The organism is Niveibacterium sp. COAC-50 (genome assembly GCF_013184235.1).
GTDB lineage: Bacteria > Pseudomonadota > Gammaproteobacteria > Burkholderiales > Rhodocyclaceae > Niveibacterium > Niveibacterium microcysteis.
On the sequence record NZ_JABCJM010000004.1, the window covers coordinates 57,672 to 112,818 of the forward strand.

Below are 55,147 nucleotides of genomic sequence, written 5' to 3' on the forward strand. Positions count from 1 at the left end.
ATCGAGGTGCACCTGGAGACCTACATTTACGCCAGCGATGCAACGGGCGAAGCGGTCACCGCTGCGCTGAGCCGGGCGGCAGCGCGCGGCTGCGCGGTACGGGTGCTGGTGGATGGCTTCGGAGGCCGCGATTTTGTCGATCACACTGCGCCACGGCTCCGAGAGGCCGGCGTCGAAGTGCTGATCTACCGGCAGGAACTACGCGCCCTGCGCTTTCGCCGCCACCGCCTGCGGCGGTTGCACCGCAAGCTGGCAGTCATCGACGCACGGGTTGCCTTCGTTGGCGGCATCAACATCATCGACGACATGGATACACCCGGCCAGACACCACCGCGCTTCGACTATGCGGTGAAGGTGGAAGGCCCGCTGCTGGGGCCGATCCACACCTCGGTGCACCGAGTGTGGTGGCTGGTGAGTTGGGCCGGTTTGCGCGAGCGCCCGGCCTGGCAAAGCGAACTGGCGGCCTCTCCTTTGCCGGTTGGCGCGGTGCGCGCCGCCTTCGTAGTGCGCAACAACCTGCGCAACCGGCGCGACATCGAAAACGCCTACCTTGATGCGATCGCTCAGGCGCGGCGCGAGATCGTGATTGCGAACGCCTACTTCTTGCCCGGCCGGCGCTTCCGCCAGGCCCTGATCGAAGCTGCGCGGCGCGGTTGCAACGTGGTGCTGCTGTTGCAAGGTCGCGTGGAGTACGTATTGCTGCACTACGCCACGCGGGCCCTCTATCCGCACCTGTTGGCCGGCGGCGTGCGCATCTTCGAATACCGCAAGAGCTTCCTTCACGCAAAGGTGGCGGTATGCGACGGGCACTGGGCGACGGTGGGTTCATCCAACATCGACCCCTTCAGCCTGATGCTCGCGCGCGAGGCGAATGTGGTGGTCCGTGACGTCGGCTTCGCCGGCGAACTACGCGCAAGCCTCGACCAAGCAATGCAGGACGGCGCGGTCGAACTGCTACTGGCCGAACACCAGCGGGCGCCATGGTATCGGCGCTTTGCGAGCTGGAGCGCCTACATGGTGGTGCGCGCCATGATGGGCATCGTTGGGGTACGCGCGGCGGACCGCGGCCCACCGGCCTGACGCGAACGCCTGCGCCCAACGAGGGCCGCCGTTCGCGCCCGCCTCACGCGTTTTGCGCCGCGCTGGCGTCGATTCATCCTTGCGCACTGGCCGATCCGCGCGGCCGCAGGGCATCATCTCGGCATGAAACCTTGCACTCGCACCCCGGTACCGCCGCGCCACTATCTGCAGGAACTGCCGTTGTTGCTTGTCTTCAACACGGTGTTCGCGGCGCTGTGGACCACCGTATCCGGCAGCGGATTTGGCGAAGCACTGGTCTATAGCCAGTGCATTGGCGGGCTGTGCTACCTGTCATCGATCCCGATCCGCTACATCCGCTACCCCGCACTCAAGTTCGCCTGGGGCATCGCGGGCGGCGCACTCGGGGTGGTCGGCGGCATGATGCTCGCCACCGCGCTGCGCGGGCATCCGGCCACCGCCGCGCTGACCCAGTCGCCCTATGCGTGGCGGCTCACCTTTGGTTTCTCGGCCGTCGCGTTTGCGCTCTGCTTCGCCTTCTTCTGGTGGCGAGAGGTGGCCGAGCGCCGATCCGCCGAACTCGCGGCCCGCGCGGCGCAGGCCGATGCCGCGCGCACCGAAGCCGAGCGTGCCGCCGCCAGCGCACAATTGGCCGCGCTGCAGGCGCAGATCGAACCGCACTTCCTGTTCAACACCCTGGCCAACCTGCGCAGCCTGATCGGGCGCGACCCCGAGCTCGCTCGCACCCTGCTCGATCGCCTGATCGAGTGGCTGCGCGCCACGCTGCAGGCATCGCGCACGCCGCACACCACGCTCGCGGCGGAGTTCGAATTGCTGAGCGCCTACCTCGACATCCAACGTATCCGCATGGGCGGCCGGCTCACCGTCGAGACGCGCGTGGCGCCCGCCTTGCGCGAACTGCAATTGCCACCACTGTTGCTGCAGCCGCTGGTGGAAAACGCCATCGCCCACGGTATCGAACAGAAGGCCGGGCCTGCCCACATTGCGTTGCTGGCTGAGTTGCGCGACGGGCGCGTGCGGCTCGCAGTGACCGACAACGGCGTCGGGCTCGGCGCTTCGAACACGCAAGGCACCGGACTCGGTCTGGAAAATGTGCAGGCGCGGCTGGCTTCGTGTTTTGGCGACGATGCGCGCCTGTCGGTTGAGAGCGCGCCGGGCGGCGGCGTGTGCGCAAGCATCGAGATCCCCGCCGATCGTGCTGGAGTACACGCATGAACTCGACCATTCGCGCTGTCGTCGCCGACGACGAACCCTTGCTACGCGCCGACCTTGTCGATGCCTTGCGGCAACTATGGCCCGCACTGCAGATCGTCGCCGAAGCGGACGATGGTGACGCAGCGCTGGCGGCCTGCCGCGCACAGCGCCCGGACATCGCGTTTCTCGATATCCGCATGCCGGGTCAATCGGGCATGTCGGTCGCGCAGACCCTGCTGAACGAAGGCGTTGCGCCTTTGCTGGTATTCGTCACCGCCTACGACAGTTTCGCGGTAGAGGCCTTCGAGCGCGAAGCGGTGGACTACCTGCTGAAGCCCTTCACCATGCAACGGCTGGAGCACTGCATCACCAAACTGCGCAAGCGCCTTGAACAGCCGGCCACAGCACCCGATCTCGCAAGCCTGATCGCGGCGTTGCAGCGCGGCGCAAGCCCGGCCCCCGCGGCCCGGCTCAACTGGGTGCGCGCCGCAGTGGGCGACACGGTGAAAATGCTCGCCGTGAAAGACGTGATCTACTTCGCTGCCACCGACAAGTACGTCGCGGTGTTCACGCAGGAAGGCGAATCGCTGATCCGCACGCCGCTCAAGGAACTGCTGGATCAACTCGATCCGGCCGACTTCCAGCAGATCCACCGCGGACTCATCGTGAACCTGCGCCATGTGCAAAGCGCGCGGCCAGACGGCAATGGCCGGGTACTACTCAAGCTCGCCGGCCGGCCGGAGACCCTGACGGTATCGCGCAGCTACGCCCACCTGTTCCGGCAGATGTAGCCGCGCGGCGCTCAGAGGTTTTCTTCCTTCTGCGTATAGTCGTGGCGGCTGTCGCGGGTGTTCTTCTGCACCGCCACCGCCGCAAACAGGCTCAGCGCAAAGGCCATCGCGTAGAAGCCCTTCTCGCTCGGCGCCAGCGTGGCATTCCACAGGCCCACGCAGAGCAGCAAAATCGAGACCGCCACCGAGACCCACGCCAGGCCGAAGTAGATGCCGGTAACCGGGATGCCTTCGAGCTTGTCGCGCACGCTCTTCTGCAGCGACACGGCGGCAAACAGGCCGTAGAGAATGAGCGTGAAGTAGTAGCCCTTCTCGTTGAGCTGCATCTGCGCATTCCACAGGCCAGCGCAATAGGCGCCGACGCCAAGGAACAACGCGATCCACGACGCGCCGACGAATGCGGCAGAAGGCTTATGAAATTCGCTGGCCATGTTTCCTCTGAAGTCTGATTGATTCGGGCTTTTCCGGCCCGTGCGCATTGTCAGCTAGCGGCGCCCGCGGCGCGAGCCAGAATTGCGGCCGACGGCGGAAGATTCCGCGCCGCACGCACTGCCGGCAAGTGCGCCCGGCGCCGGTATCAAAACCTGCGCCGGGCAGGGTCACTTCGGTGCGCCCTCCGTCAGCGCTGTGACGCCATCAGGGCAGTAGCGCCACGTCGATTGCCTCGTCGACGCTGCGCTCGCCCAGGCGCAGTGTGATACCGCCCTCGCTGACAAACCAGCCCACCGACGCGCCCGCGGCATCCGCCTGCGGCACCACCGCCCCGCCAACGCGCACTTCGCGCACGCTGTTGCCACCGAGCAGGAACTCCAGCGCCAGCTTGCGCTTGGCCGTGGCACCGCTCCGGTTATCGGGGCGCAGCGTGAAGCGCACTTCGCCGGCCGCATTGCGTTGCGTCGTCATGGTGGTGCGCGCCGACTGACCCGCCTCGTAGCCGCGGGTAACACCATCGTCCTCAACCAGCGTGAAGTGGCTCTCAGTCGCCGCCGGCACGATGCGCACCAGCATGTCGTCGAACCAATGCATCGCGCGATCACGCGGATCGCCCAGATGGCCCGGCGCATCGCGCAGCATCGGCACGATCGCCCCTTCGCGCAGGAAGATCGGCGCACGCAACTGATCGGCGACGAGCAGACTCTCCTGGCTGAAAGCCCCTTGCGACGCAACACGCCGCGCGGGTGCATAGAAGTCGGTCCAAGCGCCCGCGGGCAGGTACACCCCCATCGTTGCGTCGGTGCCGCTGGGCGTGCCGAACAGCACCCAGGGCCCGATCATCTTGGTGGTGACAACGCTGCGCGCCTGCTTGTCCTGCTGGAAGTGGTACGCGAGCGGCGGGAACATCGCATCACCCTGATCGTGGGCCGCGTGCGCCAGGCTGTAGAGGTAGGGCACCAGCCGGTAACGCAGCTTCAACGCCGCGAGGTTGCTGGCAGCGTCGCCGATGCGGTCCGGCGCGGTCTCGGTGCAGTTGCAGAGGTTCTGTACATGCGGCCGCAGCGGCACGTCGAGCAGCGCACTGGTGGCGAACCAGCGAGTGTAGAGCTTCGAGAGCGGCGCGCCGCTCATGCCGGCGCGATCGAAACCGCCAACGTCGGAGCCGTAGTAGTCGAAGCCCGAGAGGCTCATGTTGGCCTGCGCGGTCATCTGTGCGCCAAGTGCAGCGAACGAAGACTGCACATCGCCCGACCAGGTCGCCACACCGAAACGTTGGCTGCCGGCCGCGCCGGAGCGGCTGAGAATCCACGGCCGGCGCTGCGGATGGGTGCGTGCCGTGTCGCCCGCAATGCTGCGGCTCCAGAAGAAATTGAGCAGGTTATGTACATCGGCATGGCGTGTCGGGTGCGCGCCATACCAGTCGATGCCGAAGTACTGCGACGATGGGCTGAACATCTCCGGCTCGCCCAGATCGGTCCAGTGGCCCAGCACGCCATCGTTGATCAGCGCGACACGCTTGGCGTCGTGCCACCAACTGCCGGCCCCCGGGTTGGACCAGTCGATCATGCCGCCGATGCCCCACCATGGATTGCTGGAATAGACCGTGGCGTCCTTGCAGGGGGGCGCGCAATCCATCGCGAGATAGCGTTGATCCGCCAGCGCCCGGAATTCGGGCAGCGCCCCACCGATATAGCTCTCCTCGATCAACACCGTGCCGACGCCATTCGCCGCATAAGCGGCAAGCTTCGCAGCGGGATCCGGGAACTTGCCTGTCGCCCAGCTGAGCTTGCCCATCGAGGTGCTTTGCGAGCCACTGTTGATACCGCCAAACCACTGTAGGTCCAGCACGGCGCCATCGACCGGAAAACCCTTGCCGTGCAGCGTTGCGAGCTTGTCGTCCAGCTCCGCCCAGTTGTCGTAGCCGTACTCCGATATCCAGAGGCCGAAGGCCTTCAATGGCGGCACCGGCGGTGTGCCGGTAAGGGACAAGTAGTCGCGTCGCAAATCGGGCAGATCAGCGCCCGTAAACAGAAAGAGCCCGAGTGATGGCGACGGGCTGTCGACGGTCCAGGTCGCTGCGCGGAAATCAAAGCTCAGCGGGTAGGCCGAGTCGACGAACAAGCCCCAGTTGCGTTGCCCCTCGCCCAGCACGTAGGCCACCGGCACCTGCATATCGCCCGAGGCCGAGATGTCGGAATAGGTCATCGCGTTGCCGTACTTGCTCGCCGGCACCCGTTGCGCGCCCAGCCACGATGGCGACTTGCTGCCGCTGACAAGCCGCTCGCCGAGGCCCAGCACTTCCGTCGCCCCCTCGCCAGAGAGCGCCAAGCGAAGCCGATCCGCCTGCCAGTCCTGCACGCAAAGGCGCGTCAGCACGCGCACCTCTGGCTGGCGGGCGGAGATCCGCCAGCAGCCCTGATCGAGTTCAACCAACAGGGCGTCGGTCACCAGGCGCTTGGCGTCCGGGTCCCAGGTATAGCTGGCCGGCCCGCTGAAATCGCGCAGCGCCACCATCGGAGACATGAAGGGCGTGCCCGGCTCAATCTGCGCGCTGTAGGCAACATGCAGCATGTCGCCCCGCACCAGTGTCAGCATCACCTGATGGCCGCCCTGGCTCAGACGAAGCTGAGGCGTCGCCGACGGGAAGTAGCTCGCTTCCGCTGGCGCTGGCGCCGGCGGCGTCGGCGTCGGCGTCGGCGCAGCAGCGCTTGCCCCGCCACCACCGCAGCCTGCAAGCAATACGCAGCACGCGCTGGTGAGCGCCGCCCAGCGGCGCGCTTGAATGGTCTTACCGTGCATCAGCACTACCCCTCACTTCGATCAGTTACAGCTTTCGGTTGCGCCGTCGCGCACCAGATCCGCCAACATCAGCATCGGCGTGACAAAACACTTCACCGTGCCGGCGCTGTCCCGCTTCGCGCGCATCATCCACTCCGCCATGAAGCGGTCGTCGCCGATCGGCAGAAAGCTCATTGGCAGACGGCCGTCGGAGAACCCAAGCATCAGTCGGTCACCGGCCATGCTCATCGTCACCGTCAGGTTGTTCGCAGCACGATAGGTGCCCACGTAGTCCGCCGCATTGATCGGCGTCGTATCCTCGCTGGCGTCGGGGCGCGACTGCGCGAGCATCCAGCCAATCGGCTCCGCCTGCAGCGCCTCCACTTGTGTATCGCCGTGCCCCTTGTTGGTCTCGTGATAGTCGGGCGTGCCGCCCGCTGCGCGAAGGATCACGACCGGATTGCGCGCCCAGGCGATCGGCACGTTCGCATCAGGAACGCCTGCATAGACGCGCATTGGCGTTGCAACGATACGGGCAAAGCTGCCGCCCCAGTCCGCTTCGGTCGTGATCGGCAAGTGACGATCGTAGGAGTCCGTATCGTTCGACAGCCCCCCCACCACGGGCATGACTGCAGCGAAGCGCTTCGGGTACGCAAGCACCATGCTCCACGAACCGAAACCGCCCAGACTGCCGCCGGTGATACTGACGCGGGTCTTGTCCACCGCGAAGCGCTGCTCCACGTCGCGGATCACCCTATCGATGAAAGCCGGATCGTGCCAATCCACCTTGTGCCCGTGGGTGTTCACATCCTGCTGGGGTTGCACGACGATCGCGGGCAAACCTTTGTGGTTGTCCTTCATGTAGCCCATGATGCCCTGCTGACTCAGGCTGCTGAGCACGAGGCCAGAAAACGGCTGCGAGCCGTGCAGATAGATGATCAGCGGCCATTTCGCCGAGGCGTCATCGCCATAGCCCTTGGGCAGATAGAGCAGGTAGTTCGATGCGCCGTCGACCGGGGTGGCCAGCTTCTCCTGCGTCACGGTGATCGTATCGCCCGCAATCGGCGGGGTAACGGTTCCGGTGCCATCTCCGCCACCACCACATGCAGCGAGCAACAACAGCGCCAGCAGGCTGGCCGAACGCAACACTCTCAAACGCATGGTTTCTCCTGTTCGCAAATGGCGGTGCCGGGCTGACCACTCACGCGGCGCGTGTGAGGCACCGCGGCGGGGCGAGATCCGGAGGTAATCCGAGTCGCCTTCGGTGCTTTGATCCGGAGGCGAGGTTCATTTGCGCAGGCGTTTGAGGCCACGCCGGCTGGCGGCGCGGGCGCGGCGGACGAGCCACCACGCACAGGACCCGCAGCACATCGAGGCACCGCGTAGCCTGTCTGGCCCGTAGTCTAGTCTCAGGGCGACGGCGCTGTCGGCAGCGATGACGAACGAATCGCGGACTTTTGACACGGCGCAGACCCGCGCCCGCCACTTTCACCTGCGGCCCACCCCCGCTACCCTTGCGAACTTACCCACCGCATTGCCGCGTGAACGGCAGATCAGGGGCGCCATGCGTATCGCGTTTGTGTCAGACATCCACGGCAACCTGCCCGCACTGGAGGCGGTCGTCGCCGACATCCATCGGCGCGGCGCAGACATGATCGTGAATCTTGGGGACAGCCTGTCCGGCCCGTTGCTGCCGCGCGAAACCGCGCACTATCTGATCGCCGCCGGCTGGCCCACGCTCGCCGGCAACCACGAGCGCCAATTGCTGACCGAGGCGCCGGCGCACCAAGGCGCGTCCGACGCCCACGCATACGCCCGACTCGGCGAAACCGAGTTCGCGTGGATGCGCAGCCAGCCCGGCAGCCTGCAACTGCAGCCGGAGGTGTTCGTCTGCCACGGCACACCAGCGAGCGACCTGGAATACTTCTTCGAGTCGCTCACGCCCGCTGGCGCGCGCATCGCCACCGCCGAAGAGATCCGCGCACGACTTGGCGCGCAGCGCTCACCCCTGGTCGCCTGCGGGCATTCGCACATGCCGCGCATTCTCCGGATCGGCCGGCAGTGGCTGCTCAACCCTGGCAGCGTCGGGTTGCAGGCGTTTCGCGGCGAATACCCACACCCGCACAAGATCGAGACCGGCTCGCCCGATGCCCGCTATGCCATTGCCGCACTAAGGGACGGCGCTTGGCATCTGTCGCTGCACGCCGTGCCCTACGACTTTGAACCGATGGCGCGGCTCGCCGAAGCCAATGGCCGGCCCGAATGGGCGTACGCGCTACGCACCGGCTACGTCAGCTGACTGAACGGCCGCCGAACAGAGCCACCGCCAAATGACCCCAACCCACATTACGCACTACCACCTCGCGGATCGCCGCCCCTTCCTGAACCTGTCGGACCTAGCGGACGATGCGCTGCAGCAGGTATTGGATGAACTCAACGCGCGACGCAGCGCCGATGCGGGCTACCAGCGCTTCTTCGGACGGCGGTACATGCAGCTACGTCGGCTCACCGAGGCGCGGATGCGCGAGTTGTTTGTCGCCGCCGGCGGGCGCCCCGAACGGCAGTCACCGCACTACTTCGTGCTCGGATCCAGCGAGTGGTTTCGCAGACTCGCGGCAGATACCCGCGCCATCACGCTCGCGCTCAACACGTTGCCGGCCGATCAACTCAGCTTCACCTATCCGGACAGCTTCACCGCGATGGGCTTCGGGCCGCAATTCGGGCTGCCACACGTGGCACGCCCCTACCACGGCCAGGTGTTCCGGCTCGAAGCGCTGGCGGAAGTCGTGGCGCAATACGGATTGCCGGCCGACGAGCCGGATGCAGGCCACGCTGACTACCACCTGAAACCCTTCGAGAAGTACATCGAAGTGCAACTGTGGTCGGACGCACCGATTGCGTCCCTGCTCCAACAGGTCGAGACGTTAGCCCGCGTTCAAGTCTGACGTGGCCGCTGCGCGAGCAAACGATCCAGCGCCGCACCGAACGCCCGCGAATCTGCCGCCGAGAAGCCTGAAGGCCCACCGGTTTCCACGCCCGAATCGCGCAGCCCTTGCATGAAATCGCGCATCGACAGGCGCTCGCGGATGTTCTCCTTCGTCAATCGTTCGCCGCGCGGATCCAGCACCAGGCCGCCGCGTTCGATCACCTGCGAGGCAAGCGGGATGTCTGCGGTGATCACGAGATCGCCGGGCAACACGCGCGACGCGATCTCGTCATCCGCCACGTCGAAGCCCTTGGGCACCTGCAGTGACCGGATGTGCGGCGATGGCGGCACGCTGATCATCTGGTTGGCGATCAAGGTCACCGGAATCGCAGTGCGTGTCGCCGCTCTGAACAGGATCTCGCGTATCACGCGCGGGCAGGCGTCGGCATCAACCCAAATCTGCATGTCGGGCGTCTCGGTTTCTGGGGCGCACAGAATACGACACGCACTGCGCGAAAGTACGGGCGCGTCCCCCTTGTAGAATTTCCGGGGGCCACCACATCAGTGAGGCGTCACCGGTTTGGCTGGCTCGTTTTCCTCGTCTCGCGCGGAGGCCTCATGGAGCACACGTTTCCCGAACCCGCCCAGCAGCAAGTGTGGGAGACCGTCGTCGCACTCAACGCCGCGTGGACTTTCGGTGATCCGGACGCATTGTCGGAATACTTTCACCCCCGCATGGTCGCCATCACGCCGGTCGATCGCGAGCGACGCCTCGGCGCCGAACGCTGCATCGCCGGCTGGAAGGGCTTTCGTGAAGCGACGCACATTCACCGCTTCGACGTTACGGAACCGGTGGTCGAGGTCTTCGGCGAAGCGGCGGTGGTGAGCTACTACTACGACATGTCTTTCGACATGAACGGGCAGACCATCAACACGGGCGGTCGGGATCTGTTCTTCCTGGTGCGGGAGGCGGGTCGCTGGTGGGTCGTTGCGGACCAGTTCTCGCCCTATCCTCCGAGCTGAGCAGCGCGCTGCACCTGCAGACATCCGACCATTCAGGAAGCGCCATGCCGACATCCCAACTCGCACAGCTCAACATCGCTCAGTTGCTTGAGCCACTCGATTCGCCGCGCCTGGCGGATTTCGTCGCCAACCTTGACCGGATCAATCAGCTGGCCGAGCAATCGCCCGGCTTCGTCTGGCGCCTGCAGGACGAAACCGGTGATGCCACGGCGATCCGGCCGTTCGCGGACGACGTGATCGTCAACATGTCCGTGTGGCAAGACCTCGCTGCGCTGCATGCGTTCGCCTTCCGCTCCGCACATGCCGACATCCTGCGCCGACGCCGCGAATGGTTCGCGCGCATGGCCGATGCCTACGCCGTGCTGTGGTGGGTGCCCACCGGTCATCAGCCCAGCCTGCACGAAGCCGCGGCGCGCCTCGCCCACCTTCGTGCGCACGGCCCCACCGAGTTCGCATTCACCTTCCGCGACGCATTCCCCGCCCCGCTGCGTGACGAAGTTTGACACTCGCCGCCTCGGCGGCGTGGAAAACTGCGCACGCCCAGCCGCGTGCTGCGCACTACCCTAGCGTGTGCCTGCCCTGCAGGCGATCGGTCACGTTCCAACGAACGGCCAGTACGCTACCCAGCCTCGCATCCACGCCCATGAACTCGCGCTCGAACTCCCCCTGGGGCGCTACGCTGCCCCTCAAGTCGCTCCGCAGCACGCCACCGAAGCAACGTCTTAACGGCTGGTGGCTGGAACACGCACCCGGGCAGTCCAACGCCACCGGCATCATTGGAGCCTTCGTACATACCGCAGCGGGCAAGACCAGCTCGGTTATCGACATCGATGCGGAAACGCGCCGCGTAAAAACCAAGAGCGGCACCATCTATGAACTGGGCCTGCCCGATACGGCCTTCGCGCGCGAGAACACCCGTCTGCTGCGCGAACTCGGGCTGATCTGACGCGCGCGATTCAATCGCCGTACGGCACCACGGCGGCGTAGAGTGCGGAGTCCCACGATAGCCAACACGCCCAATGCCCACCATGACAAACACTTTCGGCCAGCCGCTTGGCGCCGAAGTACCGAACTGGTCGCCACCTCTCCGCCCAGGTGGCGTTGTACTGCCTGGGCGTTTCTGCCGCGTCGAACCGCTTGACCCCGCACGCCACGCCGACGACCTGTTCGCGGCTGACGCGCTGGACACCGATGGCCGCAGCTGGACCTACCTGCCCTACGGCCCCTTCACATCCATCGATGAATATCGCGCCTGGCTGGCCGACATGGCGGCGGGGCAGGACCCGTGCTTCTACGCGATCTTGGATGCCGCAACCGGGCGCGCAGTCGGGGTATGCAGCTACCTGCGCATCGACCCGGCGGCGGGTTCCATCGAGGTGGGTCACCTGCACTTCTCGCCACTGCTGCAAGGCAAACCCGCCGCGACCGAAGCGATGTTCCTGATGATGCAGCAGGCCTTCGCGCTCGGTTACCGACGCTACGAATGGAAGTGCAATTCGCTCAACGCCCCGTCGCGCCGCGCGGCGCTGCGACTGGGCTTCTCCTATGAAGGCTGCTTCCGCCAGGCGCGAATCGACCGAGGTCGCAACCGCGACACCACCTGGTATTCGGTCATCGACAGTGAATGGCCGGCGCTGAAAGCACTGTTCGAGCAATGGCTCGCGCCGGACAACTTTGATGCCGAAGGGCGGCAACGGGTCGCGCTGTCTGCGCTGACCGCATCACACCCGCGCGCGCCGGCGAATACCTGAGCGCGCCGCGCTAAACTCGGCGGCATGGTTTCGCCCAGCCCGACCCAACCCGCCCCGACCGAAGACCACCGGCCACGCGTCGCAGCAGAGCGGCGCGAGCGAACGCGCGCAAAGCTGATTGCCTGCGCGCTGGCCGTCATCGCGCAGCGCGGCCTCGAACCGGGCGTGATCGATGAGGTGATCACCGCGGCAGGCGTAGCGCGCGGCACCTTCTACAACTACTTCCGCACCCATGAAGCCCTGTGGGCTGGCGTCGCCGAGGCGGTCAGCAACGAGATCGTCCGCGTGATCGACCCGCTGGTGTTGCGCCACCGCGACCCGGCTGCGCGGCTTGCGGCCGGTCTGCGCTATGCGCTGCAACTGGCGCGAACTTACCCGCTGTTCGCCGGGTTCGTGATTCGTGGCGGCGTCGCCGCAATCCGCCACGGCGGCCAGGCCACGCAGAACATCATGCGCGACATCGACGCCGGCATCGCCGCCGGCCGTTTTGCCCCGCTGCCCGCGGCGCTCATCCTCGATCTCGTGCTCGGTCCGGTGGTCGCCGCATTTGCGTCGGTGCAAGCCGACGACACCCCCAGGGACTACCCGGAACAGTTCGCTCAGGCCGTTCTTCAGGCGCTCGGCGTGCCACGCGCGGCGGCGCAGCGCTATGCGACGCGCGAACTCGCCCCGATCGAGATTCCCGCCTCGTCCCTGCTCGCCCACGTCCGAAAGAACGCCGACGCCACGTCGTCCCGGTCACGTCGCCCTCGCAACAATTGACACTTGTGTCACTTTGATCGATGCGGCAGACTCGCTGCGCTTGATGACCGGCGGCGATCGAACCGCCGGCATTGCTCCCGCTACGCGCCGCCCTGCAGCGCACCCCATGAGGAGACCGGTATGTCGCACGATCGCGTTCCGCCCAGCCCGCACGCGGGCCTCACCCGCCGCGAGTTTCTCTCGCTTGCCGGCGCAGCCGCCGTAACGACACCGCTTCTCGGCGGAGCGGAGCCAGCCGCGGCAGCAGCCCAGCCCGGCCACACGCCTACGCCGCAACGCCGCGCAGGCAAGGCACCGAACATCCTGTTCGTGTTCACCGACCAGGAGCGCCACATCACGCAATGGCCCAAGGGCTACACGCTGCCCGGGCACGATCAGCTCGCCAAGCGCGGGGTGCGCTTCGACCAGCACTACTGCCCCGCGGTGATGTGCACCAGCTCGCGCGCAGTACTGATGACAGGCCTGCAGACCGCCGACAACCGGATGTTCGAGAACGCGGACATGCCCTACGTCGCAGCGCTGTCGACCAAGGTGCCGACGGTCGGCCACATGCTGCGCAAGGCGGGCTATTACACCGCTTACAAGGGGAAGTGGCACCTGAACGCCGCGTTCGACACCGAATCGCCCGACCGGCTGTTCACCAAGGAGATGGACGCCTACGGCTTCTCGGATTTCGTGTGGCCGGGCGATGTGCTGGTGCACACACTGGGCGGCTACCACCATGACCACATGATCGCCGGCAGCGCGGTATCGTGGATGCGCGAGAAAGGTCAGGCGCTGCAGCACGAGGGCAAGCCGTGGGCGCTGTTCGTGAGCCTGGTGAATCCGCACGACATCATGTACTTCAACACCGACGCCCCGGGCGAGCAGGTGCAGGACACCGGGCATCTGTTGATGCATGCAGCGCGCGCCCCGGAGCACCCCGCCTATCGCACGCGCTGGAACGCGCCGCTGCCCGCATCGCTGCATCAGCCGCTCGACGCCCCCGGCCGCCCCGGCGCGCACCGCGAGTTCCACCGCGCCTGGGGCTACACCCTCGGCACGATTCCACCCGAGGCCGAACGCTGGCAGCGCTTCTCGGATTTCTACCTGAACTCGATCCGCTCGGTCGACGCGCAACTCAAGCGCATGCTCGACGAGCTTGATGCGCTCGGGCTCAGCGACGACACCATCATCGTCTTCACCTCGGATCACGGCGAAATGGGCGGCGCCCATGGACTGCGTGGCAAGGGCCCCTTCGCCTATCAGGAGGCGATTCACCTGCCGATGTATGTGGCGCACCCCGACGTGCGCGGCGGACAGACCTGCAAGGCGCTGACCGGCCACATCGACATCGTGCCGACGCTGCTCTCGCTGGCCGGTATCGATGCCACCCACGCAAGTGAGCTCGCTGGGCGGCAGCTACCGGGCCGCGACTTCTCGCCGGCGCTTGCCAAGCCAGCAAGCGCTGCGGTGCATGCGGTGCGCGATGCGGTGCTCTTCACCTACAGCGGCATCGCCACCAACGACAGCGAGGTCACACGCATCGTGTCCGAGGCCCGCGCAGCGGGCCAAGACCCGAAGGGCGCCATGGTCGCCGCCGGCTACCGGCCCAACCTGCGCAAGCGGGGCAGCCTGCGTGCGGCATTTGATGGCCGCTACAAGCTCACCCGATATTTCGCGCCGGTGGAGCGGCATCGCCCGGCGAATCTCGACGAGCTGTTCGCTCGCAACGATGTCGAGCTGTTTGACCTGCACGCCGACCCTCACGAGATGCACAACCTGGCACTCGACCGCGCAAAACACGCTGGCGTGCTCGAAACGATGCGGGAGAAACTCGAACAGCAGATCCAGCGCGAGATTGGCGTGGACGACGGTCGCGAGATGCCGGACTTCGACGGCATCCAATGGCAGATCGATCGGCTCGACCTCTAGACGCGCCCGCCAGGCCCGAAGGCCGGCCGTGCACCGATCGCTGCCGTGGTTGCGATACGCGCAGGCCATCGGCAGTCGTTGGCGACTGGCTGGCCTTTCAGGCCGAATACAAGCACCGGCTCGCGCCTGAACCGCTCGATGCGCCCTGGTGGCGACGAGAAGTCGCCGCAACACCGGCAAGAAGTCAGAAAGGCAGGCGGCGCCTCGGCGGGGGTGTCGCTGCCTCGTCGGATTGGGATGACACATCGGCGCGAACCGGCTTGCGCGGCAGGTTCATCTGCTCACGCGCAAAGCGCACCCGCCCTTCCAGCACGCACCCCCGCATGCCGGGGTCGCAGACGGCACCCTGCACACGTTGGCAGATGTTGTCGACATCGTGGGGACAGCTCCAGGCACTCACGTTTGGCGCTCCGGTAGAGATCAGGCGATTGAGGCAAGCTCGCGCAATGCCCACGATTATTGCACCCATTGAAATCCCCTGGGCGCGGCGGCGTTCGTCACAACGCGTTAACGGACGGACGCTCGTGGCGTGCACGCATGCCGCCAGTGGCGCTCGCCGGGCTGCCAGAGCGTGGCCACCGGAGCGGCGTCGACCGCCCTGTGGGTCATGCAATGCACGACCAGGCACGCCACGCGCGTAGCGATGCTCAACGTCGTCACGGGATCGCGCGGCAGCGATCTTTGTGATGCACCGACAGCGAATGAACGCACGGAAGGTTTCTCGCCCGCTACGCCGGCTCCCACGCCCCTTCGATCAATCGTTCGGTGATGAGCCTGCCATCGCGGACGGCAAAACGTCCGATTGCGATGTGGCTCCTGAGCGCGGGGTCGATCGCCTTGAGCAGTGTCTGCTGCATCGCGAGTTTGTCGGGCCGCTGGTCCTGAAGGGTACGCCTGAGGTATTCGGCGACGCGGATCAGGTACGGGTCCTGCATTGCATTGAGGTGGGCTGCGCAGGCCTCGGCAACGGCCTTTTGATCGGGCAGCACGAGTCGCAGGAAGAACCAATGCAGGCACAGCGCAAATCCGTTGTGCTTTGAACTGTCGACCCAGGCCGCGTAGTCGTGTGCCCAAAGGGCTTCCGCTCCCGGGTAGGCGGCGATTTCCTCCGGCACGACGAACAGATGTTCGAGCGCGTTTTCGAGCAAGTAGATCGACTGGATCTCGGCGGCACTTGCCGAGGCCACCGGGAAGAACTTCGGCACCGATTCAAGAACGTTTCGCTTCAGGTGAATCAGTTCGTGCGCGATGACGCGCGGGCTCAGCGCCGAGTGCGCAACGCGGATCGTGATCGCTTGCTGCACGTGATCAATGTCGAGCACCGCTGCGGCGTTGGCGAATGAGGGATGGCGTTGCGCGAACGCTTCGTCGATCTCCTGCACACGTACCGCGATGCCGGTTCGGGCGCGGACTCGCTGGGGAAGCTCGCGCAGCGCAGGCGGGATCGAGTTGAGGAACGCGGCGGGGAAGAAGTCCTGCATTGCGGAGGGCGGGCACACAGGCGGTGAAGTGAGGCGGAATCGCGCGAGCCCGGTTCGCAGGGGGCGAGTCTAGCATCGCCTATCCAGATGCTTGATATGCACGCCCACGGGTCAGGCGCCGACGCTGGCCCAGTCCGCTAGATCACCCTTGTGGCCCCGTCAGTGAGCCGCGCGGACTGGCCGTCCCGCCTGAACGGATTCGCCGCCCCCTGCCCCGCGCGGCGTGCGCGCCCGCTGTTGATTCAGCGCCGCCGCTCCCCCTGCTCCACATCAATCACTGCATGCAACCGATAGTGCTCGCCCGGGTGCCAGAGCGTCGCAACCGAAGCAACGCCATCCGCCCCGCGGGTCACGCGGTGCACGACCAGGCAGGCAGCGCGCGTATCGATACCCAGCATCGTCGCGATATCGCGCGGCGCCGGCCGCGCTTCAACCGTGAGGCGCGCACTGGCAAGCGGGGCAACGCGCGAGAGATAGGCGTTCGGCGTTTCAGCGGAGAAATCCAGGCGCAGGTAGTCCGGCGCCAGCGCCGCATTGACCCAGCGATCCTCCACCTGGATCGGGCGGCCGTCTTCGCGATGGACCAGCACCGAGTGAAACAACGTCGCGCCGACTGGCAAAGCAAAGGCATCGGCCAAGGCGCCGTCCGCCTGGCCGCGCGCGAGGCTCACCAGCGCTGCGGTATGTGTGTGGCCGCGCGCGGCAATGTCCTCAGCAATGTTGCGGATTTCCAGCAGCGGCGCATCGACCCGTGGTGGCGCAACGAAGGTGCCGGCGCCGCGGGTACGGGTCAGCACGCCGGCATCGGTCAGCTCGCGCAACGCGCGGTTCACCGTCATCCGCGCCACACCGAAGTCGCGCGCCAGCCCTTCCTCGGGCGGGATCGCCTCGCCCACCTGCCATTCGCCAGCGCGGATGCGGGCAAGCAGCTCGTCCTTGATCTGCTGGTAGCGGGGCGGGGTACGCGGTGTCGTCATCGATCGGGTTCCGGAGGGAGCACCGCCGTCGAGGCCCGGATCGGTCCGTCGGTGGCGCGCTTTAATTGTATAGACAACTCTTGCGCAAAGCACCTTCCTGCGCTACAAATGTATAGACAACTTTTGCAGTCGCGGAGTACCTCATGTCCATCGCCCACCCCGAACAGGATCCCCGTCTGGCCCCCGGCCGCGTCGTGCGCGCGCCGCGCGGCACCGAGCGCAGCTGCCGCAGCTGGCTTACCGAGGCGGCGTTCCGGATGATCCAGAACAACCTCGACCCGGAGGTCGCCGAGAACCCGGAGGCGCTGGTGGTGTATGGCGGCATCGGCCGTGCCGCGCGCGACTGGACCTGCTTCGACACGATCCTCAAGTCGCTGCAGACACTCGCCGACGACGAGACGCTGCTGGTGCAGTCGGGCAAGCCGGTGGGCGTGTTCCGCACCCACGCCGATGCGCCGCGCGTGCTGCTGGCCAACTCCAACCTGGTGCCCAAGTGGGCAACCTGGGAGCACTTCCACGAGCTCGACCGCAAGGGCCTGATGATGTACGGCCAGATGACGGCCGGCAGCTGGATCTACATCGGCACGCAAGGCATCGTGCAGGGCACCTACGAAACCTTCGCCGAAGCGGGCAGACAGCACTACGGAACGGACGGCAACGCCAACCCCTGGCGCGGCCGCTGGATCCTCTCCGCCGGGCTGGGCGGCATGGGCGGCGCGCAACCGCTGGCAGCGAGCTTCGCCGGCGCCACCTCGCTGATGATCGAGTGCCAGCAGTCGCGCATCGACTTCCGCCTGCGCACCCGCTACCTCGACGTGCAGGCGCGCGATCTCGATCACGCGCTCGAACTCATCGCGCAGCACACCTCACGCGGCGAGGCGGTGTCCATCGGCCTGCTGGGCAACGCCGCCGAGGTGCTGCCGGAGCTGGTTCGGCGCGGAGTGAAACCGGATCTCGTCACCGACCAGACCTCGGCGCACGACCTGATCAACGGCTACCTGCCGATCGGCTGGAGCCTCGAACAGTGGCGCGCCGCGCAGCGCGACCCCGGCATGCACGAGGCCCTGCGCCGCGCCGCCGCGAAGAGCTGCGCGGTGCATGTGCAGGCGATGCTGGACTTCCAGGCGATGGGCGTGCCAGTCGTCGACTACGGCAACAACATCCGCCAGGTCGCGAAGGACGAAGGCGTCGCGAACGCCTTCGACTTCCCCGGCTTCGTGCCGGCCTACATCCGCCCGCTGTTCTGCGAAGGCAAGGGGCCATTCCGCTGGGTGGCGCTGTCGGGCGACCCGGAAGACATCCGCAAGACCGACGCCAAGATCAAGGAGCTGTTCCCGGACAACCACCATGTGCATCGCTGGCTCGACATGGCCGGCGAGCGCATCGCCTTCCAGGGCCTGCCGGCGCGCATCTGCTGGCTGGGTCTGGGCGAACGGCACATCGCCGGGCTCGCCTTCAACGAGATGGTCGCCCGCGGTGAGCTGAAGGCGCCGATCGTGATCGGCCGCGACCACCTCGACACTGGCTCGGTCGCCAGCCCGAACCGCGAGACCGAAGCGATGCGCGACGGTAGCGATGCCGTCTCCGACTGGCCGCTGCTCAACGCCCTGCTCAACACCGCCGGCGGCGCGACCTGGGTGTCGCTGCACCACGGCGGCGGCGTCGGCATGGGCTACTCGCAGCATTCGGGCGTGGTGATCGTCGCCGACGGCACCGAGGCCGCCGCGAAGCGACTCGAACGCGTGCTTTGGAACGACCCGGGCACCGGCGTGATGCGCCATGCCGACGCTGGCTACGACATTGCCCGCGACTGCGCCCGCGAGCGCGGCCTGAACCTGCCGATGCTGGGCTGACCTGCATCCCACACTGGATTCCGACATGACCAAGACCATCACCCTCGTCCCCGGCCAGATCACGATGCCGCAACTGCGCGCGGTGTGGGACGGCAGCGCCCGTCTCGCGCTCGACGCCGCCGCCTGGGGCCCGGTGCGCGCCTCGGCCGCCGCGGTGCGCACCATCGTGGAGGCCGGCAAGCCCGCCTACGGCATCAACACCGGCTTCGGCAAGCTCGCCAACACGCACATCGCGGAAGACCAGCTCGAAGCGCTGCAGACCAACCTGATCCGCTCGCATTCGGTGGGCGTCGGCCCGCTGATGGACGACGGCGTCGTGCGCCTGATCCTCGCGATGAAGATCGCCAGCCTCGCGCGCGGCTTCTCGGGCATCCGCCCGCTGGTGCTGGAAACGATGATCGAGGCCTACAACGCCGGCATCCTGCCCTGCATCCCGAGCAAGGGTTCGGTCGGCGCCTCGGGCGACCTCGCGCCGCTGTCGCACATGACACTGGCGCTGATGGGCGAAGGCCGCGTGCGGGTCGATGGCGTCGAACGCAATGCGGCCGACGCGCTGGGCGAAGCTGGCATCACGCCGATCCAGCTCGCGGCGAAGGAAGGCCTCGCGCTGATCAACGGCACGCAGGCCTCGACCGCGCTGACGCTGCAAGGCCTGTTCCTCGCCGAGCGTGTGTTCGCCGCGGCGATTGCAGCCGGCGCGATGTCGGTGGACGCCGCGCGCGGCTCCGACGCACCCTTCGACGCCCGCATCCACGAAGTGCGCGGCCAGCCGGGGCAGATCGCCGTCGCCGCGCGCTACCGCGAGCTGCTCGCCGGTTCCGAGATCCGCCAGTCGCATCTGACCAACGACGACCGCGTGCAGGACCCCTACTCGCTGCGCTGCCAGCCGCAGGTGATGGGCGCATGTCTGGACCTGCTGCGCGGCGCGGTCACCACGCTGACGATCGAAGCCAATGCGGTCTCCGACAACCCGCTGATCTTCGAGCACGAAGGCCACTGGTCGGTGCTCTCGGGCGGCAACTTCCATGCGGAGCCGGTGGCCTTTGCGGCAGACACGCTCGCGCTCGCAATCGCCGAGATCGGCGCACTGTCCGAGCGCCGCATCGCGCTGCTGATCGACGCCTCGCTCTCCGGCCTGCCGGCCTTCCTGATCCCGAACCCCGGCCTGCACTCGGGCTTCATGATCGCGCACGTCACCGCCGCGGCATTGGCGTCGGAGAACAAGTCGCTCGCCCATCCGGCCAGCGTCGACAGCCTGCCCACCTCGGCGAACCAGGAAGACCACGTCTCGATGGCCACCTTCGCCGGGCGGCGCCTGACCGACATGGCAAAGAACACCGCGCACATCGTCGGCATCGAGTTGCTCGCCGCCGCGCAGGGCATCGACTTCCATCGCGCGATGAAGACCTCGGTGCCGCTGGAAAAGGTGCATGCGCAACTGCGCGCCGAGGTGCCGTTCCATTCGGACGACCGCTACCTCGCACCCGATCTGGAAGCCGCGCAGCGCATGGTGCTCTCCGGCATCTTCGACCACGCGGCGCACGATCTCCTGCCATCCATCGAGGGCTGAACCATGAGCACCGAGGGCGTACGGCATACCGGCTTCGACACGGCCATCTGGCAGGGTCGCGAAGACTCGCACGAAGCGCACTTCAGCCAACGCTGGCATGAGGCGGTGCAGCCGCTGGGCGATGCCACGCAGCGCCACGGTGTCGCGCTGCTCGGTTTCGCCTGCGACGCCGGCGTGCGCCGCAACCTCGGCCGCCCGGGTGCTGCCGCCGGCCCCACCGCACTGCGTCGCGCGCTGGCCAACGTCGCGCTCGCCGCGGCCTCGGTGCTCTACGACGCCGGCGACGTGCATTGCGATGGCGACGCGCTCGAAGCAGCGCAGGCCCACTACGCCGGAGAAATCGCGAAACTGATCGAGCGCGGCCACCTGCCGATCGGGCTCGGCGGCGGTCACGAGATCGCCTTCGGCAGCTTCATGGGGCTTGCCACCGCGCTGAAGAAGCGCAGCAGCGAAACACCGCGCATCGGCATCCTGAACTTCGACGCGCACTTCGACCTGCGCGCCGCGGATCGCGCCAGTTCCGGCACGCCGTTCCGACAGATCGCCGAGACCTGCGCGGCGCAAACCTGGCCCTTCCACTACACCGTCTTCGGCATCTCGCGCTTCGCCAACACCGCGGCGCTGTTCGAACGCGCGAAGCAACTGGGCGTGCGCTGGATGCTGGATGAAGAACTGGGCGCCGCGAAGCTTCACGCCGCGCTCGCCGCACTACATGCCTTCCTTGCGCAGATCGACCACCTGTACCTGACGATCTGCCTCGACGTGCTGCCGCCCGGCCTCGCCCCCGGCGTCTCGGCGCCCTCGGCGCACGGCGTCGCCATGGAAATCATCGAACCCCTGATCGACGCGGCGGTCGCCAGCGGCAAGCTGCGCCTCGCCGACATCGCGGAGTTGAACCCCGCGCAGGACATCGACGCCCACACCGCGCGGGTCGCAGCCCGGCTGGTTGCCCGCATCGCCGCGGGGGCGCATCCGTGAGCGACGCGCCGGTTCGGGACGGACTGCTGCGCAACGTCCATCTCGCGAGCTTTGTCGGCGAGGGCTACGGCACTGTCCGCAACGCTGCACTTGCGTGGCGCGACGGCACCATCACCTGGCTCGGGCCGGAAGCTGAGCTGCCCGCCGAGTTCAGCGCGCTGCCGCCCCACGACGGCGCCGGCGGCTGGCTTACGCCGGGGCTGATCGATTGCCACACTCACCTCGTCTACGCCGGCAACCGCGCCAACGAATTCGAGGCCCGGCTCAACGGCGCGAGCTACGAAGACATCGCCCGCGCCGGCGGCGGCATCCTCTCCACGGTGCGCGCCACGCGTGCGGCCGACGAAGACGCGCTGCTCGGCGCCAGCCTGCCGCGCGTCGATGCGCTGCTCGCCGAAGGTGTCGCCACGCTGGAGATCAAGTCTGGCTACGGGCTGGACCTGCCCAGCGAACGCAAGATGCTGCGCGTCGCGCGCCGCATCGGGGAACTGCGCGGCATCACCGTGCGCACCACCTTCCTCGGCGCCCACGCGCTGCCGCCGGAGTTCGCCGGCGAGGCCGATGCGTACATCGACCACCTCTGCACCGCGATGCTGCCCGCGCTCGCCAGCGAAGGCCTGGTCGACGCGGTCGACGCATTCTGCGAGCGCATCGCCTTCACGCCCGACCAGACCGCCCGCGTGTTCGACGCCGCCGCGAAGCTCGGCCTGCCGGTGAAGCTGCACGCCGAGCAGCTCTCGGATCAGGGCGGCGCCGCGCTGGTCGCACGCTACCGCGGCCTCTCCGCGGATCATCTCGAATGGCTCTCGGACGACGGCATCGCCGCGATGAAAAGGGCCGGCAGCATCGCCGTACTGCTGCCCGGCGCCTTCTACTGCCTGCGCGAAACCAGGCTGCCGCCGATCGCCGCGCTGCGCGACGCTGGCGTGCCGATGGCCGTCGCCACCGACGCCAACCCCGGCACCTCGCCACTGACCTCACTGCTGCTCGCGGCGAACATGGCCTGCACGCTGTTCCGCCTGACCCCGCAGGAAGCCCTCGCCGGCATCACGCGCGAAGCCGCCCGTGCGCTGGGCCTCGCGGACCGTGGCACGCTCGCGGTCGGCCAGCGCGCAGATTTCGCGCTATGGCGAATCGGAGCGCCGGCGGAGCTGGCCTACGCGCTCGGTGCGCGACCACTGGTCGCTTGTTGGATCGGCGGCATCAAGCGCTGAACGCCCCCTCTAGGGACGCGCCAGTTTGCCTCATCGCGCGAAGCGCTAGTGCGCTTCGTCCCAGTTGGCGCCGGCGCCGACTTCGACGACCAGCGGCACCTTCAGCGCGGCGGCGCCGCTCATCAGTTCCGCGAGCTTGGGCTTGACGGTATCAAGCTCCCCCTGCGGCACTTCGAGCACCAGTTCGTCGTGTACCTGCAGCAGGAGTTTGGATTGCAGCGTGCTGCCCTGCAGCCAGTCATACACCCGACGCATCGCGATCTTGACGATGTCGGCTGCCGTGCCTTGCATCGGCGCATTGATCGCGGCGCGCTCGGCGCCCTGACGACGACCGACCTGCGCGGCGCGGATCTCGGGCAGCATCAGGCGGCGGCCAAACACCGTCTCGACATAGCCGTGGTCGCGCGCAAAGCGGCGGGTTTCTTCCATGTAACGCGCAACGCCGGGGTAGCGGGCGAAGTAGCGGTCGATGTAGGCCTGCGCGGCGCTGCGCTCGAGATCCAGCGCCTTGGCCAGCCCGTGCGCGCTCATGCCGTAGATAAGACCGAAGTTGATCGCCTTGGCGTAGCGACGCTGCTCGCTGGTCACTTCGGACGGCACAAGGCCGAACACCTCTGCGGCGGTGGCGCGGTGAACATCCAGCCCTTGTGCGAAGGCTTCGAGCAGGCCGGCATCGTCAGACAGGTGCGCCATGATGCGCAGCTCGATCTGCGAGTAGTCGGCCGACACGATGACGTTGCCCGGCGCCGCGATGAAGGCGGCGCGGATACGGCGACCTTCTTCGGTGCGCACCGGAATGTTCTGCAGGTTGGGTTCCGAGCTGGAGATGCGCCCGGTGACCGCACCGGCCTGCGAGAAGCTGGTATGCACCCGGCCGGTGTTCGGGTTCACCGAGCGCGGCAGTTTGTCGGTGTAGGTACTCTTGAGCTTCGCCATGCTGCGGTATTCGAGCAGCAGTTTGGGCAGCGGATAGTCGAGTGCCAGTTGTTGCAGCACTTCTTCGTCGGTCGAGGGCTGGCCGCCTGGGGTCTTCTTCAACACCGGCAGCTTCTCGCGCTCGAACAGGATCTCCTGGATCTGCTTGGGGCTGTTGAGGTTGAAGGGCTGCTTGGCGAGCGCGTGGGCTTCGGCCTCCAGCTCCAGCATGCGGCGGCCGAGCGTGTCGGATTGCCGCAGCAGCAGGTCGCGATCGATCAGCACGCCGTTGCGCTCCATCGCCCACAGCACTTCCATCGCCGGCATCTCGACCTCGCGGTAGAGCTTGGCCAGCGCCGCGTCGCTGCTGACGCGCGGCAACAGCACGTTGTGCACCCGCAGCGTGGCGTCGGCGTCTTCGGCGGCGTATTCGGTCGCCCGCGCGATCGCAACTTCGTGGAAACCGATCTGGTTGGCGCCCTTGCCGCAGACATCGGTGTAACTCAGCGTATCGAGCATGCCCGCGTGGCGCTTGGCGAGCTGGTCGAGGTCATGGCCCTTGTCGCTTTCCACCACGAAGGATTCGAGCAGCGTGTCGTGCTCGACGCCCCGCAAGCGGATGCCGTGGTTGGCCAGCACATGCATGTCGTACTTCAGGTTCTGGCCGAGCTTGCGGTGCGCATCGGATTCGAACCAGCCGCGCAGCTTCGCGAGCACCTCGTCAAGCGGCAGCTGGGCCGGCGCATCGGGATAGTGGTGCGTCAGCGGCAGGTAGGCCGCCTCGCCCTCCTGCACGCTGAAGCTCATGCCGACGAGGCGCGCGAGCATCGGGTCGAGGCTGTCGGTCTCGGTATCGAAAGCCGTCAGCGGCGCCGCACTGATCTTCGCCAACCAGGCGTCGAAGGTCGTCCAGTCGAGAATGGTGGCGTAGCCGGCGCGATGCGCGCCCGCGTCATCCAGCAGCGACGCCTGCGCCGGCGCAGCTGCTGGTTCGGTATTTGCCTGTGCAGGGGATGAGTCTGCTGCCGTTGGGGCTTCGCCGCCCAGCGCGGCGCGCGCCTCCTTCAACCAGGTGCGGAACTGCAGGCGCTCGAACCATTCGGCCAGCGTCTCGTTCTGGCTGATGCCGAACGCCAGCTGATCGAGCGTCACCGGCAGTTCGCAATCGGTTTCGATCGTGACGAGCTTGCGACCAAGCGGCAGGAAGTCCAGGTGCTTGCGCAAGTTATCGCCGACTACGCCGCCGATCGCCCAGTCCTCCTTCTTGCCCTTGGCAACCTTCTGCTGCGCGGCAGCGACCACGCCATCGAGCGAGTCGAATTCGGCGAGCCACTTCACCGCGGTCTTGGGGCCACACTTCTCGACGCCGGGCACGTTGTCCACCGCGTCGCCGACCAGTGCAAGGTAGTCGATGATGCGTGTCGGCGGCACGCCGAACTTGGCGAGTACGCCAGCTTCGTCGAGCACTTCGTTACTCATGGTGTTGACCAGCTTCACACGCGGCGTGACGAGCTGCGCCATGTCCTTGTCGCCGGTCGAGATCACCACGTCGTAGCCGGCCGCTTCGCCGCGCCGCGCCAGCGTGCCGATCACGTCATCGGCCTCGATGCCTTCGACCATCACGATCGGCCAGCCCATCGCCTGCACGCAGGCGTGGATCGGCTCGATCTGCAGCCGCAGGTCGTCCGGCATCGGCGGGCGGTGCGCCTTGTAGTCGGGGTAGAGGTCTTCGCGGAAGGTCTTGCCCTTGGCATCAAAGACACAGGCAAGCCTGTCTGCCTTGTAGTCACCCAACAGCCGGCGTAGCATGTTCAGCACCCCGAACACCGCGCCAGTAGGCTCTCCGCGAGCATTTCGCATGTCCGGCATGGCATGGAATGCGCGGTACAGATAAGAGGATCCGTCGACCAGCAGAAGCGTCGGCATGGGTATTCAACCGGTGAGCGCGGCAGGTGTCGTGCCGGTACCGGCACCACATCGATCCTGCGACGAAAGACAAGAATGAGCGCGAAAGAGAAACTCCCGCCCGTAACCACCGCAACGCCCGGCACGCACAGCCAGATGGCGCGCGAGGCATGGCGGATCTTTGGAATTATGGCAGAGTTCGTCGAGGCGACTGAGCGTCTCGCACCGATCCGCCCGGCTGTCAGCATCTTCGGCAGCGCCCGCACCAAGCAGGACGATCCGTACTACGAGAAAGCCGAGAAGATCGCGCGCCTGCTTTCGGATTCCGGCTTCTCGGTCATCTCCGGCGGCGGCCCCGGCATCATGGAGGCGGCCAACAAGGGCGCCTACTTTGGCAAATCCCCCTCGGTCGGTCTCAACATCCAGTTGCCGATGGAGCAGCACGGCAACCCGTACCAGGACATCTCGCAGACCTTCCACCACTTCTTCGCGCGCAAGTACATGTTCGTGAAGTGCGCCAGCGCGTACGTGGTGATGCCCGGCGGCTTCGGCACGCTGGACGAGCTGATGGAGGCGCTGACGCTGATCCAGACCGGCAAGAGCCGGCCGATCCCGGTGATCCTGGTGCATTCGCCGTTCTGGAAAGGGCTGGTGGATTGGTTCCGCGAGCGCCTGGTGGCCGAGAAGATGGTTAACCCGGAAGACCTCGATCTGATCCAGGTGATCGACTCGCCCGAAGATGTGGTCGAGGCGATCTTCAAACACTACGAGCATCGCGGATTCGAGCCGCTACCCGGCGAACACGAGCTGATGCTCAACCTGTAAGAGGCGCACCATGTCCCACACCCTCCGCAAGCTGTTCGTGATCGCGATGCTCGCCGCAGCACCGGTGGTCGCGCAGGACAAGCCGCCCAAGCTCGAACCGATTCCCGAACCGCCACCGCCGCCGGCTGGCGTCGTCGATACCGACGAAGCGCCGGAGGTCACCGTATCGACCCGTGGCGAGGACAAGATCGAGGAATACCGCATCAAGGGCCGGCTCTACATGATCAAGGTGACGCCCAAGGTCGGCAAACCCTACTACCTCGTTGACCACAAGGGCGATGGCGTGTTCGCGCGCGCCGACGACAACGAGCGCAGCCTGTCGGTCCCGATGTGGCTGATCAAGTCCTGGTAACTGGCAGGTCGGCAGCTCGCTGCCGCCCGCGTTGAAACGATGTCCGTCTTCACACCCGTCACTCCGGAACAGATGCGCGACTGGCTCGCCGGCTATGCCGTCGGCCGCTTGGCCGAGCTGCGCGGCATCGAAGCCGGTGTGCAGAACAGCAACTTCTTCGTCACGACCACGCTCGGCCGCTACGTGCTGACGCTGTTCGAAAGCGTGCCGCGCGCCGAACTGCCGTACTACCTGCACCTGATGGCGCACCTTGCCCGACATGGCCTGCCGGTGCCGGCGCCAATCGCCAACCGCGACAACGATTACCTCGGCACCCTCGCCGGCCGCCCGGCCGTGATGGTGACGCGCCTTGCCGGCCGCTCAGAGATGGCGCCCAGCGTGGCGCAGTGCGAGCGGCTCGGGGCGATGCTCGCCGGGCTGCATCTGGCCGGCATGTCCTACGGCCGCCGGCAGGACAACTCGCGCGGCCCCGCCTGGCGCGAGCGTGCGGCGGCGGCGGTCTTGCCGCAACTCGCACCGGGCGACCGCGCCCTGCTGGAAGCCGAACTGATCGTGCAGCGCGGGCTCGATGAACTCGACCTGCCCGTCGGCACGATCCACGCAGATCTGTTCCGCGACAACGTGTTGTGGGATGGCGAGCATGTCGGCGGCGTGATCGACTTCTATTTCGCCTGCACCGATGTGCTGTTGTTCGACGTGGCCGTCACCCTCAACGACTGGTGCGGTCGAGCAGACGGCACGCTGGACCCGGCGCGCGCCAACGCCTTCCTGCTCGCCTACCATGCCGACCGGCCCTTCACCCGTGCCGAACGCGAAGCCTGGCCGGCGATGCTGCGGCGTGCCGCGCTGCGCTTCTGGCTCTCGCGGCTGGAAGATTTCCACCGCCCGCGCGAAGGCGAAATGGTGCTGGTGAAGAACCCGGATGAATTCCGCGAGATCCTGCGCACACGCATCGCCCAACCGGGTGCGGTGCGCCTGCCGTGAGCGGCCGCCGCAGGCCGCCAACCCGGAAAGCCCCGCGCATTTGGTAGGATCCGCATCCCGCCGCCCCGATCGCACGACTCACCCGCCATGCATGCTCATAACCTTCCCACCCCGGCCCAAGTCCCGGCCAGCAGCGCGCTGAGCTGGTTCCGCGAAGGCTGGCGCCTGTTTATGGCGCACCCGGCCGTGTGGTCCGTGATGGGCGCTGCGACCTTCCTGGTGCTCGCAATCGCCGTTTGGCTGCCGCTGATCGGCCGCGTGCTCGCGATGGTGGTGCTGCAGGTGCTGGCAGGCGGCATGGTCGCCGCGGCCCACCATTCGCGCGAAACCGGCACGCTGAAGATCAACGAGCTGTGGGACGGTCTGCGCCAGCATGCGGCCAATCTGGCGATGATCGGGGTGCTGCAGGGCATCGCGCTGACCGCGGCCGGCATCCTGACCTTCATCACCAGCCTGGTCCTTGCGCTGCTGCTCGACATCACCGGCCTGGCCGGCTTCGACTGGATCACGCTGGCGCTGAGTTGGGTCGCGGACATCTTCGTATCCTTCGTCGTCGTGATGGGCATGCTGCTGGCGCTGTGGTTCGCCCCGGCACTGGTGATGCTCAACCGCGCCTCGCCCTTTGATGCGATGCGCCTGTCGTTCCGCGCCGCCTTGCACAACACCGGCGCAAGCGCACTGGTCGGCGCTGTGCTGGTGCTCGGCGTGCCGCTGGCGATCACGCTGAGTTTCGGTTTCGGCATCGTCGTCGTGATTCCGCTCGTCGCCACGACGATCTACGCCTCCTGGCGCGACGTGTTCGCCAGCACCGGCGCGGAGGCCTGAGATGCAGGCGCACAAGCTGCCCGCCTCGCATGGCTGGGCCTGGGTCAAGGCCGGTTTCGCGCTGTACCGGCGCAATCCGTTCGCACTGGCGGCCAACGTGATGCTGATGTGGCTGGTGCTGATGTTCGCCGGCATGCTGCTGGTGCCACTGCTGGTCACGGTGCTGCCCGAATCGGTTGCGCCGTGGATCGCGCAGGCCCCCCTCGCGCTGCTGCTGCCGGCCTTGTCGGTCGGCGTATTCAACGTCTGCCGCACGATCGAGCAAGGCGATCCCGTGCTCCCGTTTTCGCTGTTCTCAGGCTTTCAGCGCAATCTGCGCGAGCTGGTGGTGCTCGGCCTGATCTACTACGTCGGCAGCCTGCTTGCACTGGCAATCACCACCGCATGGGACGGCGGCATGCTGATCGACGTGATGCAGGGCCGCCGCAAGCTCGACGACCCGGCGCTCGATGCCGATGCCCTGATGCGCTCCGCACTGATGCTGATGGGGCTGACGATGCCGGTGATGATGGCCAACTGGTTCGCGCCACTGCTGACCGCCTGGCGCAAGGTGCCGCCGGTCAAGGCCGCGTTCTTCAGCTTCGTCGCGTTCTGGCGCAACTTCGCGGCGTTCTTCGTTTTCGGGCTCGCCGTTGCGCTGGTGCTGTGGCTGATCCCCGGCGTGATCGGCGCCGTGCTCGCGATGGCCTCGCCGTCGCTCGGCGCTTCGATCGCGATGATGTTGCCGATGCTGCTGATCCCCGGCCTGTACGGGGCGTTCTACGTCAACGCGCTGGAAGTCTTCCCGGGCCTGCAGGATGGTCCGCTCGCCTGAGCTCGCGCCGCTCGGCATCCTCGGCGGCACCTTCGACCCGATCCACTTCGGCCACCTGAGGCTTGCCGAAGAGGCTCGCCAGCAGCTGGGGCTCGCCCGCGTACGCCTGATTCCGGCTGGCCGCCCCGCCCACCGCGGCGCGCCCGGCGCGCGAGCGGAACAACGCCTGGCGATGACGCAACTGGCGGCCGCCGGCAACGCTACGCTGGAAGTCGATGCCGCGGAGGTGCTCAGCGACGCACCGAGCTACACCGTACCGACACTGGAACGCCTGCGCCGCGAACTGGGCGCACAGCAACCGCTTGTGTTGCTGTTGGGGGCTGACGCCTTCGCCGGCCTGCCGACCTGGCATCGCTGGCGCAGCCTGTTCGAGCTTGCCCACATTGCCGTCGCAACCCGGCCCGGCCATTCGCTCGACCCCCACGCGCTGCCGCCCGAGCTGGCGGCCGTGTGCGACGAACGAAGCACCGATGCAAGCGCGCTGGCGACGTCGCCAGCCGGCTGCATCCTGCGTTTCCCGATCACCCCGCTCGACATTTCAGCCACCGCCATCCGCAGCGCCTGCGCGCGCCTAGAGAGCCCGCGCTACCTGTTGCCGGATGGGGTTGTCGACTATATTGCCCAGCACCGCCTCTATCGCGAGGCGCCCTGCGAACCGGAGGAAGAACCGTCCTGATGAATATCGCCAAGCTTGAAAAAGTGGTCGTCGACGCCCTTGAAGACATCAAGGCCAAAGATATCGACGTCATCAATACCACCCGCCTCACCTCGCTGTTTGACCGCATCGTGATCGCGAGTGGCGATTCCAACCGCCAGACCAAGGCGCTCGCCCGGCATGTGCAGGACAAGGTCCGCGAAGCCGGTGGCGAAGTGATCAGCGTCGAAGGCGAACAGACCGGCGAATGGGTGCTGGTCGACCTCGGCGACATCGTCGTGCACGTGATGCAGCCTGCCGTACGCAGCTACTACAACCTGGAAGAGATCTGGTCGCATACGCCGGTTCGCCGCCGCCCGCATGCGGCCGAGGCGCACGGCGAAGCGCTCTGATGCGGCTCGCGATCGTCGCCGTCGGCACCCGCATGCCGGGCTGGGTCGATGAGGCCTTCGGCGACTTCGCCAAGCGCATGCCGCGTGAATGCACGCTCGATCTGGTCGAAGTCAAGGCCGAACCGCGCAGCGGTGGCAAGACCGCCGAGCAGATGATGGCCGCCGAAGCCGAGCGCATCCGCGCCGCACTGCCGCCGCGCGCACGGCTGGTGATCCTCGACGAGCGTGGCGAAGACCTGAGCACCAAGTCACTCGCGCAAAGGCTGGAGCGCTGGCTGGGTGCGGGTAACGATGTTGCGCTGGTGATCGGCGGGCCGGACGGGCTCGACCCGACACTCAAACAGGCGGCACACGAGAAGATCCGCCTTTCGTCGCTGACCCTGCCGCACGCGATGGTGCGTGTGCTGCTGGCCGAGGCGCTGTACCGCGCCTGGAGCGTGACGAAGAACCACCCTTACCACCGCGAGTGAGCGGCAGAATCGCCCGCATGTTGCCACCCAGAATCTACCTCGCCTCCCGCAGCCCGCGCCGCCGCGAGCTGCTGCACCAGATCGGCGTCGCGTTCGATACGCTGCTGTTCCGCGCCCCACCGCGCGAAGACGCCGACGTGGCCGAAGATGTGCTACCCGGCGAGCACCCCGACGCCTACGTGGTCCGCGTTGCCCGCGCCAAGGCGCAGGGCGGCTGGACGCGGCTCGCCTGGCGCAATCTGGTGCCACGGCCGGTGCTGTCCGCCGATACCACGATCGACCTCGACGGCGAGATCATCGGCAAGCCAGCCGACGAGGCCGATGCCGCGGCGATCCTGCGTCGCCTCGCCGGCCGCAGCCATCGTGTGCTGACCGCGATCGCGATGGCGGACGGGCAACGCATCGATCACCGGCTCTCGGTCAGCGAAGTGCGTTTCGGCGAGCTGAGTGACGAGGACATCCGGCGCTACGTGAGCAGCGGCGAGCCGATGGACAAGGCGGGCGCCTACGGCATACAGGGTCGTGCGGGCGCATTCATCGCTGAGATCCGCGGCTCCTACACCGGCATCGTCGGCCTGCCGCTGCACGAAACCGCGCAGCTGCTGCGCGAGTTCGGCTACCCGGCCTGACGCACCCGCTGCGGCATCACTCCGCGTACAGCCGCACCGCGTTGCGGCCTTCCTTCTTGGCGCCGTACATCGCAGCATCGGCACGCCGCATCAGTTCATCCGGCGCACTCGTAGCCGCGCAGGTCATCGCCACCCCGATGCTGGCCCCCACCGCTACGTCGGCTCCGCTGTCGAGCGTGATCGGCGCCAGCACCGCTTCGCGTACCTTGTTCAGGATCGCGGTCGCGGCGTCCGCTTCGGTCACGCCGTCGAGCAGCAGCACGAATTCGTCGCCGCCCGGCCGCGCTACCGTGTCGGTGCGGCGCACCGCCCGCTCCAGCCTTTGCGCCACGACACGCAACACATGGTCACCCGCGTCGTGTCCGTGCGTGTCATTGATCTGTTTGAACCAGTCGAGGTCGATCATGGCGAGCGCGAAGCCGCGCGCCGGGTCGCGGGTGTGTTCGGCGAGCATGTTGGCGAGGCGACGGTTGAGGCCGAGGCGGTTCATCGCGCCGGTCAGGCTGTCGGTAATCGCCAGCTCCTGTGCGGCCTCCTCGGCGCGCTTGCGGTCCGAAATGTCGTTCGCGAGCCCTTGAAGGGCGCCGCCGCCGGCCGGTGTCAGCACGATCTGGATCCAGCGCTGCAGGCCGCTCTCTTCCGTCAGCACGAAGTCTTCGGAGACCGAGCGCTGGCGCTCGATGCAACGCGCCCGCAGCGCGTCGAGCGGCACCGCCAGCGACGGCAGCAACTCGCCCAGCGTGGGGCTTTCGTGTGGCGATTGCGGCCCGCCCAGCACCCGCACACAGGCGGGATTCCACGATTGCAGGCGACCATCGCCGGTCAGCGTGAACAGCCCGGTTTCGGCATTCTCGAAGATCAGGCGCATGCGCTGTTCATCCAGCTCGCGCTGCTCGCGCAGACTGCGCTCGGTGCGGATCAGCCCGGAGAACCCGGCGATCAGCGCGTTGGTGTCGCGCACCAGCCGCCCCAGCTCATCGTCGTCATGACCACGCGGCGTGGGGATCTGCCCACCTTCCTTGCCTTCGATGCGGTGCAGGCTGTCGGAGATCCGGCGGATCGGCCAGGTCACGAAGGCGCTGACCGCCATCAGCGCCGCCAGCACCACCGCCAGCATCTGCCCGCCCATCAGCGCGGCGACCCGCCAGGCGCGCTCGTAGGACACGTCGCGGATCAGCGCTTCGCTAGGTTCGACACGGATCTCGCAGATCGTTTCGCTCTCTGAAAACGGCGAATGCACCGGGCGGCTCAGGTAGTCGGCACCGGATGGCGGGCCGCCGGCCTCGGCAATCGCCGTGTTCGCCACCCGTACATCGGCCCGCCGGATATAGGGGTTCTTGACCAGGCCCTCAAGCGCCTGTTTCGCCAGCACGCGGTCGTCGACGAAACACGCCGTGCTGACCGTGCCTTCCACTGCGTCGATCAGCGCGATGCTCTGCCTCTGCATGGTCTCGCGCTCTTGCGCGCGGACGAAGGGCAGCGCGGCCAGCGCAAACGCGATGCCCACCACGCCGCCAACCAACAGGATGATCGCGGTGGTGCGCAGACCGAGGTTGCGACGGATGAGACGCAGCATCACTTGTCCCCCAGCTCGAACACGATGCGCACCCGGGCATCCGAGCGCGAGCGTTCGACGTAGCCGATACCGCCCGGATTGCGCTGCACCAGCGACAGGACTTCCTCGGTCGTCTCCGCCTGCACCGGCGGCGAAGCCTGGCCGGAGAAGGTGAGCCGCGCCCAGTAGGCACGCACCTCGCTCAGATCGCGCGACAGCAGCCGTTGGTAGAACTGCTGTTTCTCCTGCCCGGAACTGGTCAGCAGGTCGATCGGGCGCGCAGCGGTGCCATCCGGCAGTTTGCGCAACCGCCCCATGTAGAGATTGATCACGTCGTCGCGGGTGAGGCGCGCGACGGCGCAGCCTGGGTTGACCACCACCACGAGGTCCAGCGCCCATGCGCTCCCGGCCGGCCACAGCAGGCTCAGGAGACACAGCGCGGCGAGGCGGATCGCGGCCATGGCGTCAGAACACGAAATCGAGCACGGCGCTCAGCACCGTGGTTTTGAAAGCGTCCCCGGGGGCCGCGTCGTTGAACCACAGCACGATGCTGTGCGTGCCGTGGATGCGTTCGGCCTGCAACTTCAGCGCGATGTGGCTCGACAGGTCCCAGCGTGTGCCCAGCGCAACCGTCTGCAGGTTGTTGAGGTTGGATTCAAACATCTTGCCGACGGCGTTCTCCAGCGGCGCAAGCATCGGCCACGGCGGTAGACCCGATACCGGGTGGCTGTCCGGCGAGCGCGCACCCGATAACAGCAGATATGGCGTCAGCGCACCGACGCGATAGCCCAGGAGGGCGAAGCCCGCGTAGTACGGCGGGAGCGCATCGCTATCGGAACGGAAGTAGCTGCCAGCCAATTGCGCCTGAAGCGCACCTTGCTGGTAGCCCAGCGAAGCGGACAGGTAGCCGAAGTGTTTGCCCTCCACCGACAGGCGGTCGGCCAGCTCGGGGCCGCCGGGAATGCCACCGTTGCGAAGCGCGTCGTAGATGTCGGGGAAGGGAAAATCATGTGCGACGCGGATTTGGGTGTAGCCTAGCCGCGCGGTCCACGGCTCACCCTGGTATTCGAGGTAGGCGCCTACGAGTGGCGAATCGGCCAGATCGAATACCGCGCCCTGCGCGTCCGCCACCGCCTTGCCTACCGCCAGCCCGGCATAAGCCTTGAATTTCAGCGCATCGGCCCCGAGCGGCCAGATGTAGCTAACATCGAGACCATCGAGCGACTGCATCGGAATGCCGCCGTAGTAGTCCGGCGCGGGACGAACCGGCAGGTAGGAATAGCCAATGTTGGTCGAGTCGGCGAGCGGATAGACATCGAGCCCAAGGCGCCCGCCCCGCAGGGTCAGCGCCGCGTCCGGCGAATAGCTGAGGAAGCCCCAGCTCAGTTCGGGGCGCCACGAGCCATCGTAGCGGTAGCGCGACAGCGCCTGCACCACCGCTTCCCAATCGGCGCCGAGCTGATAGTTGAACTGCACGCCAATCCGCGTATCGACGTTTGCCGCCCCTGCCCCGCCCGCCACGCCGGTTGGTGCCTGCGTCACGTCGCGGCGATACTCGATGCCGTCGGCGCTGGCCCAGGTGCCGCCCAGCGTGCCAAAGCCGGCCAGCCGCCAAGGTCGGTCCGGGGACTCGTCCGCCCGTACGGCGACGCCGCTCGCGAGGCATAAGGCCGCGAGGACCACGCGGGTTTTCAGGACAGCGCTCACCAGCCCCCTCCGGAGTGCGCCGGGCATGCGCCGGCACTGAGGGTTAACGGCTGCCCGCTGCAGCGGCTTGAGGGCTGATCAGGCCGCCATGCCGGCGCTGTAGCCGCTCGCCCAGGCCCACTGGAAGTTGTAGCCGCCGAGCCAGCCGGTGACGTCCATCACCTCGCCGACGAAGAAAAGCCCGGGCACCGCCTTGGCCATCATCGTCTTCTGGTCCAGCGCGCGGGTGTCGACGCCGCCCGCCGTCACCTCCGCCTTGCGGTAGCCCTCCGAGCCTGCCGGCACCAGCTGCCACGCGTTCAGGCGCTGCGCCAGCTCGCGCAGTGTGCGATCCGGCATATCGGCCAGCGGCCGGCCGGCGTAGCCACTGGCAGCGGCCCAGTGTTCCGCAAGGCGGCGCGGCAGCCACTGCGCCAGGGCGTTCTGCAGCTGCTGCTTGTTCCCTGGCTTGGCGGCCAGCAGCGCTTCGGCAAGATCGGTGTCGGGCGCGAGATTCAGCGTGATCGCCTCACCCGGGCTCCAGAACGACGAAATCTGCAGGATCGCGGGGCCAGACAGACCGCGATGGGTGAACAGCAGATCCTCGCGAAAATGCCCACGCCGCTTGCCGCTGCCGCCGGAGACCTCCACCTCAAGCGACACCCCGGAGAGCTCGGCAAAAGGCGCCCAGTCAGCTGCAGCGAAGGTCAGCGGCACCAGAGCGGCGCGCGGCGGCACAAGGGGCAGATCGAACTGCTTCGCCAGCCGGAAGCCGAAATCGGTGGCCCCGATCTTCGGTATCGACAGTCCGCCAGTCGCCACCACCAGCGATGCCACCTCGATGCGGCCCAGGCTGGTCTCCAGACTGAAGCCAGCCTCGTCCCGCGCCACCTCGCCGACGCGGCAAGGCCGACGCCAGGCCACGCCACCGGCGGCGCATTCCGCCACCAGCAGGTCGATGATTTGCTGTGCGCTGTCGTCACAGAACAGCTGGCCCTTGTGCTTCTCGTGCCAGCGCACGCCATGGCGTTCGACGAGATCGAGGAAGTCGCGCGGCGTGTAGCGTGACAGCGCCGAGCGGCAGAAATGCGGGTTGTCCGACAGGTAGTTGGCAGGCCCGGCCTGCAGGTTGGTGAAATTGCAGCGCCCGCCGCCGGAGATGCGGATCTTTTCGGCCAGGTGCTCGGCGTGGTCGATCAGCACGACCCGCCGGCCGCGTTGCCCTGCAACCGCCGCGGCCATCATGCCGGCCGCGCCGGCGCCAATTACCGCCACATCGAACTGTTCTGCCATGCCGCACTCCAACGAGAGCGCGAGATCTTACCGGGCTGGCAGCAGGCCGGGCGGTTAGAATGAAAGCGCAACCCGGGTCCGCGGCGCCGCCGGTGTGCGATGCGGGAGCACCTCCGCAAGGGGATGCTCCCGCATCACACTTCGAAGCGTCACCATGAGCGAATCATTCCTGATCAATTTCACGCCGCAGGAAACCCGGGTCGCGATGCTGCTGAATGGCGTCGTGCAGGAACTGCATATCGAGCGCGAACACTCGCGCGGCTTTGTCGGCAACGTCTATCTGGGTCGCGTGGTCCGGGTGCTGCCCGGCATGCAATCGGCCTTCATCGACATCGGCCTCGAACGCACCGCCTTCCTGCATGTGGCGGACATCTGGTTCGATCGCCACGCCGGTGAAGTGCAGCGGCCGATCGAGAAGATTTTGCACGAAGGGCAGAACCTCGTCGTCCAGGTACTGAAAGACCCGATCGGCACCAAGGGCGCACGGCTATCGACGCAGATCAGCATCGCCGGGCGCCTGCTCGTCTATCTGCCGCAGGAAAAGCACATCGGCATCTCGCAGCGGATCGAGAGCGAAGAAGGCCGCCTCGCGCTGCGCGAGCGCCTGCACCAGCTGGTACCGGCCGACGAGACCGGTGGCTTCATCGTACGCACGATGGCCGAACGGGCGAGCAACGAAGAGCTTGGTGCCGACATCGCGTACCTGCGCAAGATCTGGAGCGAGATCAAGAGCCGCTCGGTCGGTGCGCATCCGCCTCTGGCGCTGTACCACGATCTGAACCTCGCCCAGCGCGTGCTGCGCGACCTGGTGACGCCCGAGACCGAGAAGATCGTCATCGACTCGCGCGAGAACTTCCAGAAGCTCAACGCCTTCGCCAGCGAGTACATGCCGCAAGTGGTGTCGTTGCTCGACCACTACACCGGCGAACGCACGCTGTTCGACCTGCACGGCGTCGAAGACGAGATCCAGAAGGCGCTGTCGCGCCGCGTGGATCTGAAGAGCGGCGGCTACCTGATCATCGACCAGACCGAGGCGCTCACAACGATTGACGTCAACACCGGCGGTTTTGTCGGCGCACGCACCTTCGACGACACGGTGTTCAAGACCAACCTCGAGGCGACGCTCGCGATCGCGCGCCAACTGCGGCTGCGCAACCTCGGCGGCATCATCCTGATCGATTTCATCGACATGGAAAGTGACGAACATCGCGCGGCGGTGCTGGCCGAGCTCAACAAGGCGCTGTCGCGCGACCACACCAAGGTGTCGGTCGGTGGCTTCACCTCACTGGGCCTCGTCGAGATGACGCGCAAGCGCACCCGCGAATCGCTCGCGCACATCCTGTGCGAGCCCTGCCCCACCTGCAGCGGCCGCGGCGAGATCAAGACATCGCGCACCGTGGCTTACGAGATCCTGCGCGAACTGGTGCGCGAGGCACGCCAGTTCAACGCCAAGGAATACCGCGTGCTGGCCGCACCTTCGGTGATCGACCTGTTCCTCGACGAAGAGTCGCAGGCGCTCGCGATGCTGTCAGACTTCATCGGCAAGCCGATCTCGCTGCAAGCGGAAACCAGCTACAACCCCGAGCAGTTCGACATCGTCCTGCTGTGATCGGCACGCTGCTGCTCGCCACCCGCCCGGCCTTCCTCAGCATCACGCTGGTTGCAGTGCTGGTCGGGCTGGCTACGCCGGTATCACAGGGCATTCCGATCCACGCCGGGCTCGCGTTGGCGAGCCTTGCGGTGGCATTGCTCGCGCACGCCGGCGCAAACGTGCTGAACGATTATCACGACCACCTGAACGGCTGCGACGCTGCCAATACCGAACGCGTAGCGCCCTACACCGGGGGCAGCCGCTTCATTCAGGACGGCCGCCTGACGCCCGAGCAAACGCGCCGGCTTGCGCTTGTGCTGCTCTCCGCAGCGGCCGCGATCGGCGCCTGGATCGTATCCGTCGCGGGCCTGCCCCTGCTGGCGCTCGGCGGCCTCGGGTTGGCGCTCGCCTGGGCCTATTCCGCCCCGCCCTTGAAGCTGCAGGCGCGCGGCCTCGGTGAGTGGGCAATCGTGGCGTGCTGGCTGCTGATCATTGTCGGATGCGACGCCGTGCAACGCCGCGCGCTGAGCCTCCAGCCCGTAGTCACCGGCCTGCCCCTCGCGTTGATGGCGGCGGCAATTCTGTTCATCAACCAGTTCCCGGACCGCGCCGCCGATGCGCAGGCCGGCAAGCGTACGCTGGTGGTCCGGCTCGGTCCGGAGGCCGCGAAGTGGGGGCTTTTCGGGCTCTTCATGGCCGCGTTGATCTGGGTTGTACTGATGATCGGTCGTCAGAATCTGCCCCAACTCTGCGGCATTTCGCTCGCGATGCTGCCGGTGGCAACAGCTGCATCACGCAAACTGGTCGCCCACGCGAGCGAGCCCGCTGCGCTGCGCCCTGCGATACGCAGCACGCTGCTTGCGGCGCACCTGCACGGCCTGCTGATGGCGGGCGCCCTGCTTTTGATCGGACGACACTGGCGATGAGAATTGAAGCCGTCATTTTCGACATGGATGGCCTGCTGCTCGATAGCGAGCGCGTGTCCTACGCCTGCGGGCGGGAAGCGTGCGAGGCGCTGGGCCTGCCCTGGCGCGAGGAAACAGCCCTCGCGATGATCGGGCGCAACGCACGCGACAACGCACTGCTGCTCGAAGGCCTGTTCGGCGACCCGCGTCATGTCGACGCCCATGCGGCCGAATTCGCGCGGCGCTACGAGGCCTTGATTGCTGCGGGCGCGATCCCGCTCAAGCCGGGCGTGACCGAATTGCTCGATCTACTGGATCGGCTGGCGCTGCCGCGCGCCGTTGCCACTTCGACGAGCCACGCGCGCGCGCAGTTCAAGCTTGAACGGGTAGGCCTGGCAGCGCGGATGCATGCCGTGATCGGCGGCGACCAGGTGCCGCAGGGCAAGCCCGCGCCGGACATCTTTCTCGCCGCGGCAGCGCGGCTCGGAATTGCGCCGGCGAACTGTCTCGCACTGGAAGACTCCAACGCCGGTGCGCGCGCCGCGTTGGCCGCTGGTATGCAAGTTCGCATGGTGCCCGACCTGCTGGCCCCAGATGCCGATGTGATCGCCGCCGGGGCGCGCATCGTGCCGTCCCTCTTTGCCGTCATCGAGGAGCTCGCGTGAAACTGCTTTGTCTTCCGCTACTGCTGGGCGCATATTCCGCGCTGGCCCAACCGCAGACGCCCAACACCGCCGCGCCCGCTACGTCGAACGGCCCGGTCGGATCCACCGCGTTTTGCCTGTTTGCGCTGCCGCCGGAGAACGGTAACCAGCGTTGGGTGAACCTGGGGATCGTGCAATACGTCGAAGCGCGCGCCGATGCGGTGCAGATCACCTACGGCGGCGGCAACCTCGGCAGTGGCTACGACGCGAAGATTCCGGTGAAATCGGCCGACGAGGCACGCGCGGTGATGCAAAAGCTGCGGCAAACCGCGGAGGACTGTGCGCGCCGCCCGGCCGCCTCGACCAGCACAACGAAGGAAGACACACGATGAAGCTGATCGGCATGCTCGACTCGCCCTATGTGCGCCGCGTGGCCATCTCGGCCAGGCTGATGGGCGTTGCCCTCGAACACGAATCGGTATCGGTGTTCCGGCACATGGATCGTTTCTCGGCGATCAACCCCTTGATCAAGGCGCCGACGCTGATTTGCGACGACGGCGGCATCCTGATGGACAGCACGCTGATCCTCGACCATGTCGAGGCCCATGCCGACGCGACACGCCGCCTGACACCCGCCGAGGGCCCGCCACGGCAGCAAGCGCTGTACCGTGTGGGCGTCGCGCTCGTTGCAATGGAAAAGGCGGTGCAGTGGTACTACGAGATCGCGCTGCGGCCTGAAACCAAGCGCTGGGACGACTGGATCGCCCGCATCAGCCTGCAGTTGCAGCGCGCGTTCGAGCTGCTGGAAGTCGCCTTGCCGGCCGAGGGCTGGTTCGGCGGCGACCACCTGGACTCGGCCGACGTGGCGTGCGCTGTCGCATGGCGTTTCACCCACTTCGTGCTGCCCGGCAAGCTTGACGCGGCGGACTTCCCTCGCATCGCAGCCCATTCCGCCCGGGCCGAAGCGCGGCCCGAATTTCTCGCCTGCCCGCTGGAATGAAACAGGCCGCCCGCGGGCGGCCCGTTTGTTTCTGAGCAGAGAAGGCGCTCAGCGTTCCATGATCTGGACGATGTCGTCCTTCGGAATCATGGTCGCCTTGCCGTCGGCATCCTTCAGCTTGTACATGCCGCTCTTCTCATCGAGTTGAGGCTTGCCGTCAGATACCAGCATGCGGCCTTCCTTGGTGCTCAGGATGTACTGACTGCCACCGCATGCGGCGAGCCCGAGCGACAGTGCAACTGCGGTCACCACGGCCATCGAAAGCTGTTTCATCTCCGAACCTCCCTTGATGCGTTGATGGTTGCCGACCCGTAGCTTCTTCTTGTGGGTCGCGAAACAAGTCTAGCCCAGCAAAACCGGGCCTGCCACCGCGATTCGCGCCGCTACCCGTACAATCTCCGCTTTACTTGATGTGCTCGAACATGATCGGACGCCTGCGCGGCACCCTCGCCGAAAAGAACCCGCCACAGATCCTGCTGGATGTGGGTGGGGTCGGCTATGAACTGGAGGTGCCGATGAGCACCTTCTACAACCTGCCCGCCACCGGACAGCCGGTTACCCTGCACACGCACATGGCCGTGCGCGAGGACGGGCACTTCCTGTACGGCTTCGGGTCGGAAGATGAACGCGTGGCCTTCCGCCAGTTGCTGAAGATCTCCGGCATCGGCGCACGAACCGCACTTGCGGTGCTGTCGGGGCTGTCGGTGACCGAGCTTGCGCAGGTGGTGGCCTCGCAGGAGCCCGGCCGCCTGACCAAGGTGCCCGGCATCGGCAAGAAGACCGCCGAGCGCTTGCTGCTCGAACTGCGCGACAAACTGCCCAAGGCCCTGCCCGCCGCGCACGCCCATGCGGCAACTGCGGCCGCCGGCGCCCAGGGCGACATCGCCAACGCGCTGCTGGCGCTCGGCTACAACGACAAGGAAGCGCAGGCGGCGCTGAAACAGTTGCCGGCCGACATCGGCGTCTCCGATGGCATCCGTGCAGCATTGAAGCTGCTCTCCAAAGTCTGATCCACGCCGCGACGGGCGTCGCAGGCCTTACATGCAGGACGCATCATGAACGCAGAAATCGAAATCCACCGCCCGCTCGACGACGACGAACTCGACACGCTGGATGATTTGCTGAGCCAGTTCCCGGACTCGCTGTCGCTCGAAGAGATGGACGGCCTGTTCTGTGCGCTGGTGGTCGGCCCCGAGGTCGTATCACCCGCAGAATGGGTGCCCGCAGTGCTGGGCGCCGAGAAGCCCGAGTGGGAATCCGACGCGCAGGCGCGCCAGACGATCGAGCTGCTGATGCGCCACTGGAACACCGTCGCCACCGGATTCCGCGAGGATTGGTCCGGCGTCAGCGCGGAAGAAGGTTCGGAGTCGATGTACTTCCCGCTGCTCGATGACCCGGAAGAGAGCGGCCACCCCCTCGCCGAAGGCTGGGCGCGCGGGTTCCGCGATGGCCTGGAGTGGATGGATGACGCGCACTGGGATGCGCTCGAAGAGGACGAAGACTGCGTCACGCTGCTGAACCTGATCGCGGCGATGGACTCGGGCGAAAAATCCGCCGGGCATCCGCTCTCCGACGATGAGCGCGACGAGATCCTCAGCCCGCTCGTAGCCGGTCTGCAGTACCTCTACGCCTTCTGGCGCCGCTATCTGCGCGTGGTCACCGCGCCGCGGGTGCCGATGCGCGCGCCGGAACTGCCGGGCCGCAACGACATCTGCCCCTGCGGGAGCGGCAAGAAGTTCAAGAAGTGCTGCGGCTCGCCGGAAAAGCTGCACTGACCTACCCGCCACTGCGTGACGACGGCCCGTAACGGGCCGCACGCCACGCGCGCCCGCGCTGCGGGCCGAATCCATTGACCCACGCCTGATGTCCGCCCATCCGCTCCGCAGCTACGCCCTGTTGTTCGCCTCGATGGCCGTCGTTGGCAGCTACGTCGCGCTGTCGAAGCCGCTCGTGGCTGCGCTGCCGGTGTTTCTGCTCGCGTGGTTGCGCTTTGGCATCGGCGGGCTCGCAATGCTGCGCCAAACGCTGCCGCGCCGCGACGAACGCATCAGTGGGGCGACCTGGCGCGCGCTGTTCCTGCAAAGCTTCTTCGGCAACTTTCTGTTCTCGATCTGCATGCTGTACGGCGTATCGCAAACATCGGCCACTGCGGCCGGCGTGATCCTCGCGACGCTGCCCGCGATGGTCGCGCTGCAGTCGCGGGTGATCCTTGGCGAACGCCTCGCGCCGCGCAACCTCGTCGCGGTGCTGCTCGCGGTCGTCGGCATCGCGACGCTGGGGCTGTCGAAAGGCGAGGCAGGTCAAAGCTCGCTGGTGGGCAACCTGCTGCTGATCGGTGCCGTAGCCTGCGAGGCCGCCTATGTGGTGATTGGCAAACGCGTCTCGGCCCACCTGCCGCCGCTGCGCGTCTCGGCGCTGATCAACCTCGTCGGCCTGCTGCTGATGACACCGTTCGGGCTGTGGCAGGCGATCGGCTTCGATTTCGCCGGCGTCGCCCCCGGCATGTGGGTACTGCTGGTGTTCTACGCGCTTGGCGCGAGCGTGTTCTCGGTGTGGTTGTGGATGAGCGGCCTGCGCGGCGTGCCGGCCAACCATGCCGGTGTGTTCACGATTGCGCTGCCACTCGCGGCAAGTGCGGTCGGCGTCGCCTTCCTCGGCGAAACACTGCGCCTGCCGCACTTCGTCGCTTTCGGCTGCGCGGTCGCAGGCGTAGTGCTTACTGCCTGGCCGCGGCGCAGCACCCCGGCAGGCTGAAGCGCAGGGCCGGCCACAAGCCCTAAGCCGGCCGCGCGGGTTTCTCCTGCCGCAGCTCGCGCACGCGCGTGAGGTGGCCTTTGAGCCAGCCGGCGAGCTCGTCGCCGGGCATCGGCCTGGCGATCAGGAAGCCCTGCGCGACCGAGCAGCCGGACTCTTGCAGCAGGCGCCAATCCTCCATCGTCTCGACGCCCTCGGCCACCGACACCAGGCCAAGCCGGTTCGACATATCGAGCGCCGACTGCAGGATCACCTTCAAGTGCTGCTTCCGGCTCGCACCGTGCACGAAGCTGCGATCGATCTTCAGTTCGGTGAAGGGAATGCGGGCGAGCTGCTGCATCGATGAAAAGCCGGTGCCGTAGTCGTCGATCGACAGCCCGAAGCCTTTCAAACGCAGCCGCGCGAGCGTGCCCAGTGCAGCGCCAAGATTGGCCACCACTGAACTCTCGGTGATCTCCCAGACGATCTGCTCGGCGGGCACGCCACTGGCTTCCTGCAGCAAGCGCATTTCCTGCGGAAAGCCCGGAGTGTCGAGCGACAGCGGTGACAGGTTGATCGCCATCGTCAGGCGCAGCTCGCGCGCGTTCCACTGCGCCGCCTGCGCCAGCGCGCGCTCGGTCATCTTCATCGTCAGTTCGCGGATCAGGCCGGAGCGTTCCGCCAGCGGGATGAAGGTGTCGGGCGCGATCATGCCGCGCTCCGGGTGTTGCCAACGCGCAAGCGCTTCGACGCCCTTGATCATCCCGCTGCGCACATCGACCTTGGGCTGATAGTACGGAACGATCTGCCCACCGCGGATCGCATCGGCCAGCTCCGACTCGCCGAGCGGCACGAAGATCGCGGCGGAACCCTGAGCAATCGCCTTGCCCGCGCGTCCGATGCGGTCCAGCGCATCAGCCAGCTGCTCGGCGCCCAGCGGCTTCTGCAGCGCAGCGACAATCTCGAGCCCGAGTGCCGCAGTCATCGCCTCGACCGAGTCAATCAAGGTCAGATCACGGCTGGACGCCACCATGATCGGGATCTGGATGCCCCGCTCGCGCAACTGCTGGATCAGCTCGACGCCGTCCATGTCCGGCATTTCGAGATCGATCACCAGCAGCGCCGGCGGCACGGTCAGCAGGGCAAGCAATTCGAGCGCCTCGACGCCGTTGCCGGCTTCGTACACCAGCTGGATGCCCAGCCCCTTCGCAAGCGCCACCGCGTGCTGGCGCTGCACCGCGCTGTCGTCAACGACGAGCACGGAGTCCACCTGCGGATAACGTTTATCGTCCATGGCGCTCGATCACTCCCGCAACCTGCGACAGCGAGATCACTTCGGTCACGCCACCATGCTCGATCGCCTCCTTCGGCATGCCGAACACCACGCAGCTGGCCTCGTCTTGCGCGAAGGTCTTGGCGCCGGTGTCGAACATTTCCTTCATGCCACGCGCGCCGTCGTCACCCATGCCGGTCATGATCACGCCGACCGCGTTGCGCCCGGCCGCCTTGGCGACCGAGCGGAACAGCACATCCACCGAGGGGCGGTGACGACTCACCAGCGGGCCGTCGATGACCTCGACGAAATACTGCGCGCCGCTGCGCTTGACGACCATGTGCTTGCCGCCGGGTGCGATCAGTGCGCGGCCGGGCACGATGCGGTCGTTGTGCTCCGCCTCCTTCACATCGATCTCGCTGAGCGAATCGAGTCGCTTGGCAAAGCTCTGCGTGAACTTCTCCGGCATGTGCTGCACCACCACGATGCCGGGGCTGTTGCGCGGCAGCGCCGAGAGCACCACTTCCAGCGCCTGCGTACCCCCGGTCGAGGTACCCACGGCAACGATCTTCTCGGTCGTCGGCAAGTGGCTGTTGGCGACCGGCGCATCAAGCACTGCATCGGCGGTGAGTTTTGGCGCCGGCGCTCCCGGCACCTTCGTGCGTTGTGGGTCCGCCCGCAGCGGTGCGGTGCGCAGGCGGCCAACGCGTGCACACGCTGCAGCGCGAATCGCCGAAACGAGATCGGCGGAGCTGTCCTGCAGAAAGTCCTTCAGGCCCAGCGTCGGCTTGGTGATCGCACTCAGTGCACCGGCAGAGAGCGCCTCCATCGTGATGTCGGCGCCCTTCTCGGTCAGCGTCGAACAGATCACCACCGGCGTCGGCCGCGTGCTCATGATCTTCTTCAGGAAGGTGATGCCGTCCATGCGCGGCATCTCGATGTCGAGCACGATCACGTCGGGCCACTGCTGTTGCATCTTCGCCATCGCGAAGATCGGGTCGGCCGCGGTGGCGATCACCTTGATGTCGTGGTGGCGCTTGAGCACGTCTTCCATGACCTGCCGCACCACCGCGGAGTCATCGACGATCATCACGTTGATAGGCATCAGCCCAATCTCCCGGTTTCCGGCCGCGCCGCTGAGCGCCGCCCGCCCATCACACCCTGCCCGCGCTTGACCCAGACATCCCCGCTGCTCAATTCAAAGCGCAGGTAACGATAGCCATCGCCGGTCAAATCCACCGCCGATGCAACCAGCCCCAGGGATTCGATCTGCTGCATCACGAATCGCGCGTTCTGGTCCCCCACACTGCCATGGCGAGGCTCCATATCGAGCACCCGGCCTCCTCCGAAAATCTTCACCGTGTAGTCCGCCAGCCGCGTGCCGCGTCGCCGCGCGTGGTCCACCAAGGCCTGGATTGCATCGGTGCCATAGCGCCCGTCCGGCGCAGCAAGGCGCAGCCTCACATCGACCGGGCGGCGCGGCAGCAGGAAGTGGCACATGCCGCCAATGCGGCGCTCCGGATGCCAGATCGTCACCGCCACGCAGGACCCAAGCAGCGTCTCGATGCGCTCGTCGCCTTCGCCAAAGTAGACGCCACCCGGATTGATGAAGACGCGGTGGCTCATGGCAGCGGCTTGCGGTGAATCGAAGGCGCCCAGGATTCGAACCCCTCAAGCAATCCGTTCATGGATTCGGAATGGCCAACGAACAGCCAGCCGCCGGGCCGCAGCTGCGAGGTGACGTTGGCCAGTACCTTCTGTTTGGTCGGGCGATCGAAATAGATCAGCACGTTGCGCAGAAAAATCACGTCGAAGCGCGCGTTGTGGCGGGGCGCTTCAGTCAGATTGGTCTGCTTGAATTCGACTCGTTCGCGCAGCGCGCGTTCAACGAGAAAGTGCCCCTGATACTCGCCGATGCCCTTGAGGCAGTAGCGCTTCAGGTAGGTATGCGGAATCTTCTGGCCGCGCGACATCGGGTACAAGCCGCGGCGCGCATAACGCAGCACCCGCGAGCTGACATCCGATGCAACGACGCGCCAGGGCGCCCCCGGCCGCAGTTCCTGCAGCAGCATCGCGATCGTGTAGGGCTCCTCGCCGGTCGAGCAGGCTGCGCTCCACACATCGAAGCCGTGGGGCGGCACGTTGGGCACCACCTCTTTCTGCATGAACTCGAAGTGGTGCGGCTCGCGAAAGAAGTAGGTTTCGTTGGTGGTGATCAGGTCGATGGCGCGCTGGCGCTCCTCCACCCCATCGGGTGCCGCGATCAGGTCGTGATAGTCGCGATAACGGGTGATGCCCAGCTCCGCGAGTCGGTTGCCCAACCGCCCGCACAGCAAGGGCTTCTTCGACTCCGCGAGGTGAATACCGACGTGCTGATAGAAGAGCTGCTGGAACAGCCGCATCTCCTGGTCGCTGGCCTCGGCGGGTCGCTCCCGCATCACGCCCATCGATGACCTCAGCCGGGCGCCGCCGCTGTGCCAAATCCGATCAGCGACGCCATTTCGTCCACCGACAGCACATGCTGGATGTCCAGCGCGACGACGAACTTGTCGTGGTGATTGATCATGCCTTCGATGAACTCCGCGCGAATCTTCGCGCCGAAGCTGGGCCGCGGTTCGATCTGGCTATGCTCGACCGACAGCACCTCGCTGACCGCATCGACGATCACGCCCAGCGGCATCAATTGCTCTTCCTGCATGACTTCAAGAATCACGATGCAGGTGCGGCGCGCGATGGCGGTGGGCGGCCGGCCGAACCGAGCAGCGAGGTCGATCACCGGCACCACCGCGCCGCGCAGGTTGATTACCCCGCGCAGGAACTCCGGCATCATCGGAATCTCGGTCAGCCCGCCGAATTCGATGATCTCGCGGATGTGCTCGAGCGGGATCGCGAACATCTCGCCACCCAGCGTGAAGGTCAGAAATTGACGACCGCTGGGCGTATCCTGCTGACGGGCGATGCGGTTAGCCGCCGTTGTGGCAGGCAGATTGCTCATGGCAGCGCCTCCGCTCAGAACCGGGTGAAGGACGATTCGTCGACCGGATCGTCACCCCGGTCCAGCGTCGAACGGCGGGTGCCGGCCGGTGCGGGCTTGGCCACGCTCTTGCGTACCGCGCGCATGGCCCCGTGACCGCGGCCATGTGTTGCGTCGGCGACCTTGAAGAAACCAACCAGCTCCTGCAGCTGTACCGCCTGAGCGCTCATCTCCTCTGACGACGACGACAGCTCTTCCGACGCCGAGGCATTGGCCTGCGTGGTCTCGGCCAGCTGGCTCATCGCCGAGCTGATCTGCCCAAGGCCGTGCGTCTGCTCGCGCGAAGCAGCCGAAATCTCCTGCACAAGATCGGCCGTCTTGCGGATGGCGGGCACCATCTGGTCGAGCAGGCCCCCGGCGCGCTCGGCCATCGCGACGCTGTTGCCAGCCAGCCCGCTGATCTCCTGCGCGGCCACCTGGCTGCGCTCGGCGAGCTTGCGCACTTCTGCGGCCACCACGGCGAAACCCTTGCCGTGCTCGCCAGCGCGGGCGGCCTCGATCGCCGCGTTGAGCGCGAGCAGGTTGGTCTGATAAGCGATGTCGTCGATGATGCCGATCTTGTTCGCGATCTGGCGCATCGCGGCAACGGTTTCCTTCACGGCAGCGCCGCCCTCGCCCGCCTCGGTTGCGGAGGTAGTGGCCATCGTGTCAGTCACCCGCGCGTTCTCGGTGTTCTGCGCGACAGTGGAGGTGATTTCCTCCACCGCGGAACTGGTCTGTTCGACGCTCGCAGCCTGCTCGGAGGCGTTCTGTGAAAGTGTCTGCGCAGAAGCCGAGATCTGTTCTGACACTGAGGCAAGCGCCGTTGCGTTCTCACTGATTTCGGAGATCGTTCCGGTCAGGCGTTCGACCATCCGCTTCATGCTCGCCAGCAAGCTGGTCTCGTCACCTTTGGCTGTCTGGATGGCGACGGTCAGATCGCCCTCGGCAACCTGTTGCACCACCGACGACGCATAGTCGGGCTCGCCGCCCAGCGACCGAAAGATCGAGCGCGTCACGAGAAAGCCGATCAGCGCAACGACAAACAGCGTGACGCCAGCCGTCGCAAGCGCGACCAGCGTTGAACGGGACTTGACGTCAACAGCAGTCTTCTCGGCGTCCTTGGCAATCCCCACGTTGTACTGGATGTGGGCATCGAGCGCTTTGTCGTACTTGTCGAACAGCGGCGCAAGCTCGCCAGAAAGCACTGCCATCGCCTCCGGACGCTTGCCCTGTTTGAGCAGATCGATGTACTTCGTCCGCACGGCGCGTATCGAGTCTCGAATGCCGATCTCTTCTTTCAGCAAGGCGCGGTCCTTGTCGTCCGCAACCAGATCCTTTTCATAGAGCGCAAAGGCCTCGTTGGCCTTCTTCGAGTTCGCAGCGGTGTACTGCTCGATCTCTGCGATCTCGGCCGGCGTCTTGGCTTGCGCCATGCGCCACACGGCCGTGACGTTGTCGCCGGTAGCGTTGTTGATTGTGTTCAGCGCAATGAGGCTCGGCACCACATTCACGGTGGAGAAGTTCGCGGCCTCGAACAGGTCGTTGGCCTTCTGGTAATTCACGCCCACCAGCACGACGATGCCGAACAGCGCCGCCAGGACCAGGCTGAGCATTTTGTGGACCAGTTTCATTTTCATACTCCTGACTTTCGAGGGCACTTCAGCAGGTTTCTTGAATCGGTCTTGGTCGTTACGGTCATTCGCCAGCCAACGGCAGTTGCCCGGCTACGGTGCGAGGGCGCCGGGCGAGTTCGTGATCACGGCTCGACGCCATCTCGATCAAACGGGGCACATCAAGGATCAGCGCGACCCGGCCATCACCGAGGATGGTGGAACCGCTGACGGTCTTGAAATGTATGAAAAGTTCGCCGAGCGGCTTGATCACGGCCTGGAACTCGCCGAGCAGGCGGTCGACCACCACGCCAGCCCGGTTGTTGCCGAACTGCACCACGACCAGGCTCTCGCGCACGCCCTCCACCACAGGCATGTCGAACAGCTCGCGCAGCCGGACAAAGGGCAACGGCTCGCCGCGCAGTTGCACGATGCTGTGCTGCGCGTGGTGCTCGGTCAGATCGATGCACTCGACCACCAGATCGAGTGGCAGCACGAAGATCGATTCGCCCACCATGACCTGGAAACCATCGATGATCGCGAGCGTCAGCGGCAGGCGGATTCGGACGGTAGTGCCCTCGCCTGCGACGCTCAACACGTCGACCTCGCCGCGCAGCGCCTCGACGTTCTTGCGCACCACATCCATACCGACGCCACGGCCGGAGAGGTTGGTGATCTGCTCGGCGGTGGAGAACCCCGGCTCGAAGATCAGCCGGAAGATGTCGCCGTCGCTCAGCACCGCGTCCGCCGCCACAAGGCCGCGCTCCATCGCCTTCGCAAGAATGCGTTCGCGGTTGAGGCCACGGCCGTCGTCCGACACCTCGATGACGATGCAGCCGGAATCGTGGTACGCGTTCAGGCGCAGCGTGCCGTTCAGTGACTTGCCGGCGGTCGCACGCGCCTCGGTGGCTTCGATGCCGTGGTCCATCGCGTTGCGCACGATGTGCATGAGCGGGTCTGCGAGCTTCTCGACCATGGATTTGTCGAGTTCGGTCTCGGCCCCGGTGATCACCAGTTCGATGCTCTTGCCGAGATCCCGCGAGATGTCGCGCACCACGCGCGGGAAGCGCTGGAAGACCTCACCGATCGGCACCATGCGCAGCGTCAGCGACGCGTCGCGAATCTGCTCGACCAGCGTGGATAGCGACTGCGATGCCTCTTCGAAGGCCGGGTCCTTGCGCTGGCGAGCGATCAGCCGCGTTCCGGCGCCGGCGATCACCAGTTCGCCGACGAGATCGATCAGTGCATCGAGCTTCGACACCTCCACCTTGATGAACTTCTGCTCCTGCGCCTTGCGTTCTTCACTCTGCTTCTGGCGCGTCAGTGCGGCGGTGACGACCGCCTCTGGCACGATTTCGCGCTCGACCAGCAGGCCACCGATCGGCTTGCGGATGTGCTGCTTCTGCTGCAGCTCGAGCACCCGCTCAAGCTCCGCCGGCGTCAAGGCGCCGCCTTGAACAAGGATCTCGCCCAACCGGCCCGGATCGGCCATCGAGTTGATCAGGTCGACGTATTCCTCGATCTTGCCGTTGGGCGGCAGGATCTTGATCTGGCTGTCATCGCGGACGAATTCGAATACGCCTTCGATCGCCTGCCGGTCGGCGTCGGTCTGCAACCCGATCTCGAATCCGAGGTAGCAGGCCTCCGGGTCCATCGCATCCGCCGCTGGCATTTCGTCAGAGACGGTCTCCATGTAGACGATGCGGCCCAAGGTGCGCAGGTAGTGCAGGAAGGCGATCGGATCGAGGCCGTGGCGCAGCACATCGGGTGAGAAGCGCAGCGACAGGTGCCAGCTGTCACTCGCGACGCCCGCGCTGCCGGCCACCTGTTCAGGTTCGGCATCGGCGGTTGCGGTGACCGCCGTCGTTGCGGCCGCAGCAGGCTCCGGCACGGGCTCAAGATGCGCCTGCAGCGCGGCTTCGAGGGCGGCACGGCGCGCCGGGTCGGGCTCGTCGTCCTCCTTGCGCTCGGCGATCGCATCGACCAACACGCCGATGTAGTCGCCACACTTGAGCAGCAGTGAAAGCATCGCATCGTCGATCGCAACTTCGCGTTTGCGAATGCGATCCAGCAGGCTCTCGACGATGTGGGTGAAGCTGACGATATTGTTGAAGGCAAACAGCCCAGCCGAGCCCTTGATCGTGTGCGCGGCACGGAAGATCGCGTTGACCGCTTCCGGGTTGGCGCCGTCGGACTCGATTTCCAGCAGCGCGTTCTCCATCGCCACCAGCAGTTCGCGCGCTTCCTGCACCAGCGCTTCGCGGGCCATGTCCATTTCCATCATTCACCCCGCGCTGGCCACGAGTACTGGATCGCCCAGCACGCCGGCCAGATTCAACAGATCGATCACGCCCAGCACGGCGGCACTGTGCAAACAGTATTCGAGCGCCTTGCCCTCTTTCGCAGCCTGCCGCTTGAGCGCGATCAGCAGCTGTGTGCCCGCGGTATCGACTTCCTCGACACCGGACAGGTCCACCGCGAGCCCCTGTGGCGCCGCAGCCAGCGCGGCGCTGAGGCGTTCGCGCAGTTCCGCCGCCTCGAAGATCGTCATGCCGCCGGTGATGCAGAGCACATGGCCGCCGTCCCGCGTTTTCTCGCTTACCGGCATGGCTGCCTCCGTCAGGGTGCGATCAGTTTGGCCACCGCATCGAGCAGCGCGGGCGGCTGGAAGGGCTTGACCACCCAGGCACGCACCCCCGCCGCCTTGCCTTCGGCAATCTTGCTCTGGTCGGTTTCGGTGGTGAGCATGATCACCGGCGTGAAGCGGTAGTTCGGCAACTGCTTCGCCGCCTTGACGAAGCTGATGCCGTCCATGTTCGGCATGTTCACGTCGGAGATGATCAGGTTGAACTTGCGGCCATCGAGGCAGCCCAGCGCCTCCTTGCCGTCACCTGCCTCGATCACGTCGTAGCCGGCGCCCTTAAGGGCAATCGCCAAGGTGCGGCGAAGACTGAAGGAATCATCAACGATCAGGATGGTTTTGCTCATGGTCGTGCCTGGTTGCTAGAAGAAGGTGATGCCGCTCGCGATCGGCTTGGCGCTCGTGGCACCTTTGCCGTGGTGGACTTCGTGCTGTTCGAGCGTGGTGTAGCTGCTGGCCAGGCGATCCATCCAGGCCTTCACGTCGAGCAAGGCAGCCTGGTCCGGGTTCTCGGTCAGCGTGCGCGAGGCCTCGGCCAGGTGCGACATGTCCTGCAGGATGTGGTCGAGAATCTGATGCACCCGATCCTCGAACTGGAGGTTGACCAGCACCGCCTCGATGTCCGCTTCCACTTCGCGGCGTTCCGCCTGCAGGGCCGACACCGAATCCTGCAGCGCATGCGCGGTGCCGTTGAAATCGCCGATGATGCGTTCGGCCGTCGCACGCGATTGTTCGACGATCGCCTGCTCGTCCTTGGCGAAGGTCTCCGACATCGTGAGGGTCTGCCTAATCGCATCCGCCACCGTCGCAACGATGCCGCGTATCCGCTGGCCGGTGTCGCCCGACTGGGTGGAGAGCTTGCGCACCTCATCGGCCACCACCGCAAAGCCACGGCCGCTCTCGCCAGCGCGCGCCGCCTCGATGGCGGCATTGAGTGCCAGCAGGTTGGTCTGCTTGGCGATGTTGGCCACATCCTCCGCCATGCGCTGCAACTGCTCGGTGTATGCCGCCACGCCGCCGATCTGTTCGATCAGGCGCGCGCGGAATGCCTGTGTCTGGTTGAGCGTTTCGACCATCTCGCGCAGCCCGCGCTCGGCGTGCTGGATCGTCTGCAGCGCCTGCGCTTCGTCATTGCCAACACCGGCATTGGCCGCCAGCCGCTGGCTCAGCGAAGCGAAGCCCTGCGCCAGCGCATTGATCGCCGAGCGCATCTGCTCCTGCGCCTGCGTGACATGCTTGTTCCAGAGCGGCACGACGTCGGCAACCAGATGCGGCAAGGTGTGGTCCACGCGCTGTGCCATCCCGCTGCGCTCCGAGGGCTCGACCGCAACGGCGGATTTCGGCGGCGAGGCTTCGCGCCCCGCCCAGAGCAAACCCACCGCCAGAAGCACGGACCAGGCGAGGCCCCACCACCATGTGGCAGCAAGCCACGCACTGATCGGGATATTGAGGACAACGAGGGCGACGAGTGCCGGACGCCGGGAAAGAGTTGCCGCCAGACCCATTTCAGTCTCCGTTGCAGGGAAGGGATTCAAGGCTGCTCGCGGATCGACGCGCGAAAACACTGACGCGCCAGATGCCCGAGTGGTTTATCGGCGCCCCCGCAACGAACTTGAGACAACTTGTAAAACTTCGCAAACAGGATTGCCTAGGCAGTAGCGGCGTGCAGGGACATCACGAACGGCCCTGCGGGCCCGGGCAGGAAGTCGCGCTAAACTCGCATCACCATGATCGAAACCGACCGGCTCAGCCCCCTTCCGCCCAGCGAGCGCCTTGTCGCCGCCGCACCCGCATCCTCGCAGGAGGAGGCGCTTGAGCGCGCGCTGCGGCCCAAGCGGCTGGCCGACTACACCGGGCAGGTTAAGATCCGCGAGCAGCTGGAGATCTTCATTGGCGCCGCACGCAACCGCAAGGAAGCGCTCGACCATGTGCTGCTGTTCGGCCCGCCAGGCCTGGGCAAGACCACGCTGGCCCACATCATCGCCGCCGAAATGGGCGTAAACCTGCGCCAGACCTCAGGCCCGGTGCTGGAACGCGCGGGCGATCTGGCCGCGCTGCTGACCAACCTTGAACCGCACGACGTGCTGTTCATCGACGAGATCCATCGCCTCTCGCCGGTGGTCGAGGAAGTGCTCTACCCCGCGCTGGAGGACTATCAGATCGACATCATGATCGGCGAGGGCCCGGCCGCCCGCTCGGTCAAGCTCGACCTGCCGCCCTTCACGCTGGTCGGCGCCACCACCCGCGCCGGCATGCTGACCAATCCGCTGCGCGACCGCTTCGGCATCGTCGCCCGGCTCGAGTTCTACAACGCCGAAGAGCTGCGCCAGATCGTCGGCCGCTCCGCGCAATTGCTGAAAGTCGGCATCGAGGACGATGGCGCGCTCGAAATCGCCCGCCGCGCTCGCGGCACCCCGCGTATCGCCAACCGCCTGCTGCGCCGCGTGCGCGACTTCGCCGAAGTAAAGGCGAACGGCGAAATCACCCGCCCGGTTGCGGATGCCGCGCTGACCATGCTCGACGTCGACCCGGTCGGCCTCGACATCATGGACCGCAAGCTGCTCGACGCGGTGATCGAGAAGTTCTCCGGCGGCCCGGTCGGCGTCGACAACCTCGCCGCCGCGATCGGGGAATCGCGCGACACGATCGAGGATGTGCTCGAGCCCTACCTGATCCAGCAGGGCTACCTGCAGCGCACCCCGCGCGGCCGTGTCGCCACAGCTGCGGTGTATCGCCATCTGGGCCTGCTGCCACCCAACAGCGCCACACCGGAACTCTGGAAGGACTGAGCACCCCGGGCGTGTGGCGCATCACGCCGCGCTAGGCGGAACATCGGCACCGGCCATTCCGCCTGCATTAAGATGCCGCTTTCCCCGCCACCGTGAGACGCGACCATGTCTGAACAAAACCCCTACGCACCGCCGTCGGCCGAAGTTCGTGACGCAGCCCCCGCCAGCGATTCAGCCGAGACTCTGATTCCCGAAGGCCGCACCGTCGCCGCCGGGCGCGGGTTCGGCTGGTTCGTCGATGCCTGGCAGCTGTTCAAGCAACAGCCAATGATGTGGTGGCTGGTGATCCTGATCACCTTCGGCGTCATGATGGTGGCGTCGCTGATCCCGCTGGTGAACATCGTCGTCGGCGTTGCCTTCCCGCTCGTCTCGGCAGGCTTCGCATCGTGTGCAACAAGCCAGCGCACCAAGGGCAGCTTCGAAGTCGGCCAGATTTTCGATGGTTTCCGTGAGCAGACTGGGCAGCTGCTGCTTATCGGGGTGATCTACATCGGTGCGATCTTCGCGATCGGCGCTATCGTCGCGATCGTGGTTGGCACGTCCGGACTGTTCGGTGCCCTCTTCGGCGGCCGTGCGTCGATTGCCGCGATGGCCGGCACCGGCATCGGCATGGGCCTGCTTTTCTTCGTTGTCATCATGTTGCTCGCCACCAGCGTGATCTTCGCGCCCTATCTGGTGTTCGAACAGAAGATGAGCGCCATCCAGGCCATGCAGGCAAGCATCAAGGGTAGCTTCAAGAACATCCTCGCCGGACTGGTCGGCATGCTGTCCTACATCGTCCTCGCGATCGCTGCGACGATTCCGCTCGGCCTGGGCTGGTTGGTGCTGTTCCCGGTCCTGATGCTGACCGTGTATGTCGCCTACCGCGACATCTTCATCGAGACGGGTAACGCCTGACCCCTTGATGCTCGACACGGTTCGCGAAGTCTCCACACCTGA

58 protein-coding genes (2 of these 58 only partly in view) are annotated in these 55,147 nt (G+C 66.4%); 35 read left to right on the forward strand and 23 right to left on the reverse strand.

Annotation, left to right across the window (positions count from 1 at the left end; translation table 11 throughout):
• The 3 genes from clsB to HH302_RS15785 form a co-directional block, all read left to right on the forward strand.
• Window positions 1-1,080, forward strand: the 3' portion of a protein-coding gene (clsB, locus tag HH302_RS15775; RefSeq protein WP_172203208.1) for a cardiolipin synthase ClsB. Its footprint begins 96 nt before the window's first position; only the last 1,080 of its 1,176 coding nucleotides appear in the window; its start codon lies beyond the left edge, outside the window; its stop codon occupies window positions 1,078-1,080.
• A gap of 123 nt (window positions 1,081-1,203) precedes the next feature.
• Entirely contained in the window at window positions 1,204-2,274 is a 1,071-nt protein-coding gene (locus HH302_RS15780) for a sensor histidine kinase (RefSeq protein ID WP_172203209.1), read from the forward strand.
• Window positions 2,271-3,044, forward strand: a complete 774-nt coding sequence (locus HH302_RS15785) for a LytTR family DNA-binding domain-containing protein (RefSeq protein WP_172203210.1) — start codon at window positions 2,271-2,273, stop codon at window positions 3,042-3,044. The genes HH302_RS15780 and HH302_RS15785 overlap by 4 nt, the downstream gene beginning before the upstream one ends.
• Window positions 3,045-3,055: 11 nt before the next feature.
• Here HH302_RS15785 and yiaA read toward each other — a convergent pair whose 3' ends face one another.
• From yiaA to HH302_RS15800, 3 genes are all read right to left on the reverse strand, one after another.
• Window positions 3,056-3,475: an inner membrane protein YiaA gene (yiaA, locus tag HH302_RS15790; protein WP_172203211.1), complete on the reverse strand. Its 420-nt coding sequence runs from the start codon at window positions 3,473-3,475 to the stop codon at window positions 3,056-3,058.
• 205 nt (window positions 3,476-3,680) lie between these two features.
• Window positions 3,681-6,278 carry a TIM-barrel domain-containing protein gene (locus HH302_RS15795; protein ID WP_172203212.1) on the reverse strand — a complete coding sequence of 866 codons (2,598 nt, stop codon included), beginning with the start codon at window positions 6,276-6,278 and terminating at the stop codon, window positions 3,681-3,683.
• A 21-nt stretch (window positions 6,279-6,299) separates the two neighbouring features.
• Window positions 6,300-7,418 (reverse strand): alpha/beta hydrolase-fold protein, encoded by a 1,119-nt coding sequence (locus HH302_RS15800; RefSeq protein WP_172203213.1) that lies wholly within the window; start codon window positions 7,416-7,418, stop codon window positions 6,300-6,302.
• Between the two features lie 403 nt (window positions 7,419-7,821).
• Here HH302_RS15800 and HH302_RS15805 point away from each other — a divergent pair, with 403 nt between their 5' ends.
• Window positions 7,822-8,556, forward strand: coding sequence for a metallophosphoesterase (locus HH302_RS15805; protein ID WP_172203214.1), 735 nt, complete (start codon window positions 7,822-7,824; stop codon window positions 8,554-8,556).
• 31 nt (window positions 8,557-8,587) lie between these two features.
• Window positions 8,588-9,202, forward strand: a complete 615-nt coding sequence (locus HH302_RS15810) for a hypothetical protein (protein WP_172203215.1) — start codon at window positions 8,588-8,590, stop codon at window positions 9,200-9,202.
• Here the strand turns inward: HH302_RS15810 and HH302_RS15815 are convergent.
• Entirely contained in the window at window positions 9,193-9,648 is a 456-nt protein-coding gene (locus tag HH302_RS15815; protein WP_172203216.1) for a YaiI/YqxD family protein, read from the reverse strand. The genes HH302_RS15810 and HH302_RS15815 overlap by 10 nt on opposite strands.
• 153 nt (window positions 9,649-9,801) lie before the next feature.
• Between HH302_RS15815 and HH302_RS15820 the strand changes: the two genes are divergently transcribed.
• The 6 genes from HH302_RS15820 (at window position 9,802) to HH302_RS15845 (ending at window position 14,633) form a co-directional block, all read left to right on the forward strand.
• Window positions 9,802-10,206, forward strand: a complete 405-nt coding sequence (locus HH302_RS15820) for a DUF4440 domain-containing protein (protein ID WP_172203217.1) — start codon at window positions 9,802-9,804, stop codon at window positions 10,204-10,206.
• A 44-nt stretch (window positions 10,207-10,250) separates the two neighbouring features.
• Window positions 10,251-10,709, forward strand: a complete 459-nt coding sequence (locus HH302_RS15825) for a DUF3291 domain-containing protein (RefSeq protein ID WP_172203218.1) — start codon at window positions 10,251-10,253, stop codon at window positions 10,707-10,709.
• A 140-nt stretch (window positions 10,710-10,849) separates the two neighbouring features.
• A complete protein-coding gene (locus HH302_RS15830) occupies window positions 10,850-11,152 on the forward strand; it encodes a hypothetical protein (RefSeq protein ID WP_172203219.1) in 303 nt (100 codons plus the stop codon).
• 82 nt (window positions 11,153-11,234) lie between these two features.
• Window positions 11,235-11,957, forward strand: coding sequence for a GNAT family N-acetyltransferase (locus HH302_RS15835; RefSeq protein WP_216661946.1), 723 nt, complete (start codon window positions 11,235-11,237; stop codon window positions 11,955-11,957).
• Window positions 11,958-11,981: 24 nt separating this feature from the next.
• A complete protein-coding gene (locus tag HH302_RS15840) occupies window positions 11,982-12,719 on the forward strand; it encodes a TetR/AcrR family transcriptional regulator (protein ID WP_172203221.1) in 738 nt (245 codons plus the stop codon).
• Window positions 12,720-12,839: 120 nt separating this feature from the next.
• Window positions 12,840-14,633 carry a sulfatase-like hydrolase/transferase gene (locus HH302_RS15845; RefSeq protein ID WP_172203222.1) on the forward strand — a complete coding sequence of 598 codons (1,794 nt, stop codon included), beginning with the start codon at window positions 12,840-12,842 and terminating at the stop codon, window positions 14,631-14,633.
• 184 nt (window positions 14,634-14,817) lie between these two features.
• Here the strand turns inward: HH302_RS15845 and HH302_RS15850 are convergent, their stop codons facing one another.
• The 3 genes from HH302_RS15850 to hutC all read right to left on the reverse strand — a co-directional run bounded on the left by HH302_RS15850 (window position 14,818) and on the right by hutC (window position 17,091).
• Window positions 14,818-15,033, reverse strand: coding sequence for a hypothetical protein (locus HH302_RS15850; RefSeq protein ID WP_172203223.1), 216 nt, complete (start codon window positions 15,031-15,033; stop codon window positions 14,818-14,820).
• Between the two features lie 328 nt (window positions 15,034-15,361).
• Complete coding sequence (locus HH302_RS15855; RefSeq protein WP_172203224.1) at window positions 15,362-16,114, reverse strand: hypothetical protein; 753 nt, start codon at window positions 16,112-16,114, stop codon at window positions 15,362-15,364.
• A 242-nt stretch (window positions 16,115-16,356) separates the two neighbouring features.
• Window positions 16,357-17,091: a histidine utilization repressor gene (gene hutC / locus HH302_RS15860; RefSeq protein WP_172203225.1), complete on the reverse strand. Its 735-nt coding sequence runs from the start codon at window positions 17,089-17,091 to the stop codon at window positions 16,357-16,359.
• 143 nt (window positions 17,092-17,234) lie between these two features.
• On the opposite strand from hutC, the gene hutU reads away from it, so the two are divergent.
• From hutU to hutI, 4 genes are read left to right on the forward strand one after another with little or no spacing between them, the layout of a single operon-like run.
• On the forward strand, window positions 17,235-18,944 hold the full coding sequence (hutU, locus tag HH302_RS15865) for a urocanate hydratase (RefSeq protein ID WP_172203226.1): 1,710 nt from the start codon (window positions 17,235-17,237) through the stop codon (window positions 18,942-18,944).
• A gap of 25 nt (window positions 18,945-18,969) precedes the next feature.
• Window positions 18,970-20,514 carry a histidine ammonia-lyase gene (gene hutH, locus HH302_RS15870; RefSeq protein WP_172203227.1) on the forward strand — a complete coding sequence of 515 codons (1,545 nt, stop codon included), beginning with the start codon at window positions 18,970-18,972 and terminating at the stop codon, window positions 20,512-20,514.
• A gap of 3 nt (window positions 20,515-20,517) precedes the next feature.
• Window positions 20,518-21,492, forward strand: a complete 975-nt coding sequence (hutG, locus tag HH302_RS15875; protein ID WP_172203228.1) for a formimidoylglutamase — start codon at window positions 20,518-20,520, stop codon at window positions 21,490-21,492.
• A complete protein-coding gene (gene hutI, locus HH302_RS15880) occupies window positions 21,489-22,706 on the forward strand; it encodes an imidazolonepropionase (protein ID WP_172203229.1) in 1,218 nt (405 codons plus the stop codon). Before hutG ends, hutI begins: the two co-directional genes overlap by 4 nt.
• A gap of 45 nt (window positions 22,707-22,751) precedes the next feature.
• On the opposite strand, the gene polA is transcribed toward hutI, so the two are convergent.
• Window positions 22,752-25,547, reverse strand: a complete 2,796-nt coding sequence (gene polA, locus HH302_RS15885; RefSeq protein WP_172203230.1) for a DNA polymerase I — start codon at window positions 25,545-25,547, stop codon at window positions 22,752-22,754.
• A 75-nt stretch (window positions 25,548-25,622) separates the two neighbouring features.
• Between polA and HH302_RS15890 the strand changes: the two genes are divergently transcribed.
• The 9 genes from HH302_RS15890 to HH302_RS15930 all read left to right on the forward strand — a co-directional run bounded on the left by HH302_RS15890 (window position 25,623) and on the right by HH302_RS15930 (window position 31,472).
• Complete coding sequence (locus HH302_RS15890) at window positions 25,623-26,351, forward strand: TIGR00730 family Rossman fold protein (protein WP_172203231.1); 729 nt, start codon at window positions 25,623-25,625, stop codon at window positions 26,349-26,351.
• A gap of 10 nt (window positions 26,352-26,361) precedes the next feature.
• A complete protein-coding gene (locus HH302_RS15895) occupies window positions 26,362-26,703 on the forward strand; it encodes a DUF2782 domain-containing protein (protein WP_172203232.1) in 342 nt (113 codons plus the stop codon).
• Window positions 26,704-26,742: 39 nt separating this feature from the next.
• Window positions 26,743-27,687 (forward strand): homoserine kinase, encoded by a 945-nt coding sequence (locus HH302_RS15900; RefSeq protein WP_172203233.1) that lies wholly within the window; start codon window positions 26,743-26,745, stop codon window positions 27,685-27,687.
• Window positions 27,688-27,774: 87 nt separating this feature from the next.
• On the forward strand, window positions 27,775-28,512 hold the full coding sequence (locus HH302_RS15905) for a BPSS1780 family membrane protein (RefSeq protein WP_172203234.1): 738 nt from the start codon (window positions 27,775-27,777) through the stop codon (window positions 28,510-28,512).
• 1 nt (window position 28,513) lies between these two features.
• Window positions 28,514-29,326, forward strand: coding sequence for a BPSS1780 family membrane protein (locus HH302_RS15910; RefSeq protein ID WP_172203235.1), 813 nt, complete (start codon window positions 28,514-28,516; stop codon window positions 29,324-29,326).
• Complete coding sequence (nadD, locus tag HH302_RS15915) at window positions 29,310-30,002, forward strand: nicotinate-nucleotide adenylyltransferase (protein WP_172203236.1); 693 nt, start codon at window positions 29,310-29,312, stop codon at window positions 30,000-30,002. The genes HH302_RS15910 and nadD overlap by 17 nt, the downstream gene beginning before the upstream one ends.
• Window positions 30,002-30,373, forward strand: a complete 372-nt coding sequence (rsfS, locus tag HH302_RS15920) for a ribosome silencing factor (RefSeq protein ID WP_172203237.1) — start codon at window positions 30,002-30,004, stop codon at window positions 30,371-30,373. Before nadD ends, rsfS begins: the two co-directional genes overlap by 1 nt.
• Entirely contained in the window at window positions 30,373-30,843 is a 471-nt protein-coding gene (rlmH, locus tag HH302_RS15925) for a 23S rRNA (pseudouridine(1915)-N(3))-methyltransferase RlmH (protein ID WP_172203238.1), read from the forward strand. Before rsfS ends, rlmH begins: the two co-directional genes overlap by 1 nt.
• 17 nt (window positions 30,844-30,860) lie before the next feature.
• On the forward strand, window positions 30,861-31,472 hold the full coding sequence (locus tag HH302_RS15930) for a nucleoside triphosphate pyrophosphatase (RefSeq protein ID WP_172203239.1): 612 nt from the start codon (window positions 30,861-30,863) through the stop codon (window positions 31,470-31,472).
• A 16-nt stretch (window positions 31,473-31,488) separates the two neighbouring features.
• Here the strand turns inward: HH302_RS15930 and HH302_RS15935 are convergent, their stop codons facing one another.
• The 4 genes from HH302_RS15935 to HH302_RS15950 all read right to left on the reverse strand — a co-directional run bounded on the left by HH302_RS15935 (window position 31,489) and on the right by HH302_RS15950 (window position 36,006).
• A complete protein-coding gene (locus HH302_RS15935) occupies window positions 31,489-33,048 on the reverse strand; it encodes a sensor domain-containing diguanylate cyclase (RefSeq protein WP_172203240.1) in 1,560 nt (519 codons plus the stop codon).
• Window positions 33,048-33,488, reverse strand: coding sequence for a hypothetical protein (locus HH302_RS15940; protein WP_172203241.1), 441 nt, complete (start codon window positions 33,486-33,488; stop codon window positions 33,048-33,050). The genes HH302_RS15935 and HH302_RS15940 overlap by 1 nt, the downstream gene beginning before the upstream one ends.
• A gap of 4 nt (window positions 33,489-33,492) precedes the next feature.
• A complete protein-coding gene (locus HH302_RS15945; RefSeq protein ID WP_172203242.1) occupies window positions 33,493-34,734 on the reverse strand; it encodes a hypothetical protein in 1,242 nt (413 codons plus the stop codon).
• 78 nt (window positions 34,735-34,812) lie between these two features.
• Window positions 34,813-36,006: an NAD(P)/FAD-dependent oxidoreductase gene (locus HH302_RS15950; protein WP_172203243.1), complete on the reverse strand. Its 1,194-nt coding sequence runs from the start codon at window positions 36,004-36,006 to the stop codon at window positions 34,813-34,815.
• A gap of 154 nt (window positions 36,007-36,160) precedes the next feature.
• On the opposite strand from HH302_RS15950, the gene rng reads away from it, so the two are divergent.
• Genes rng through HH302_RS15975 form a run of 5 tightly spaced genes read left to right on the forward strand, consistent with a single transcriptional unit; the run spans window position 36,161 to window position 40,146 of the window.
• A complete protein-coding gene (gene rng / locus HH302_RS15955) occupies window positions 36,161-37,615 on the forward strand; it encodes a ribonuclease G (RefSeq protein WP_172203244.1) in 1,455 nt (484 codons plus the stop codon).
• Window positions 37,612-38,523 (forward strand): prenyltransferase, encoded by a 912-nt coding sequence (locus HH302_RS15960; protein ID WP_172203245.1) that lies wholly within the window; start codon window positions 37,612-37,614, stop codon window positions 38,521-38,523. Before rng ends, HH302_RS15960 begins: the two co-directional genes overlap by 4 nt.
• Window positions 38,520-39,167 (forward strand): HAD family phosphatase, encoded by a 648-nt coding sequence (locus HH302_RS15965; protein WP_172203246.1) that lies wholly within the window; start codon window positions 38,520-38,522, stop codon window positions 39,165-39,167. The genes HH302_RS15960 and HH302_RS15965 overlap by 4 nt, the downstream gene beginning before the upstream one ends.
• A complete protein-coding gene (locus HH302_RS15970; RefSeq protein WP_172203247.1) occupies window positions 39,164-39,538 on the forward strand; it encodes a hypothetical protein in 375 nt (124 codons plus the stop codon). Before HH302_RS15965 ends, HH302_RS15970 begins: the two co-directional genes overlap by 4 nt.
• A complete protein-coding gene (locus HH302_RS15975; RefSeq protein ID WP_172203248.1) occupies window positions 39,535-40,146 on the forward strand; it encodes a glutathione S-transferase family protein in 612 nt (203 codons plus the stop codon). The genes HH302_RS15970 and HH302_RS15975 overlap by 4 nt, the downstream gene beginning before the upstream one ends.
• Window positions 40,147-40,194: 48 nt before the next feature.
• On the opposite strand, the gene HH302_RS15980 is transcribed toward HH302_RS15975, so the two are convergent.
• A complete protein-coding gene (locus HH302_RS15980; protein ID WP_172203249.1) occupies window positions 40,195-40,419 on the reverse strand; it encodes a YgdI/YgdR family lipoprotein in 225 nt (74 codons plus the stop codon).
• Between the two features lie 149 nt (window positions 40,420-40,568).
• Here HH302_RS15980 and ruvA point away from each other — a divergent pair, with 149 nt between their 5' ends.
• From ruvA to HH302_RS15995, 3 genes are all read left to right on the forward strand, one after another.
• A complete protein-coding gene (gene ruvA, locus HH302_RS15985) occupies window positions 40,569-41,156 on the forward strand; it encodes a Holliday junction branch migration protein RuvA (protein ID WP_172203250.1) in 588 nt (195 codons plus the stop codon).
• Between the two features lie 45 nt (window positions 41,157-41,201).
• Window positions 41,202-41,921 carry a UPF0149 family protein gene (locus HH302_RS15990; RefSeq protein WP_172203478.1) on the forward strand — a complete coding sequence of 240 codons (720 nt, stop codon included), beginning with the start codon at window positions 41,202-41,204 and terminating at the stop codon, window positions 41,919-41,921.
• Between the two features lie 88 nt (window positions 41,922-42,009).
• Window positions 42,010-42,900 carry a DMT family transporter gene (locus HH302_RS15995; protein WP_172203251.1) on the forward strand — a complete coding sequence of 297 codons (891 nt, stop codon included), beginning with the start codon at window positions 42,010-42,012 and terminating at the stop codon, window positions 42,898-42,900.
• A gap of 22 nt (window positions 42,901-42,922) precedes the next feature.
• Here the strand turns inward: HH302_RS15995 and HH302_RS16000 are convergent, their stop codons facing one another.
• The 10 genes from HH302_RS16000 to HH302_RS16045 all read right to left on the reverse strand — a co-directional run bounded on the left by HH302_RS16000 (window position 42,923) and on the right by HH302_RS16045 (window position 52,924).
• Window positions 42,923-44,173, reverse strand: coding sequence for an EAL domain-containing response regulator (locus tag HH302_RS16000; protein WP_172203252.1), 1,251 nt, complete (start codon window positions 44,171-44,173; stop codon window positions 42,923-42,925).
• A complete protein-coding gene (locus HH302_RS16005; protein ID WP_172203253.1) occupies window positions 44,163-45,257 on the reverse strand; it encodes a chemotaxis response regulator protein-glutamate methylesterase in 1,095 nt (364 codons plus the stop codon). The genes HH302_RS16000 and HH302_RS16005 overlap by 11 nt, the downstream gene beginning before the upstream one ends.
• Window positions 45,257-45,778 (reverse strand): chemotaxis protein CheD, encoded by a 522-nt coding sequence (locus HH302_RS16010; protein ID WP_172203254.1) that lies wholly within the window; start codon window positions 45,776-45,778, stop codon window positions 45,257-45,259. The genes HH302_RS16005 and HH302_RS16010 overlap by 1 nt, the downstream gene beginning before the upstream one ends.
• Window positions 45,775-46,590 (reverse strand): protein-glutamate O-methyltransferase CheR, encoded by an 816-nt coding sequence (locus HH302_RS16015; protein ID WP_253946177.1) that lies wholly within the window; start codon window positions 46,588-46,590, stop codon window positions 45,775-45,777. Before HH302_RS16015 ends, HH302_RS16010 begins: the two co-directional genes overlap by 4 nt.
• Before the next feature lie 17 nt (window positions 46,591-46,607).
• Complete coding sequence (locus tag HH302_RS16020; protein ID WP_172203256.1) at window positions 46,608-47,147, reverse strand: chemotaxis protein CheW; 540 nt, start codon at window positions 47,145-47,147, stop codon at window positions 46,608-46,610.
• A gap of 14 nt (window positions 47,148-47,161) precedes the next feature.
• Entirely contained in the window at window positions 47,162-48,799 is a 1,638-nt protein-coding gene (locus HH302_RS16025; RefSeq protein WP_253946178.1) for a methyl-accepting chemotaxis protein, read from the reverse strand.
• 64 nt (window positions 48,800-48,863) lie between these two features.
• Window positions 48,864-51,047 carry a chemotaxis protein CheA gene (locus tag HH302_RS16030; RefSeq protein WP_253946179.1) on the reverse strand — a complete coding sequence of 728 codons (2,184 nt, stop codon included), beginning with the start codon at window positions 51,045-51,047 and terminating at the stop codon, window positions 48,864-48,866.
• A 15-nt stretch (window positions 51,048-51,062) separates the two neighbouring features.
• Window positions 51,063-51,386 (reverse strand): lipid asymmetry maintenance protein MlaB, encoded by a 324-nt coding sequence (locus HH302_RS16035; RefSeq protein ID WP_172203258.1) that lies wholly within the window; start codon window positions 51,384-51,386, stop codon window positions 51,063-51,065.
• An 11-nt stretch (window positions 51,387-51,397) separates the two neighbouring features.
• Window positions 51,398-51,766, reverse strand: coding sequence for a response regulator (locus tag HH302_RS16040; protein ID WP_172203259.1), 369 nt, complete (start codon window positions 51,764-51,766; stop codon window positions 51,398-51,400).
• 15 nt (window positions 51,767-51,781) lie between these two features.
• Complete coding sequence (locus HH302_RS16045; RefSeq protein WP_172203260.1) at window positions 51,782-52,924, reverse strand: methyl-accepting chemotaxis protein; 1,143 nt, start codon at window positions 52,922-52,924, stop codon at window positions 51,782-51,784.
• A gap of 222 nt (window positions 52,925-53,146) precedes the next feature.
• Here HH302_RS16045 and ruvB point away from each other — a divergent pair, with 222 nt between their 5' ends.
• The 3 genes from ruvB to HH302_RS16060 all read left to right on the forward strand — a co-directional run.
• Window positions 53,147-54,208, forward strand: a complete 1,062-nt coding sequence (gene ruvB / locus HH302_RS16050; RefSeq protein WP_172203261.1) for a Holliday junction branch migration DNA helicase RuvB — start codon at window positions 53,147-53,149, stop codon at window positions 54,206-54,208.
• A gap of 105 nt (window positions 54,209-54,313) precedes the next feature.
• Window positions 54,314-55,105, forward strand: a complete 792-nt coding sequence (locus HH302_RS16055; RefSeq protein ID WP_172203262.1) for a BPSS1780 family membrane protein — start codon at window positions 54,314-54,316, stop codon at window positions 55,103-55,105.
• Window positions 55,106-55,112: 7 nt separating this feature from the next.
• A protein-coding gene (locus HH302_RS16060) for an RDD family protein (RefSeq protein ID WP_172203263.1) crosses the window boundary here: on the forward strand, window positions 55,113-55,147 show its 5' end (the start). Its footprint extends 652 nt past the window's final position; only the first 35 of its 687 coding nucleotides appear in the window; the start codon lies at window positions 55,113-55,115; its stop codon lies off the right edge, out of view.

Excerpts from the sequence above, each read along its gene's own strand:
- HH302_RS15780 (WP_172203209.1), top strand. The coding sequence starts at position 1,204 with ATGAAACCTTGCACTCGCACCCCGGTACCGCCGCGCCACTATCTGCAG.
- HH302_RS15785 (WP_172203210.1), top strand. The coding sequence starts at position 2,271 with ATGAACTCGACCATTCGCGCTGTCGTCGCCGACGACGAACCCTTGCTA.
- yiaA (WP_172203211.1), bottom strand. The coding sequence starts at position 3,475 with ATGGCCAGCGAATTTCATAAGCCTTCTGCCGCATTCGTCGGCGCGTCG.
- HH302_RS15795 (WP_172203212.1), bottom strand. The coding sequence starts at position 6,278 with ATGCACGGTAAGACCATTCAAGCGCGCCGCTGGGCGGCGCTCACCAGC.
- HH302_RS15800 (WP_172203213.1), bottom strand. The coding sequence starts at position 7,418 with ATGCGTTTGAGAGTGTTGCGTTCGGCCAGCCTGCTGGCGCTGTTGTTG.
- HH302_RS15805 (WP_172203214.1), top strand. The coding sequence starts at position 7,822 with ATGCGTATCGCGTTTGTGTCAGACATCCACGGCAACCTGCCCGCACTG.
- HH302_RS15810 (WP_172203215.1), top strand. The coding sequence starts at position 8,588 with ATGACCCCAACCCACATTACGCACTACCACCTCGCGGATCGCCGCCCC.
- HH302_RS15815 (WP_172203216.1), bottom strand. The coding sequence starts at position 9,648 with ATGCAGATTTGGGTTGATGCCGACGCCTGCCCGCGCGTGATACGCGAG.
- HH302_RS15820 (WP_172203217.1), top strand. The coding sequence starts at position 9,802 with ATGGAGCACACGTTTCCCGAACCCGCCCAGCAGCAAGTGTGGGAGACC.
- HH302_RS15825 (WP_172203218.1), top strand. The coding sequence starts at position 10,251 with ATGCCGACATCCCAACTCGCACAGCTCAACATCGCTCAGTTGCTTGAG.
- HH302_RS15830 (WP_172203219.1), top strand. The coding sequence starts at position 10,850 with ATGAACTCGCGCTCGAACTCCCCCTGGGGCGCTACGCTGCCCCTCAAG.
- HH302_RS15835 (WP_216661946.1), top strand. The coding sequence starts at position 11,235 with ATGACAAACACTTTCGGCCAGCCGCTTGGCGCCGAAGTACCGAACTGG.
- HH302_RS15840 (WP_172203221.1), top strand. The coding sequence starts at position 11,982 with ATGGTTTCGCCCAGCCCGACCCAACCCGCCCCGACCGAAGACCACCGG.
- HH302_RS15845 (WP_172203222.1), top strand. The coding sequence starts at position 12,840 with ATGTCGCACGATCGCGTTCCGCCCAGCCCGCACGCGGGCCTCACCCGC.
- HH302_RS15855 (WP_172203224.1), bottom strand. The coding sequence starts at position 16,114 with ATGCAGGACTTCTTCCCCGCCGCGTTCCTCAACTCGATCCCGCCTGCG.
- hutC (WP_172203225.1), bottom strand. The coding sequence starts at position 17,091 with ATGACGACACCGCGTACCCCGCCCCGCTACCAGCAGATCAAGGACGAG.
- hutU (WP_172203226.1), top strand. The coding sequence starts at position 17,235 with ATGTCCATCGCCCACCCCGAACAGGATCCCCGTCTGGCCCCCGGCCGC.
- hutH (WP_172203227.1), top strand. The coding sequence starts at position 18,970 with ATGACCAAGACCATCACCCTCGTCCCCGGCCAGATCACGATGCCGCAA.
- hutG (WP_172203228.1), top strand. The coding sequence starts at position 20,518 with ATGAGCACCGAGGGCGTACGGCATACCGGCTTCGACACGGCCATCTGG.
- polA (WP_172203230.1), bottom strand. The coding sequence starts at position 25,547 with ATGCCGACGCTTCTGCTGGTCGACGGATCCTCTTATCTGTACCGCGCA.
- HH302_RS15890 (WP_172203231.1), top strand. The coding sequence starts at position 25,623 with ATGAGCGCGAAAGAGAAACTCCCGCCCGTAACCACCGCAACGCCCGGC.
- HH302_RS15895 (WP_172203232.1), top strand. The coding sequence starts at position 26,362 with ATGTCCCACACCCTCCGCAAGCTGTTCGTGATCGCGATGCTCGCCGCA.
- HH302_RS15900 (WP_172203233.1), top strand. The coding sequence starts at position 26,743 with ATGTCCGTCTTCACACCCGTCACTCCGGAACAGATGCGCGACTGGCTC.
- HH302_RS15905 (WP_172203234.1), top strand. The coding sequence starts at position 27,775 with ATGCATGCTCATAACCTTCCCACCCCGGCCCAAGTCCCGGCCAGCAGC.
- HH302_RS15910 (WP_172203235.1), top strand. The coding sequence starts at position 28,514 with ATGCAGGCGCACAAGCTGCCCGCCTCGCATGGCTGGGCCTGGGTCAAG.
- nadD (WP_172203236.1), top strand. The coding sequence starts at position 29,310 with ATGGTCCGCTCGCCTGAGCTCGCGCCGCTCGGCATCCTCGGCGGCACC.
- rsfS (WP_172203237.1), top strand. The coding sequence starts at position 30,002 with ATGAATATCGCCAAGCTTGAAAAAGTGGTCGTCGACGCCCTTGAAGAC.
- rlmH (WP_172203238.1), top strand. The coding sequence starts at position 30,373 with ATGCGGCTCGCGATCGTCGCCGTCGGCACCCGCATGCCGGGCTGGGTC.
- HH302_RS15930 (WP_172203239.1), top strand. The coding sequence starts at position 30,861 with ATGTTGCCACCCAGAATCTACCTCGCCTCCCGCAGCCCGCGCCGCCGC.
- HH302_RS15935 (WP_172203240.1), bottom strand. The coding sequence starts at position 33,048 with ATGCTGCGTCTCATCCGTCGCAACCTCGGTCTGCGCACCACCGCGATC.
- HH302_RS15940 (WP_172203241.1), bottom strand. The coding sequence starts at position 33,488 with ATGGCCGCGATCCGCCTCGCCGCGCTGTGTCTCCTGAGCCTGCTGTGG.
- HH302_RS15950 (WP_172203243.1), bottom strand. The coding sequence starts at position 36,006 with ATGGCAGAACAGTTCGATGTGGCGGTAATTGGCGCCGGCGCGGCCGGC.
- rng (WP_172203244.1), top strand. The coding sequence starts at position 36,161 with ATGAGCGAATCATTCCTGATCAATTTCACGCCGCAGGAAACCCGGGTC.
- HH302_RS15965 (WP_172203246.1), top strand. The coding sequence starts at position 38,520 with ATGAGAATTGAAGCCGTCATTTTCGACATGGATGGCCTGCTGCTCGAT.
- HH302_RS15975 (WP_172203248.1), top strand. The coding sequence starts at position 39,535 with ATGAAGCTGATCGGCATGCTCGACTCGCCCTATGTGCGCCGCGTGGCC.
- HH302_RS15980 (WP_172203249.1), bottom strand. The coding sequence starts at position 40,419 with ATGAAACAGCTTTCGATGGCCGTGGTGACCGCAGTTGCACTGTCGCTC.
- ruvA (WP_172203250.1), top strand. The coding sequence starts at position 40,569 with ATGATCGGACGCCTGCGCGGCACCCTCGCCGAAAAGAACCCGCCACAG.
- HH302_RS15990 (WP_172203478.1), top strand. The coding sequence starts at position 41,202 with ATGAACGCAGAAATCGAAATCCACCGCCCGCTCGACGACGACGAACTC.
- HH302_RS15995 (WP_172203251.1), top strand. The coding sequence starts at position 42,010 with ATGTCCGCCCATCCGCTCCGCAGCTACGCCCTGTTGTTCGCCTCGATG.
- HH302_RS16000 (WP_172203252.1), bottom strand. The coding sequence starts at position 44,173 with ATGGACGATAAACGTTATCCGCAGGTGGACTCCGTGCTCGTCGTTGAC.
- HH302_RS16005 (WP_172203253.1), bottom strand. The coding sequence starts at position 45,257 with ATGCCTATCAACGTGATGATCGTCGATGACTCCGCGGTGGTGCGGCAG.
- HH302_RS16010 (WP_172203254.1), bottom strand. The coding sequence starts at position 45,778 with ATGAGCCACCGCGTCTTCATCAATCCGGGTGGCGTCTACTTTGGCGAA.
- HH302_RS16015 (WP_253946177.1), bottom strand. The coding sequence starts at position 46,590 with ATGCGGGAGCGACCCGCCGAGGCCAGCGACCAGGAGATGCGGCTGTTC.
- HH302_RS16020 (WP_172203256.1), bottom strand. The coding sequence starts at position 47,147 with ATGAGCAATCTGCCTGCCACAACGGCGGCTAACCGCATCGCCCGTCAG.
- HH302_RS16025 (WP_253946178.1), bottom strand. The coding sequence starts at position 48,799 with ATGAAACTGGTCCACAAAATGCTCAGCCTGGTCCTGGCGGCGCTGTTC.
- HH302_RS16030 (WP_253946179.1), bottom strand. The coding sequence starts at position 51,047 with ATGGCCCGCGAAGCGCTGGTGCAGGAAGCGCGCGAACTGCTGGTGGCG.
- HH302_RS16035 (WP_172203258.1), bottom strand. The coding sequence starts at position 51,386 with ATGCCGGTAAGCGAGAAAACGCGGGACGGCGGCCATGTGCTCTGCATC.
- HH302_RS16040 (WP_172203259.1), bottom strand. The coding sequence starts at position 51,766 with ATGAGCAAAACCATCCTGATCGTTGATGATTCCTTCAGTCTTCGCCGC.
- HH302_RS16045 (WP_172203260.1), bottom strand. The coding sequence starts at position 52,924 with ATGGGTCTGGCGGCAACTCTTTCCCGGCGTCCGGCACTCGTCGCCCTC.
- ruvB (WP_172203261.1), top strand. The coding sequence starts at position 53,147 with ATGATCGAAACCGACCGGCTCAGCCCCCTTCCGCCCAGCGAGCGCCTT.
- HH302_RS16055 (WP_172203262.1), top strand. The coding sequence starts at position 54,314 with ATGTCTGAACAAAACCCCTACGCACCGCCGTCGGCCGAAGTTCGTGAC.